The 57,671-nt window shown below is 59.8% G+C and carries 48 protein-coding genes (2 of these 48 cut by a window edge); 20 read left to right on the top strand and 28 right to left on the bottom strand.

Translation table 11 applies throughout. The annotated features are described in order from the left end of the window. The 3 genes from IM739_RS00765 to IM739_RS00755 all read left to right on the top strand — a co-directional run. A protein-coding gene (locus IM739_RS00765; RefSeq protein ID WP_237369388.1) for a type IV toxin-antitoxin system AbiEi family antitoxin domain-containing protein crosses the window boundary here: on the top strand, positions 1-93 show its final stretch. The gene continues 762 nt to the left of window position 1, outside the view; the window shows 93 of its 855 coding nt (coding positions 763-855); its start codon lies beyond the left edge, outside the window; it ends in the stop codon at positions 91-93. Continuing rightward, positions 80-997 (top strand): nucleotidyl transferase AbiEii/AbiGii toxin family protein, encoded by a 918-nt coding sequence (locus tag IM739_RS00760; protein ID WP_237369387.1) that lies wholly within the window; start codon positions 80-82, stop codon positions 995-997. The genes IM739_RS00765 and IM739_RS00760 overlap by 14 nt, the downstream gene beginning before the upstream one ends. Before the next feature lie 304 nt (positions 998-1,301). Beyond that, positions 1,302-3,449, top strand: coding sequence for a DUF3363 domain-containing protein (locus IM739_RS00755; protein WP_237369386.1), 2,148 nt, complete (start codon positions 1,302-1,304; stop codon positions 3,447-3,449). A 25-nt stretch (positions 3,450-3,474) separates the two neighbouring features. Here IM739_RS00755 and IM739_RS00750 read toward each other — a convergent pair whose 3' ends face one another. Next, a complete protein-coding gene (locus IM739_RS00750) occupies positions 3,475-3,699 on the bottom strand; it encodes a helix-turn-helix transcriptional regulator (RefSeq protein WP_237370928.1) in 225 nt (74 codons plus the stop codon). A 139-nt stretch (positions 3,700-3,838) separates the two neighbouring features. On the opposite strand from IM739_RS00750, the gene IM739_RS00745 reads away from it, so the two are divergent. The 8 genes from IM739_RS00745 (at position 3,839) to IM739_RS00705 (ending at position 14,543) form a co-directional block, all read left to right on the top strand. Next, complete coding sequence (locus tag IM739_RS00745) at positions 3,839-4,489, top strand: hypothetical protein (RefSeq protein WP_237369385.1); 651 nt, start codon at positions 3,839-3,841, stop codon at positions 4,487-4,489. A gap of 133 nt (positions 4,490-4,622) precedes the next feature. Beyond that, positions 4,623-5,675 carry a hypothetical protein gene (locus IM739_RS00740; RefSeq protein WP_237369384.1) on the top strand — a complete coding sequence of 351 codons (1,053 nt, stop codon included), beginning with the start codon at positions 4,623-4,625 and terminating at the stop codon, positions 5,673-5,675. 416 nt (positions 5,676-6,091) lie between these two features. Next, a complete protein-coding gene (locus IM739_RS00735) occupies positions 6,092-7,006 on the top strand; it encodes a hypothetical protein (protein ID WP_237369383.1) in 915 nt (304 codons plus the stop codon). Between the two features lie 742 nt (positions 7,007-7,748). Then, complete coding sequence (locus IM739_RS00725; protein ID WP_237369382.1) at positions 7,749-8,696, top strand: HamA C-terminal domain-containing protein; 948 nt, start codon at positions 7,749-7,751, stop codon at positions 8,694-8,696. Continuing rightward, positions 8,689-11,292, top strand: a complete 2,604-nt coding sequence (locus tag IM739_RS00720; protein ID WP_237369381.1) for a DEAD/DEAH box helicase — start codon at positions 8,689-8,691, stop codon at positions 11,290-11,292. Before IM739_RS00725 ends, IM739_RS00720 begins: the two co-directional genes overlap by 8 nt. A 3-nt stretch (positions 11,293-11,295) precedes the next feature. Then, the gene (locus tag IM739_RS00715) at positions 11,296-12,033 is read left to right on the top strand and encodes a DCL family protein (RefSeq protein ID WP_237369380.1); all 738 of its coding nucleotides are present in this window, start codon (positions 11,296-11,298) and stop codon (positions 12,031-12,033) included. A 243-nt stretch (positions 12,034-12,276) separates the two neighbouring features. Further along, positions 12,277-12,513 carry a hypothetical protein gene (locus tag IM739_RS00710; RefSeq protein ID WP_237369379.1) on the top strand — a complete coding sequence of 79 codons (237 nt, stop codon included), beginning with the start codon at positions 12,277-12,279 and terminating at the stop codon, positions 12,511-12,513. A 314-nt stretch (positions 12,514-12,827) separates the two neighbouring features. Further along, on the top strand, positions 12,828-14,543 hold the full coding sequence (locus IM739_RS00705) for a recombinase family protein (RefSeq protein WP_237369378.1): 1,716 nt from the start codon (positions 12,828-12,830) through the stop codon (positions 14,541-14,543). 70 nt (positions 14,544-14,613) lie between these two features. Here the strand turns inward: IM739_RS00705 and IM739_RS00700 are convergent, their stop codons facing one another. The 7 genes from IM739_RS00700 to IM739_RS00670 all read right to left on the bottom strand — a co-directional run bounded on the left by IM739_RS00700 (position 14,614) and on the right by IM739_RS00670 (position 22,536). Next, positions 14,614-16,329, bottom strand: coding sequence for an ABC transporter ATP-binding protein (locus IM739_RS00700; protein ID WP_442981076.1), 1,716 nt, complete (start codon positions 16,327-16,329; stop codon positions 14,614-14,616). Then, on the bottom strand, positions 16,326-17,270 hold the full coding sequence (locus tag IM739_RS00695) for an acetamidase/formamidase family protein (RefSeq protein ID WP_237369376.1): 945 nt from the start codon (positions 17,268-17,270) through the stop codon (positions 16,326-16,328). The genes IM739_RS00700 and IM739_RS00695 overlap by 4 nt, the downstream gene beginning before the upstream one ends. Positions 17,271-17,416: 146 nt before the next feature. Then, the gene (locus IM739_RS00690; RefSeq protein ID WP_237369375.1) at positions 17,417-19,024 is read right to left on the bottom strand and encodes an ABC transporter substrate-binding protein; all 1,608 of its coding nucleotides are present in this window, start codon (positions 19,022-19,024) and stop codon (positions 17,417-17,419) included. Between the two features lie 26 nt (positions 19,025-19,050). Beyond that, positions 19,051-19,971 carry an ABC transporter permease gene (locus IM739_RS00685; protein WP_237369374.1) on the bottom strand — a complete coding sequence of 307 codons (921 nt, stop codon included), beginning with the start codon at positions 19,969-19,971 and terminating at the stop codon, positions 19,051-19,053. Then, positions 19,971-20,819, bottom strand: coding sequence for an ABC transporter permease (locus IM739_RS00680; RefSeq protein ID WP_237369373.1), 849 nt, complete (start codon positions 20,817-20,819; stop codon positions 19,971-19,973). The genes IM739_RS00685 and IM739_RS00680 overlap by 1 nt, the downstream gene beginning before the upstream one ends. Next, the gene (locus IM739_RS00675; protein ID WP_336886411.1) at positions 20,807-21,400 is read right to left on the bottom strand and encodes an ANTAR domain-containing response regulator; all 594 of its coding nucleotides are present in this window, start codon (positions 21,398-21,400) and stop codon (positions 20,807-20,809) included. Before IM739_RS00675 ends, IM739_RS00680 begins: the two co-directional genes overlap by 13 nt. Continuing rightward, positions 21,400-22,536 (bottom strand): transporter substrate-binding protein, encoded by a 1,137-nt coding sequence (locus IM739_RS00670; protein ID WP_237369371.1) that lies wholly within the window; start codon positions 22,534-22,536, stop codon positions 21,400-21,402. The genes IM739_RS00675 and IM739_RS00670 overlap by 1 nt, the downstream gene beginning before the upstream one ends. Before the next feature lie 387 nt (positions 22,537-22,923). On the opposite strand from IM739_RS00670, the gene IM739_RS00665 reads away from it, so the two are divergent. Next, positions 22,924-23,220 carry a hypothetical protein gene (locus tag IM739_RS00665; RefSeq protein ID WP_237369370.1) on the top strand — a complete coding sequence of 99 codons (297 nt, stop codon included), beginning with the start codon at positions 22,924-22,926 and terminating at the stop codon, positions 23,218-23,220. Positions 23,221-23,252: 32 nt separating this feature from the next. Here IM739_RS00665 and gltS read toward each other — a convergent pair whose 3' ends face one another. The 3 genes from gltS to IM739_RS00650 form a co-directional block, all read right to left on the bottom strand. Then, entirely contained in the window at positions 23,253-24,458 is a 1,206-nt protein-coding gene (gene gltS / locus IM739_RS00660) for a sodium/glutamate symporter (protein WP_237369369.1), read from the bottom strand. A 117-nt stretch (positions 24,459-24,575) separates the two neighbouring features. Continuing rightward, positions 24,576-25,661, bottom strand: coding sequence for a helix-turn-helix domain-containing protein (locus tag IM739_RS00655; RefSeq protein ID WP_237369368.1), 1,086 nt, complete (start codon positions 25,659-25,661; stop codon positions 24,576-24,578). 280 nt (positions 25,662-25,941) lie between these two features. Continuing rightward, positions 25,942-26,439, bottom strand: a complete 498-nt coding sequence (locus tag IM739_RS00650) for a DUF1269 domain-containing protein (RefSeq protein ID WP_237369367.1) — start codon at positions 26,437-26,439, stop codon at positions 25,942-25,944. Between the two features lie 949 nt (positions 26,440-27,388). Here IM739_RS00650 and IM739_RS00645 point away from each other — a divergent pair. The 6 genes from IM739_RS00645 (at position 27,389) to IM739_RS00620 (ending at position 33,502) form a co-directional block, all read left to right on the top strand. Then, positions 27,389-28,108: an META domain-containing protein gene (locus tag IM739_RS00645; protein WP_237369366.1), complete on the top strand. Its 720-nt coding sequence runs from the start codon at positions 27,389-27,391 to the stop codon at positions 28,106-28,108. Positions 28,109-28,137: 29 nt separating this feature from the next. After that, positions 28,138-28,725, top strand: coding sequence for an HdeD family acid-resistance protein (locus tag IM739_RS00640; protein WP_237369365.1), 588 nt, complete (start codon positions 28,138-28,140; stop codon positions 28,723-28,725). 41 nt (positions 28,726-28,766) lie between these two features. Then, a complete protein-coding gene (locus IM739_RS00635; protein ID WP_237369364.1) occupies positions 28,767-30,446 on the top strand; it encodes an alpha/beta hydrolase in 1,680 nt (559 codons plus the stop codon). Positions 30,447-30,483: 37 nt separating this feature from the next. Beyond that, the gene (locus tag IM739_RS00630; RefSeq protein ID WP_442981075.1) at positions 30,484-31,548 is read left to right on the top strand and encodes a patatin-like phospholipase family protein; all 1,065 of its coding nucleotides are present in this window, start codon (positions 30,484-30,486) and stop codon (positions 31,546-31,548) included. Positions 31,549-31,677: 129 nt separating this feature from the next. Then, positions 31,678-32,784, top strand: a complete 1,107-nt coding sequence (locus IM739_RS00625; RefSeq protein ID WP_237369363.1) for an AI-2E family transporter — start codon at positions 31,678-31,680, stop codon at positions 32,782-32,784. A gap of 25 nt (positions 32,785-32,809) precedes the next feature. Continuing rightward, positions 32,810-33,502 carry an esterase/lipase family protein gene (locus IM739_RS00620; RefSeq protein WP_237369362.1) on the top strand — a complete coding sequence of 231 codons (693 nt, stop codon included), beginning with the start codon at positions 32,810-32,812 and terminating at the stop codon, positions 33,500-33,502. Here the strand turns inward: IM739_RS00620 and IM739_RS00615 are convergent. From IM739_RS00615 to IM739_RS00575, 9 genes are all read right to left on the bottom strand, one after another. Then, entirely contained in the window at positions 33,492-33,959 is a 468-nt protein-coding gene (locus IM739_RS00615) for a cyclic nucleotide-binding domain-containing protein (RefSeq protein WP_237370926.1), read from the bottom strand. The two genes, IM739_RS00620 and IM739_RS00615, sit on opposite strands and share 11 nt — an antisense overlap. 36 nt (positions 33,960-33,995) lie before the next feature. After that, complete coding sequence (locus tag IM739_RS00610; protein ID WP_237369361.1) at positions 33,996-36,710, bottom strand: ABC transporter transmembrane domain-containing protein; 2,715 nt, start codon at positions 36,708-36,710, stop codon at positions 33,996-33,998. Between the two features lie 185 nt (positions 36,711-36,895). Beyond that, on the bottom strand, positions 36,896-38,242 hold the full coding sequence (locus tag IM739_RS00605; RefSeq protein WP_237369360.1) for an adenylate/guanylate cyclase domain-containing protein: 1,347 nt from the start codon (positions 38,240-38,242) through the stop codon (positions 36,896-36,898). 30 nt (positions 38,243-38,272) lie between these two features. Continuing rightward, positions 38,273-39,481 carry a DUF3095 domain-containing protein gene (locus IM739_RS00600; protein WP_237369359.1) on the bottom strand — a complete coding sequence of 403 codons (1,209 nt, stop codon included), beginning with the start codon at positions 39,479-39,481 and terminating at the stop codon, positions 38,273-38,275. 63 nt (positions 39,482-39,544) lie between these two features. After that, complete coding sequence (locus IM739_RS00595; protein ID WP_237369358.1) at positions 39,545-41,227, bottom strand: adenylate/guanylate cyclase domain-containing protein; 1,683 nt, start codon at positions 41,225-41,227, stop codon at positions 39,545-39,547. A 179-nt stretch (positions 41,228-41,406) separates the two neighbouring features. After that, positions 41,407-42,237 carry an MBL fold metallo-hydrolase gene (locus IM739_RS00590; protein WP_237369357.1) on the bottom strand — a complete coding sequence of 277 codons (831 nt, stop codon included), beginning with the start codon at positions 42,235-42,237 and terminating at the stop codon, positions 41,407-41,409. A 202-nt stretch (positions 42,238-42,439) separates the two neighbouring features. Further along, on the bottom strand, positions 42,440-44,200 hold the full coding sequence (locus tag IM739_RS00585; RefSeq protein WP_237369356.1) for a metallophosphoesterase family protein: 1,761 nt from the start codon (positions 44,198-44,200) through the stop codon (positions 42,440-42,442). A gap of 6 nt (positions 44,201-44,206) precedes the next feature. Continuing rightward, positions 44,207-44,692, bottom strand: coding sequence for a class I SAM-dependent methyltransferase (locus tag IM739_RS00580; protein WP_237369355.1), 486 nt, complete (start codon positions 44,690-44,692; stop codon positions 44,207-44,209). Positions 44,693-44,727: 35 nt separating this feature from the next. Further along, positions 44,728-44,913, bottom strand: a complete 186-nt coding sequence (locus IM739_RS00575; RefSeq protein ID WP_237371124.1) for a hypothetical protein — start codon at positions 44,911-44,913, stop codon at positions 44,728-44,730. A 179-nt stretch (positions 44,914-45,092) separates the two neighbouring features. Here IM739_RS00575 and IM739_RS00570 point away from each other — a divergent pair, with 179 nt between their 5' ends. Both IM739_RS00570 and IM739_RS00565 read left to right on the top strand, forming a co-directional pair. Next, on the top strand, positions 45,093-46,190 hold the full coding sequence (locus IM739_RS00570; protein WP_237369354.1) for a glycosyltransferase family 4 protein: 1,098 nt from the start codon (positions 45,093-45,095) through the stop codon (positions 46,188-46,190). Then, positions 46,187-46,930 carry a polysaccharide deacetylase family protein gene (locus IM739_RS00565; RefSeq protein WP_237369353.1) on the top strand — a complete coding sequence of 248 codons (744 nt, stop codon included), beginning with the start codon at positions 46,187-46,189 and terminating at the stop codon, positions 46,928-46,930. Before IM739_RS00570 ends, IM739_RS00565 begins: the two co-directional genes overlap by 4 nt. Before the next feature lie 37 nt (positions 46,931-46,967). Here IM739_RS00565 and IM739_RS00560 read toward each other — a convergent pair whose 3' ends face one another. From IM739_RS00560 to IM739_RS00525, 8 genes are all read right to left on the bottom strand, one after another. After that, positions 46,968-47,387, bottom strand: a complete 420-nt coding sequence (locus IM739_RS00560) for a cyclic nucleotide-binding domain-containing protein (protein WP_237369352.1) — start codon at positions 47,385-47,387, stop codon at positions 46,968-46,970. 48 nt (positions 47,388-47,435) lie between these two features. After that, the gene (locus IM739_RS00555) at positions 47,436-50,150 is read right to left on the bottom strand and encodes an ABC transporter transmembrane domain-containing protein (RefSeq protein ID WP_237369351.1); all 2,715 of its coding nucleotides are present in this window, start codon (positions 50,148-50,150) and stop codon (positions 47,436-47,438) included. Between the two features lie 64 nt (positions 50,151-50,214). After that, entirely contained in the window at positions 50,215-51,393 is a 1,179-nt protein-coding gene (locus tag IM739_RS00550) for a glycosyltransferase family protein (RefSeq protein ID WP_442981111.1), read from the bottom strand. Beyond that, the gene (locus IM739_RS00545; RefSeq protein WP_237369349.1) at positions 51,390-52,640 is read right to left on the bottom strand and encodes a glycosyltransferase family 4 protein; all 1,251 of its coding nucleotides are present in this window, start codon (positions 52,638-52,640) and stop codon (positions 51,390-51,392) included. The genes IM739_RS00550 and IM739_RS00545 overlap by 4 nt, the downstream gene beginning before the upstream one ends. 2 nt (positions 52,641-52,642) lie before the next feature. Beyond that, positions 52,643-53,854, bottom strand: a complete 1,212-nt coding sequence (locus IM739_RS00540; RefSeq protein ID WP_237369348.1) for a glycosyltransferase family protein — start codon at positions 53,852-53,854, stop codon at positions 52,643-52,645. A gap of 71 nt (positions 53,855-53,925) precedes the next feature. Continuing rightward, positions 53,926-55,101 (bottom strand): ABC transporter permease, encoded by a 1,176-nt coding sequence (locus tag IM739_RS00535; RefSeq protein WP_237369347.1) that lies wholly within the window; start codon positions 55,099-55,101, stop codon positions 53,926-53,928. Beyond that, positions 55,098-56,096, bottom strand: a complete 999-nt coding sequence (locus tag IM739_RS00530) for an ABC transporter permease (protein ID WP_237369346.1) — start codon at positions 56,094-56,096, stop codon at positions 55,098-55,100. Before IM739_RS00530 ends, IM739_RS00535 begins: the two co-directional genes overlap by 4 nt. A gap of 2 nt (positions 56,097-56,098) precedes the next feature. Continuing rightward, positions 56,099-57,671, bottom strand: partial view of an ABC transporter substrate-binding protein gene (locus IM739_RS00525; RefSeq protein WP_237369345.1) — the 3' portion only. 329 nt of this gene lie beyond the right edge of the window; only the last 1,573 of its 1,902 coding nucleotides appear in the window; its start codon lies off the right edge, out of view — the gene reads right to left on this strand; its stop codon occupies positions 56,099-56,101.

The raw sequence follows: 57,671 nt of genomic DNA, 5'->3' as shown, positions 1-57,671 counted from the left end.
CTGGGCAAGGGCAAACGCATGCTTGTCCCCGGAGGCAGGCTCGATCCGGTCTATCTGATCACCGTGCCGGAGGACCTTGATGCCGTTTCGTGACCAGTACCAGGCCCAGGTTCGGCTGCTTATGCGGCTTCTTCCCATCGTGGCGCGCGAAGCCTGTTTTGCGCTCAAGGGCGGAACGGCAATCAACCTCTTTGTGCGCGACCTGCCGCGCCTCTCGGTCGATATCGATCTGATGTATCTGCCGGTGCATGACAGGCCGGAAGCATTGGCCGGGATCGATGCGGCCATGAAGCGCATCAAGGCCGCAGCTCTGGCGGAGCTGCCCGGCGCGCGCGTCACCGAAAGCATTCACGATGGTGCAATCCTGCGCCTTCTCGTGATTGCGGACGGGACGCAGGTGAAGATCGAAGTCTCTCCCGTATTGCGCGGTGTGGTCCATGAGCCATCCACGATTTCCGTCACCGAAGCGGTCGAAGAGGCGTTCGGCTTTGCGGAAACCAGCGTGGTTTCCTTCGAAGACCTGTTTGCCGGCAAGCTGGTGGCCGCGCTGGACCGGCAGCATCCGCGCGACCTTTTCGATGTGCAAGGTCTGCTTGCCCATGAAGGGCTGAGCGATGACCTGCGCGAAGTGTTCATCGTCTATCTGCTCAGTCACAACCGCCCCATGGGTGAAGTGCTGTCGGGCCGCGTCAAAGACCTCGCAAACGAATACAGCAATGGCTTTGAAGGCATGACCGAAGCCACTGTCGCAATCGATGAATTGGTCAAAACCCAGCATGAAATGATCGAGGCGTTGATCGGCGCAATGCCGGATCACCACCGGGAATTTCTGATCGGCTTCGAGCGCGGGGAACCGGACTGGTCCCTGCTGAAGATTGGCCACGTGGCAGCGCTTCCCGCCATCCGTTGGCGGCAGCGCAATCTCGACAAACTCCAGCCGGATCAACGTTCAGCCCTGGTCGAATTGCTGCGAACTTCCCTTGGACGGCGCGCATAGAAACTCCCGCTCCCTCGGATTTGAACTCGGGGAAGCAGGGATATTGGGAGCGTCAACTGGGTAGGGGAAGGACTGCAAGATAAAGCGAACCGGGGTTCGCCCGAGCTGCGCTCGTAAGTGGTTGTCTGCACATTGTTTTCCAGCCGGAAAACGGGAGAGCATCGCAATCCGCGATGTGAGATGAATTTTAGATTCGACTGATTTTCTCTGTAATCCTTGAGGATAGAGGCCACCTGCCGCGAGGTGCGCTACGCCGATCTACGCGGGTTCAAGTCTTTATACGCCCGCCTGCGATGACGGCCATTTGCTGCTTGCAAGGCCGGAAATGGGGGTCGAACCTGCCGCTATGGAAGATCGTGACGACAACAGTTTCCGCATCAGGCCGGGCCGACCGAAGAGCCGGGGCGGTCGTGCCAGTCTGCACTCAAAACCGTTCATCACCCAGGTCAAGATTGCCGTGCGCAAGGCCGGCGGAAACCCGAGCCGGATCGGCGGGCCGTCGGGCAAGGGGAGCGGGCGCTTTAATGCCCGTGGCCGTGGCGCGAAACTCTCAGCCTCGTTTCCGAAAGACAGTGGAGGATGGACGCGCGACAGCAGCGGCACCCGGTTCCGCTCACGGCGTGTTGTGGTCAAGGCGCGGGTGGTCAAGCTTGCCTCGCAACGGGGACAATCACGTGGTTCCAAATTCCGGGCGGCGACGGCCAAGGCGGTCGATGCACATCTGCGCTATCTGGAACGCGATGGCGTGACGAAGGATGGCGAGAAGGGCAGGGTATATTCGGCGATCGAGGATGAGGCCGACGGCAAGGCATTCCTGGAGCGTGGACGCGATGATCGCCATCAGTTCCGATTCATCGTCGCGCCCGAAGATGCAGCCGACATGGCGGACATGCGATCGTTTACCCGTGATCTCATTAAGCAGATGGAAAGGGATCTGGATACCCGGCTGGATTGGATCGCTGTCGATCACCACAATACCGGTCATCCCCACACCCATGTCATTGTGCGGGGCGTGCTGGAGGATGGCCGCATCCTCAACATTGCCGGCGACTATATCGCCCATGGAGTTCGCCATCGGGCGCAGGACCTGGTGACGCTGGAACTGGGCCAGCAGAGCGAGTTGGAGGTCGCGGAGAAACTGCGCCATGAGGTCGGGGCCGAACGCCTGACCCGGCTCGACAGGATACTGATCGCGGAGAGCCAGGAACAGGGGATCATCGACCTTCGTCCCGATGCTTCCGACAGCTACACCGTCAGAGCTAACCGATCGCTCCTGATCGACCGGGCGAAGCGCCTGGAGCGGTATGGTTTGGCGGATGAGATCGACACCGGACGATGGACGATCCGCGACGATGCGGAACAGACGCTGCGTGCCCTTGGCGAGCGCGGCGATATCATCAAGACCATGCACCGGGCACTGGAGGATCACGGCCTTGCCGAAGAGCGTGGTGCCCGCGATTACGTCACTCACGGCAAAAGCATCAACGAGCCAATTGTCGGGCGGGTTCTGGCCAAGGGACTGGCAGGCGATGAGATGAGCGACCGGCTGCATCTGGTCATCGATGGTGTGGATGGACATACCCATTATGTCGAGACAGGAGATATCGGCCGGCTCGACGATCTCCAGCGTGGCCACATCGTGTCACTTGACCCGATCCCGCAAAAGGCCGAACCCAGGGCATCGGACATCAACATCCGTGATCTCGCCGCCACCAACGATGGCATTTACCGCCCGAGCGATCATCTGGAGCAGGGGAGGGCAAAGGTCGAAAAGATCGGTGGCGATCCCGATGCCTTCATCCGCTCGCATGTCCGTCGCCTTGAAGCACTGCGGCGTGCCGGTCATGTCGAGCGCATCGATGCCGATCACTGGAAGATCCCCAGTGATCTCCCCGAACGCGGCATGGCCTATGACGCTAGAGACAGGGCCAAGGATTTTACCGTCCGCACGCTGTCCACCCTTGACCTTAACAGACAGGTCGGCAGCGACGGCGCGACATGGCTCGACCGGGAACTTGCCTCACGCGACCGCATCCCGATCACGCAAGCGGGCTTTGGCCAAGAGGTCAGCGAGGCACTGGACCGCCGTCGCCAAAGCCTCGTTGATCAGGGGCAAGCCGTGCGTCTCGACAATGGCAGCATTCGCGCGCCCAAAGATCTGCTGGAGCGACTGGAGCGAACCGAGATCGACCGCGTTGGCCGGCAGATGGCGGCGGAGTGGGGGCTGTCCTACACACCGAGCCAGCGGGGGGAATATGTCAGTGGATCACTGAAGGGCGGCGTCAACCTCGCCAGCGGGCGTTTCGCGATGCTCGATGACGGCATCGGGTTCCAGCTTGTGCCATGGCAACCGGCGCTCGACCAGCGGATCGGCCAGCATATCAGTGGCGTGGTGAGAGGCGGTGGTGGGGTTGATTGGAGCTTTGCCAGGAAGCGAGGGCTGGGGTTGTGACGCGGATCGGCTACAAGATGGCCGCCTACTTAACCTTTTTTAGAAGAACGCCCACAGCCCCGCCTTCAGCATGAATGAGGGTTATGCCAGCCTGTTCGAACGCAGCGGTCATGCTGGCGAGATTGTTCGCAATGGGCATGTGCGCGCCACGTTCGAAATCAGCAATGGTTTGCCGCGAGACGTTCGCCGCCTCTGCAAGCGTCGTTTGACTCCACCCCAACATGGCTCGCGCGGCGCGGCACTGTTCCATCGTCAATACACTGCTAGCCAAGGCAAACTTTCTGATTGATGTCTATCATTTTGTATGTGATGCTTTGCTGTATGCGATCAGGCAGATGCTGTAACATCCACCTGATCTGACCATAGCCAAGTTGTAGGGAACTCGGATCATGGCTGATTCCGACAATAGCAGAACTTTGCCTGTCGTCACGCGACGCAAATTGCTTTCCACGTCGGCGGCGTGGCTGGCGGCACAGGTTGGGGATGTGGATGCGGAACTCTATTCCGCAGACGACCAGCCTGACGGTGGTGATCCAGCGTTGATGTTGTGGCAGGAGTGGTGGGCGGCCCATGAGCAGGTCGAGAGGTTCTGCCGGAAGCAGCAGCGGCTTGAAACTGCTCTAATCGCGGCGGTGGGATTTCCCCATGTTGACCTTGCCGTGCCCGATCAGGATTGCGTGGTTGCGGTCTTCACAATAGAGGAAATCGATCGCCTATTTGGCGATGCGCCGGAAAACGCCGAAGCAAAGATGCGAGCGAAGGCGGTTCTGGCGGAGCGGCAAGCGGCTTGGAACGAACTGGACGAGCAGTTTGGTTACAGTCGCGCCAAGCAGGCTGAAGAAGAAGCGTTTGCGATGCGCGATGGGAGATTGAAAGATCTGTTTTCTCAACCGGCTCGATCGGTTGCCGGTGTGGCTGCTAAGCTTCATGCGGTTCTTGCGATGGGAGAAGACAGTCCAGGCGATGAATTTCCATGGTCGCAAATTCGGGCTACAACGACGGACCTGATCCGTCTGGGCAGTAGACTTTCGGGTACTTGATTGGGCTCAGGCTTCCGGACATCCTGGAAACAACCGCTTTCCGACGTCGTTCCAGCCGTCGAGAAAGCATGTCGGTCAGCACCCGGTTGGTCGAGGACGGGTCGAACAGCGGGGACCAGTTCAAGGATGCCAAGTGCTCTATAAGTCATTGATTTCAATGTACGGATCGTCGCTCGCAGGCAAGTCAATGCCCCATGACGACATCGTCTGGCATCTTGTGCCGTCTGAGCAGCTTCGGCAGTTCCGCCAATACGCGCTAGATGCGTTGCAGCAAGCGAAGGTATACCTTCTTGACCATTTGGCTGCCGCTTATGCGGATACTCTTCATGATGCTTTAACTGAGGAGGCTGACGAGCCGAGCGTGCCGGCTCTAGCGATCCTCGGAGAGGTAACGCTTCCTTCTAAAATTGCCTGGGTAGAGTTCGATGATCGCGCCTTAGGTGACGCTCGATTTCAGCGTGCTTCGCCCAGGACGAGGTTCGATGACAAGCCATCAGGCTCGGGACTGCGCGGCTATCTGCTAGATGAGCGGACCGAGGGCTACCTGCGTGTCACGATGTTTCACAAGCGCGAGGGAAAAGCCGCTGTAGATCCAATATGCGTTCTACTCGTCAAGCGGACCGAGGCAGGGACACTGAACTATGAAGACATCGAAGTCGAACTTAGCCGCTCGATGGTTGAGTTTCACATGCGAAATGGTGACACACCAGAAGATATCCACCTCAGGCGCACTGTGCATGTGGTTGAAACGGGATCCGATCTTTTCATTCCTTTTGCTCTCTTCGCCATGCTCGTGTCACCGGATCTAGGAGGAATTATCCCCACAGTAGCCGAGACTTTCACCAGCAAGGACTGGAAGACCGCGCGCAAGTTTGGCAAGTCGTGGTTCCTTGGCGCCCAGAAGTCACACCTGACGATCCGGATTGGCCCGCAGGCCGCTGCGCACATGGCAGAAAGGGCCGCTCGCCTGGAGTTCCAGCGACAGGCGATAGAGGCGCGAAATGGACCAGTTCGTCATTGGGTTTCCGAGCATGAGCGGCACTATCGCAGTGGCAAAGTCGTTCTCGTCAAAGGGCACCACCGAGGTCATGAAGCGGCAAAAGAATTGCCGATTCGCGTAATGGGTCCGAGACTTGAGATGACCAGGTTCGAGCTTTCAGCCAAAGGGTCGCATAATGGTGACTGATGTGGGATATCTTGATGTTGTTCGTACATTTCAAAGTCGGTCGGGTGCCTTGCAGATGATCGGAGACACCTCAAGAAACATCATGGACCGCACTCTAAACTGGATAAGACTGGGTTAGGGTCAGAGGGCGTGTCTGCAAAGCGCCTTCATTCCGGGCGTTCAGGTCACCGTAGCCTCCTCTCAAAAGCGGCCAGTCCGCTGAACTGCAAAATGTGTGTGTTTCAGCGTGCCGGTTGAACCCGCCATTGGAGCCGAACCTTAACCCCGGATCGAACAGAAATGGCGCTGATCAAACAAAATGCTGGGAAATGCACGCCCGGTGTATCTTCGACGCCGAAAGGGGTTGAAAATTTGGAGCCTAATCACACAAGTCGTATTGTCCGCCATAATGTGTTTAGAAATTGGAGAGGAGTTTCATGCTTGGTTCGGATAAGGCCTTCGACGTCGAATACGCCTTGAGCATGTACGCAGAAGACTACGTCTATTTGCCAGCCGCCGGCATATATGACGACGAGGCGCTCGCGGGGCTGATGGACCAGATTCGGAAGTGCCACATCTACATGGTGGGTTTTTCACCGCGCGTGGATTTCGAAGGCGCAAGTCAGGATGGCCGGGAGCTGGTGTGTCACCTCAAAATGCTTGGTGACATTCACGATGTACACTTCCCCTTGCCCGAGGGCACCGATTTGCACAAGGAGCATGTGGACGGACAGGATTACTGGAGACTGGAGGATCAGGCGGGGAGGAGGTTTTTTCCAAGCGAAGACCAAATGCAGACCCGTCTTGCGTTGACCGGAAACGTCTACTTCGACATCCAGTATATCGGTCAGGCTTATGGAAAATCAGGCTCTAGGAACGCCCTCGACCGGCTGCGCAAGCATGAAACCGTTCAGAAAATCGCCTTGCAGGGGAGGCCGGAAGGTCATTCGTTACAAGTCGTCATGCTCAGGGTCGTTCCCGCCACAAGGATGCTGACCATGTTCAATCCCCGTGCGAAAGACATATCACAAGGGGACGATCGTATTAAACTGGGTCTCGACAAGCTGTTCAATACCGATGAAGCGGAAAGAACAACGCTGTACGAGGCCTCGCTCATCCGCCATTTTGAGCCACGGTATAACAAGGAATTCAAAGACAGCTTTCCATCGACGAACCTGAAAGTGCTCCAGGATTGCTATGAGAAGGACTTATCGGCGGTGATTGCGGAAATCAGCTTCGACAACATGCCCTTCGTCTTCAAATCGGAGAAAATTCCCGCCCAGCGAAACGTGATGGCAATGCATAACTTGCATGCGGCCGAGGATCGCGCGGTGTTTTTTGGACTCAATTAGGACGGGCAGCTCGGCTCACAACAGCGCAATGTGAATGACGTGCTGCTGGTTTCCTGGGCAGCCGAGTTAAGTTGACGTCCGGATTGGACGTTGGTTTTATTCGGCGGAGGATTGGCTAGGCGCTTCGGGCCAGCTTGAGACCTTGTCCGGCTCACCTGAACGTCCGCATTCTCGATCTGGGCGCTGAAGTGGTCAGCCTGTTTTCGGCCGGGGATTTCTGTCGAACTATTAGACTGGGTTGCTGTGGTGTCGGCATCGTCCTCGTCTCCCCTTTCAAGAGCACAACGTCGGCTCGCGGTCGCGCGAATTCCGGTACGATCACACCGCCCCTCGCAGTGCGTCTGTCGCGTTCCGCCTTCGGGCCGCATTCTAGCACATACCGCACGTTTCTCGGATCGACCTCGAACGGCAGCAAAGGGGCCGACGGCGGTCTTGACTGAGCCTGGCTTTCGGCAGAATCCTTGCCGCCCACGCGGCATGCGGAAGTGGAAAGATTGGTTCCAAGTCACCATGGATGACCAGGCAGGCCTGCGCCACCTGAGAAAGGGCCGGCCTCTTCGGTGACCAATGGCTCGCTTCATTCGGCAAGAAAGAGGCCGCCAGATTGATGCTCGGCAGGATCTGCATCGCCGTAAAGGGATAGTGAGCACAAGAATAAGCGTGGTCTAAGACGCTCTCCATATTGCAACTCTAAAGTTTGATTCGCATTGTAATTGCAATTGATTCTCTAGGAACGCGGGGCATGGCGGAAATCACCGGCGCAGAGCTCGACGCAATCTTGTCAGGCGATCCGGACGAGTTAGGCGTGCATTTACATCTAGTCGAGCGCGACATCATGATCGATGGCCACAAGGTCACGGTGTATTGCCATTGTTTGACGACCGATGGAAACGGAAAGGTAAAAATGAAGCGGCTTGCGGAGTTTATGCGCCATGCCGCGGCTGACTACGCCATCCCACGGACGCGCATCGAAGAGGCGAGGGCACGGGATGCAAAGTTCCGATCCACATCGGCGGTCGCCGCGCTGCATGAAAAAGCAAGGGCCGTATTCACTGACCTGGCCAAGACTGGTGAGGGAGGCGAAATGCTCCTGTTCCTCTTGGCGGAGCGGTTTCTGCGCATTCCTCACGTTCTCTGCAAGATGGATCTCAAGACCGACAGCCGGATGCACTATCACGGCGCTGACGGCGTATATGCTTCGGTCTCCGACGACGGTAAGTTGAAGCTCTTCTGGGGTGAATCCAAAGTCTATAAGGATCCCACCAACGCGATCCGCGACTGCATCAGTTCGCTTGCCCCGTTTTTAATCGAGGAAGACCACCTTGGGTCATCGCGAGAGCGCGACTTGGTGCTTCTGAGTGATAAGGCAGACCTCGGCGATCCGGAATTGTCCTCAGCCTTTCGTCGCTTCTTTGACACGAGTTCACCACTATCGAACAGGGTCGAGTATTGTGGGGTAGCGCTGGTTGGCTTTGATGCGGACTTCTATCCTGGCGATGATGGCCAAGGCGTGCTCGAGGATATGGTGAAAGCGGCGAAGAAAGGCCTCGAAGGCTGGTCGACATCGGTTGGACGGAGGCTGACCGACGAAAAGCTTCAGCATTTCGATATTCATTTTCTCTGTCTGCCGCTTCCTTCGGTTGACAAGTTCAGAGAAGCGTTCCTTGAGGCTATGGGCGCTAATGTCTGAGACAGAACTCCAAGATTGGCTCTATGAGACATCGTTGCGCGGCGAGTTGCAGCACCTCGGCCTGGTTACCACTCTTCTGGAGCTCGACAATGTAGCTCAGGAACCCGCGCTGGCGGATGTCACGTTCGATTGGCAGCGTTTGCTGTTCGCCGCGAGCATCCTTGCCCGTTCGAAGAAACGCCTGCACCGCGAGGCAAGTCTGCGCATCGCCACCGGCGCGATGTTGCTACCGACATCAGACCCGGTCCGCGACGCGGCCGCGGTGCTTTTCGACAAGCTGTCGAACCACCGTTCGGTGGCTTTGGCCGAGCAGCGCGGACGGCTGAAACCGGACCTGGAAGCAAGGCTAGGCGTTGCGCTCCGGATCGAAGACCAACGCAAGCAGCTTGAAAGCTCCATCCTCTTGGAGGCGACAGGTGAGCGCTTGCCTGTCAACGAGTTTCAGCTTGAATTCTGGCGCGCGGCTGGTCAAGAGCGGGCTTGGCTGTCCGCCTCCGCACCCACTGCATCTGGTAAGACCTTCCTTGTTTTGAAGTGGCTTGTCGATTGTATAGCAACCGAGAAAATCCGGCGGGCGGTCTATCTCGCGCCGACGCGCGCCCTCGTCTCGGAAATCGAGTCGTCTCTGGCCGAGGTGGCCGCTCAGTCTGGGCTCGATATCGAGATCTCGTCACTGCCCTCGGCTCAGAAATATGCTGCCGCGGAGAAATCCGGCAAGCGATGTGTCTTCGTCTTCACGCAGGAGCGACTGCATCTTCTAGCCAACCTGTTGCACGAGCGTGTCGACATCGATCTCGTCGTCGTCGATGAGGCTCACAAGATCGGGGATCCACAACGCGGCGTCATTCTGCAAGACGCGATTGAGCGCCTGCTCCGATCAAGCCCGAACATGCGTGTGACTTTCGTAAGTCCGGCAACGCAGAACCCTGAGGTGTTGCTTGACGACGCGCCGGACAGTACGCCGACCATACCGATCGACAGCGATGTGGCGACCGTCTTGCAAAACATCGTTGTAGCTCACCAGGTCCCCGCCAAGCCGACGAAGTGGGCGCTGCAATTTCGGCACAATGAGGAATACCTGCCTCTCGGGACGCTGACGCTCGCAAGCAAGCCCGGCACGCTGGCTAAAAAGCTGGCGTTCATCGCAGCGGCAATTGGTGAGCGGGGCGGCACGCTTGTCTACGCAAACGGCGCGGCCGAGGCTGAGGATGTCGCTGACCTCATCAGCCAGTTGCTACCAAAAGCAGAGGAGGTCGACCAAGAGCTTGCCGACCTTGCAGATCTGGCGCGAAAGTGCGTGCACAAAAGCTACAGGTTGGCACCGTTGGTGGAAGCCGGCGTCGCCTTCCACTATGGAAACATGCCTTCTCTTATACGCTTGGAAGTTGAGCGTCTGTTCAAGATAGGAAAGCTCAAATTCCTCGTCTGCACGTCCACTCTCATCGAGGGCGTGAATCTTTCCTGCAGGACGATAGTGGTTCGCGGTCCGCGCAAGGGCAAGAAAACGCCCATGGAGCCGCAGGATTTCTGGAACCTTGCAGGCAGGGCCGGCAGATGGGGCGACGAATTCCAGGGCAACATCATTTGCATAGACGCTTCTGACGAAAAGGCGTGGCCCTCTGGCGTTCCACAACGGACCCGGTATCCGATCCGGCGCGAGACGGATACCGCTCTTTCGAAACTTGAAGAGCTTGCCGCGTACATAGAGCAGCGACCATCGGGGGTGGACATTGACCCCAGTCAGGTCCGTGCCTTCGAGCAGGTGAGCGCCTATCTGACGACCGCATATGTTCGCGATCGGTCGTTGACGGGGGCGCCGTGGGCCAAACGCCAGCCTACCGCCAATTTGCAACGTCTCGAACAAGCACTCGCGAAGGCAACTGTTGGTCTGGAGCTCGGGTCAGAAATTGGCGCTCGAAACCCAGGTGTAAGCCTGATCGGGTTGCAGAGTTTGCTGGCATTCTTTCGGGCTTACGCGGGCCCGCCTGAAGATCTGCTGCCCGCGCCATCGGAAAGCGATGACGCATACGATCGCTTCTCGGACATGATGGAAAGGATCAACGACCATGTCCTTACCGTCTTCCTGCCGAAAACACTGATTCCCCTGCATGCGCTGACTGTCTTGCAGTGGCTCAAAGGCTTCTCTTTGCCGACAATCATTCGCAAGCGGATCGAGTATCTTCAACGACGCGACGGTAAGGTCGACACAGCCGGCGTCATCAGAAGCACACTTGAGATGATTGAGGGCACAGCTCGATTCCTGGCCCCTCGATATTTTTCTGCCTATGTCGACGTGTTGAACCAGCACTTGAAGGCCATAGGCCGAGAAGACCTTATCGACACCGACCTCGATATTGGCGTTGCCCTGGAATTCGGGGTTAGTACCGTAACCCTGCGTTCCCTGATGGAGCTTGGAATGTCACGTATTGGGGCCGTGGCACTCTACGAGATTGTTGCTTTGGATGACCTTGATGAGGCTGCCTGCATTCAGTGGGTTGTTGAGCGCCGCGATCGGCTGGACGCAATTGGCTTGCCATCGATCGTCGTCCGCGAGGTCCGCGAAAAGATACTGACGAGGGCATTATTGGAGGAGTAGCAGATGGCAAAGCCGGTAGAGCTGTCGAATGGTCAGGTTTTTAAGACCAAAAAGGCTGCTGAACAGCATTTTAGAGATATGCTGGCGCGCTATCGCGACGGCGAACACATATCGGATTATCAGGACCACAGTGATCTCTCGGCGCTATTAGAGCGCTTCGATTTACTCGTTTCCGACGGCCCTTCAAAAATCGGCGCCGGTATGAAGCGGTTCGAGAGGCGGTTGAATAAGGGCGACGGCTGGTCTAGCCCAGGATTCTGGGTTGTTCGCGTAGACAATACACCGACGGACTTTAGTTACGTCCAAGCTGTCGCAGGCCGTCCCAAGAGTGACGCGGAGGAATTCTCGGTGGCTTGCCACAATGCAGTGTCACGTGACTTGCTTGGGATGAAGCAGAGGCAATTTGACCATTTCGCAGGCCCTGACGGTTTGATCGCGTGCGACATTACCGGAAACTTCGTCGCGTATTCCGAGGCACAACTCAGTCATGCTCATCCGCCTTTCGGGACCATCGTGAAGGAGTTTAGAAAGTCCAAAGGGTGGGAAGACAGCATTCCACCCGGCACGCTAACAGCTTCAGCCGATGCCCAGATATCCACCCACTTCGCCGATGATGCGCTTGCGCATGAGTTTCTGAACTTCCATCATGATCGGGCCGTTCTCAGGATCATTGCCAAGGATCGCCCACGGATCAGTATGTCTGCGGCCATCGCCGTGAACCGACCGCTTCGTTTCAGGTAAGCGAACGCCAGCTCTCCCAAATTTTCCATTTAAACCCGACAGTCCGCTTGCGGCCCCATATCGGGCATTCCAAACGCCGTTCGCAATGACATCTTGTACGCACAGCGGAGACGTAGCAGGCGAAGATTTTCGCGGTTCCTTCGACGTTTTACGACACCCTACGACACGCCGTGAATTCCCGCTTTTCCTGGTCCAATCTCTGGTTCTTACATGGTCTTTCCATCCGGGAAAGGCAGGTCGAACATGGACGGAGACGAGAAAGGGCAGGGGGCAGCAAACGACAACGCACGCCCCGCGAACGACGCGGGCGGCGGTGTCGAAGAACCGCGCCGCGCCACTGGTGAACACCTAGACCGGGTCGTCATCGACATTGCTCGCCTGATTGGACGACAGATGGCGAGGGCAGACCATGCAGAGCGAGTGGCGGCCAACGACAATAGCACCAGCGGTCAGGGTAGGGACGAACCCGAGGCGGAATAGTCTCGCTTCCACTGTCGATGCGCAGCCTGAAACGCCTTGCACCAGGGCGTCGCTTGCGCATACGATTCCGGTTGAGGCGAGACCCTCCTTTGCTAGTCTGCGGGGAGTGCGCCAGGTCGAAGCCACTCCCTCAAGGCCCGAGCCGCTTTGCGGTGGCGCGTGCCGCGCCAGCCTTGACCGAGCGTCTTCGACCCGGCGATTGGCCGCGAAGCAGGAAAGGCGGGGTGCGGGCGCTGAAGGCAGCACCCGCATCGTCCACCAGGGACCGCGCAGCCGCCCTATGCATGAAACCGATGCGAGAAGGAAACATGCCGATGACCCGTGTTGCCCTTTATGCCCGATACTCATCCGACAATCAGCGTGAAGCCTCGATTGCCGACCAGTTTCGCCTTTGCGATGAACATGCCAAGCGCGAAGGCTGGCAGGTGGCAGGCAGCTATCAGGATGCGGCGATCTCCGGTTCCAGCACCATCCTTCGCCATGGCATCCAGCAGGTGGTCAGAGACGCCCAGCGCGGCCTGTTCACGGTGGTCATTGCCGAGGCACTGGATCGCATCAGCCGCGATCAGGCCGATGTCGCCACACTCTACAAGCACCTGAAGTTTGCAGGCGTCACCATCGTCACCCTGGCCGAGGGAGAAATCTCCGAGCTGCATGTTGGCCTCAAGGGCACGATGAACGCGCTGTTCCTCAAAGACCTGGCGATGAAGACCCATCGCGGCTTGCGGGGCAGGGTGGAGAAGGGCAAGGCAGGTGGCGGGCTTTGCTATGGCTACCGTGTCCTGAAACAGTTCGACGGCAACGGCGAGCCGGTCCGGGGCGACCGTGAGATCATTGCCGAGGAAGCCGAGATCATCCGCCGCATCTTCCGTGAGTTCGCCGGCGGCAAAAGCCCCAAGGCGATTGCGACCGATCTGAACAGTGAAGGCATTCCCGGTCCGCTTGGACGCGCCTGGGGTGATACCAGCATTCGCGGTCATGTCTCGCGCGGCACCGGTATTCTCAACAACGAGCTTTATACCGGCGTTCTCGTCTGGAACCGCCAGCGGTTCATAAAGGACCCATCCACCGGCAAGCGCGTCTCTCGCCCCAATCCGGAGAGCCAATGGATCAGAACGGAAGTGCCACATCTGAGAATGATCGAGGACGATCTCTGGCAGGCAGTCCGAACCCGGCAGAAGCAGATCTCGGCAATCTTCGGGCCGAACCCGGCTAATACGCTCGAAGGGCGGATGAAGCGACTGCATCTGACAGTCAGGCCCGTTTCTCTGCTGACCGGCTTTCTCATCTGCGGATGCTGCGGCGGCAAGTTCGGCATCATCACGCCCGGCCGCTATGCCTGCCTCAACCATCACAGGCGCGGCACCTGCGACAACGGCCGGTCCATCACACGCGAGAAGATCGAGGCGCGGGTTCTGTCCGGCATCAAGGACAAGCTTGTATCCTCGCAAGCGGTGGCCGAGGCCGTGAAGGCCTATGCCGAGGAGATGAACCGGCTGAACCATGATCGGCGTGCGCAGGCGGCAATCGACCGGAAAAACCTCGCGAAGATCGAAAAGGCCATTGCCGGGATTATCTCCGCCATCGAGGACGGCATGTACCAGCCGTCGATGAAGGCGCGCATGGATGATCTTGAACGGCAGAAGGCTGAGATCACCGCCCGCCTGTCACAGGCCCCGGACGACATTCCCGACATTCATCCGAACATCGCCAACCTCTACCGGCTGCGGGTGGAACGCCTGACGGAAGCCCTAAACGATCCAGACGGAGGCCGGCAGGCGGCGGAAGCGCTGCGCTCATTGATCGGCGAGATCGTACTGACCCCCGGCACCAAGCGCGGCGAGGTTCATGCGGAGCTACGCGGCGAACTGTTTGGCATTCTCGGCCTTGCCAATGCAGAGGCTGGAGGGCCGCAGAACAGCCCTTTTATGCCATTCGTTGAAGCGAGCCCCCGCAACCAAAAATCAAACAAATCAATAACCGCCTCGGACCAACCGGGGCGGTTTTTGCGTTGTCCTGCCAGACGCTGAAATGTCATGCGCAAGCCCTGCAATCCTTTCCGCAAGGCCCGCGCCGCAGCCTTATCGAGCCACTTGCCACCTAGGCGCGCCGATAGTGCAGCGGGTCGGCCACCGGGACGGCTGACATCAGCAGGCGGGTGTATTCTTCACGAGGATCCTCGAAGATCTGCTGGCGCGTGCCCATTTCGATGATCTTTCCGGCCTTCATCACGGCAACGGCGTGCGACATCTTTTCGATCACCGCCATGTCATGCGAGATGAACAGGTAGGCAAGACCCATCTGTTCCTGCAGTTCCAGCATCAGGTCCAGCACCTTGGCGCGGACCGACACGTCCAGTGCGGCCACGCTTTCGTCGGCGACGATCAGCTTTGGTTCGAGGGTCAGCGCCCGGGCGATGCAGATACGCTGGCGCTGGCCGCCGGAAAACTCGTGCGGGTAACGGCTCGCGGCATCCGGCGTCAGGCCGACGCGCCTCAAAAGCATGGCAAGTCTGTCCGCGCGCTCGGATGCATTGCCGACCCGATGGATGACCAGGGGCTCGATGATGGCAGCGCCGACGCTCATGCGCGGATCCAGTGACGCGTAGGGATCCTGGAAGATCATCTGGGCCGAGCGGCGGACCGGGCGCATGGCGCGGGGGGACAGTTGCCGGATTTCGGTGCCGTCGATCTTTACGCTGCCGGCAAACGGGATCAGGTTGAGCACGGCCTTGCCGGTCGTCGACTTGCCCGAGCCGCTTTCGCCGACCAGTCCCAGCGTCTCGCCTGCCTTTATCGAAAAGGAGACCGTATCGACGCTTGGGGCGGCCGGCTTTGCGGTGCCGAACCAGCCGGTCTTTCCGGCATAGGTGACGCTGAGATCCCTGACGTCGAGTACGGTGGCCGAGAGGGACTTCGGCGCCAGTGTCTGTGCCAGCCCCGGTGACTGCGGCGATGGCTGGGACACACGCGGCGGCGCGCTCGTGCCGGCATGGGCGCCGAGCCTCGGCACGGCTGCAAGCAGCTGGCGCGTGTAGAGTTCCGCCGGCTTGCCGAAGATGTCGAGGACGCCGCCCTGTTCGACGATGCGTCCATGCTGCATGATCGCTACGCGGTCGGCCATTTCGGCGACCACGCCCATGTCATGGGTGATCATCAGGATCGAGGTGTTAAATTCGCGACGGAGTTCGCGCATCAGCGTCAGGATCTGCGCCTGGACGGTGACGTCGAGCGCGGTGGTCGGCTCGTCGGCGATCAGCACCTTGGGCCGGCAGGACAGCGCCATGGCGATCATCACGCGCTGCCGCATGCCACCCGACAATTCATGGGGATATTGCTTCATCCGCCCGGTGGCATTCGTGATCTGCACGGCATCGAGCATGGCGACAGCCGTTGCCTCGGCGCCGCTGCCCTGATCCGCCTGATGCTCGCGGATAGTCTCGACCAGCTGTTCGCCGATCGTCATGACCGGATTGAGCGAGGTCATGGGTTCCTGGAAGATCATCGCGATCTCGCCGCCGCGGATCCGGCGAAGGGCGCGATGGGAAATGCCGAGGATGCCGCGGCCTTCAAACTCGATTGCCCCGGACGCCACTTTCAGCGATGCTTTCGGCAGCAGTCCCATGATCGACAGGGATGTCACGGACTTTCCCGAACCGGATTCGCCGGCAAGGCACAGCGTCTCGCCGGGACCAAGGTCGAAGCTGACATGATCGAGAATACGCTTCAGGCCGTCCGGCGTGCGGGCGTCGACGGTCAGATCACGGACGGACAGGACCGGCACAGACTCAGGCATAGTCAGGATATGCTCGTTCACGCGAAGACGATCCGCGGGAAGTAGAAGGATACGACCCAATTCGGCATGTCGACGATCTCGCTGATCCTGAGATCGCCGCAGACGGAGCAGAGCATATAGGCATCGACCGGGTTCAGCCCGTGGTCGGAAGACAGCAGGTCGACCATGCGCATGACGGCTTCGCGCGCGCCGGTCATCAGGTCGGGACCGATACCGGTGGTGACTTCATAGCCGGCGCCATCGAGATGGCGGGTGACAGGTTCGGTGGTGGTGAAGCGTGGTGACTTGAGATTGACGCCTTTCACCAGATCGAGCGTCAGCTCGACATTCATCTGGCTTTCGATCGCCGTGCCGCAGACTTCGCCGTCTCCCTGGGCGGCATGGGTGTCGCCGACCGAGAAAAGGGCGCCTTCGACTTCGATGGGCAGGTAGAGGGTTACGCCGGCCGTCAGGTCACGGATGTCCATGTTGCCGCCAACGCGGCGGGGCGGGACGACCGAATGCAGGCCGGTTTCGGCGGGTACGACCCCGATCGTGCCGGTGAAGGGTTTCAACGGGACCCGACCGCCGGGGCCGAAGGCGGATGGCGCCATGCCCACCGTGTCATAGGACCAGACATGCAAGGCCGGGTCCTTGAACTGGTCGGCCAGCAGGCCGAAGCCTGGAATGTTAGCGGTCCAGCCATGGCCGGAGGGGTGAAACTTGCGGATGGTCACCTTGAGTGCGTCGCCAGGTTCTGCGCCCTCGACATAGACCGGGCCGGAGACCGGATTGATCCTGCCGAAGTCGAGATTGGCCAGGGTCTCGAGTGTCGCGTCGCGGCCGATCTGGCCGCCGGAGGAATCGAGGCACTCGAACAGTATGGTCTCGCCCGGCCTGGCCGAAAGCGCCGGAGGGAAATCCCTGTTCCAGCCGAAATTGTGCTGTGCGCGGTGGATGGTATGGGTGCAGGCGACGCACATGGGCGTTTTCCCTTCAGCAGTGTTCGGTTCGAAGTCGGTTCAGTGCCGGCCCCTGTCCGCGTGGCGCGAAAAAGGGCCGGATTGAAGAGCTTGGTCCAAGAGGCTTGGTGCAAGGCGCCCGGTGCAAGACGCCTGGTCTTTGCCTGTTACTTCACGAAGATCGCGTCATAGTTGATGACGCGGGTCGGATCGATGTAGATGTTGTCCGGGCCGCCCATGCGCACCGACTTGGCAACGACACGACGTTCGTTGATCACAGGCACCCAGGGCGCGTCGGCCATGATGTCGGTGAAAATCTTGCTCCAAGCTGCCTGGCGTTCCGCGACCTTGGCCGGATCCGACATGGAATCGGCCTCGACCGCGCGTTTGTCGAGCGCCTCGTTGCAGTACCAAGACCAGTTCCAGCCGCCCTGAACGGCACCGCCGCAACCGAGGATCGGGCCATAGAAGTTGGACGGATCCGGGAAGTCGGCAATCCACGCCATGCCGCCCGACCAGATCATCGGCGCCTCGCCTTCGGTGCCGCCGGCGGCAATCACGTTGCCCTGGGCAAGCGCGCGGACTTCCGCCTTGATGCCGACCGCGGCAAGATCCTGCTGGATCGCCTGGGCAATGCGCGGCTGCGGATCGGTATTGGTCGAGAAGAGCACGGTTTCGAATCCATCGGCATAACCGGCTTCGGCGAGCAATGCCTTGGCCTTGTCGACGTCATAGCCGTAGCCGGCAAAGGCCTTGTCATAACCCGGCATCAGCGGCGGAAGCGGCTGGTTGGCGGGCGTGGCGCGACCGTTCAGGATGCGGGTGATGCGCTCCTTGTTGATCGCCATGTTGACGGCCTGGCGGACTTTCACGTCGTCAAACGGCTTCACCTTGGTGTTGAGCGTGACATAGCCCGTATGCAGCTGCTCGCCATCGACGATCATCTGGGCGCCTTCCGGCGAGTTCTTGATCTCGAGGAACTTGGCCGGCGGGATGCCGTCGCCGGCGATATCGACTTCGCCCTTCTGCAGGCGCAGCAGCGCCACCAGCGGTTCCTGGCCGACTTCGACGGTGACGGAATCGATGTGTGGAACGCCCTTGATGAAATAGTCGGGATTGCGCTCGAAGCTGAGTTTCTGGCCAATCGTCCAGTCCTTCAGGATCAAGGTGCCGGAACCGACAGGCTTCTTGCCGAAATCACCGGCGGCGGCTTCGACGGCTTCCTTCGGCACAACGGAGGCGAAGTTGATCGCCAGCACATGCAGGAAGGTGGCATCCGGGCGCGACAGCTTGAAGATCACGGTGCCATCGTCCGGCGTCTCGATGCCTGAGAGGGTTTCGCTGGAACCGCCTGTCATGTCAGCAAAGCCATTGATGGCGCCGAAGAAGCCGGCGCCGGGGCCTTGCGTCTTTGGATTGATGGCGCGCTCGATCGAGTATTTTACGTCGGAGGCAACAACCTCGCGGCCGTTGGAGAACTTGACGCCCTTGCGCAGCTTGAATTCATAGGTCAGGCCGTCGGGCGAGACGGTGAAGCTTTCGGCCAGCGAGGGTACCAGATTGGCCGTGCCGGGTTCGTAGTCCATCAGCCGGGAGAAGAGGCTCTTGATCATCGACCAGTTGACCCAGTCATAACCGATCGCGGGATCGAGTGTGGTGATGTCGTCCTTGTAGGTGACGACGATATCGCCGCCACTGGTCTGGGCCTGTGCCGTAATCGGGAGGATGGCCAGCATGGCTGTTGTCGTCGATGCAAGTAACCAGCGTTTGAACATGTTTCTGTTCCCCTTTTTGTTGTGCTTCAGTGTGAACGAATGCGCGGGTCAATCATCGGCGCGATGATGTCCGCGACGAGATTGCCGATGATGATCGCGAGGGCGGAGGTCAGGGTGACACCCATGATGATCGGGATGTCGACCTGCTGAATTGCCTGCCAGGCGAGCTGGCCGATCCCGGGCCAGCCGTAGACGGCTTCCACCACCACGACGCCACCCATGAACTGGCCGATGTCGATGCCGATCATGGCGATGATCGGCAGGACGGCATTGGGAAGCGCGTGGCGCAGTACGATACGGCGGGCGGAAAGCCCCTTGGCACGGGCGGTGCGGATATAGTCCTGGTTGAGCACATCGATCATTGCCGAGCGTGCCATGCGGGCATACCAGCCGGCACCGAGTATGCCGAGCGTCATGGCGGGCAGCACTACATGGGCAAAGCTGCCATAGCCGCTCATCGGGAACCAGCCGAGCGTCGCGGCGAACAGATAGAGCAACAGCAAGGCGACGACGAATTGCGGGGCCGATACGCCGACAAAGGCCGAGGCCATCACCAGCCTGTCGGTCAAGCCGCCGCGATTGAGTGCGGCGGTTATTCCGAGTGTCAGGCCGATGGCCACTTCGACAAAAATCCCGGCTGCCATCAGCACGAGGGTCGCCGGCAGGCGCGCGATGATCAGGGTCACGACCTGCGTTTTCTGGGCATAGGAGCGGCCGAGATCCCCCTGCAGCAAACCGCCGAGATAGTGCAGGAACTGGGTCAGGAGCGGCTGGTCCAGTCCGAGCTCGTGCCGGATATTGGCGACCGTCTGGGCGGTTGCGCTGCGTCCGGCAATCATCCGGGCCGGATCTGCGGGCAAGGCATAGAGAAGCACGAAGGTGATCGCTGCGACACCGAGCAGGATCAGCGCCGATTGCAGGATCCGTCTTGTCAGGATGCCCAGCATCAGCCTCTCCCTCGTTGTGTCGGATCGAGGATGTCGCGCAGGGCGTCACCGACGAGGTTGAAGGCGAGGGCGGTCACAAGAATGAGGGCGCCTGGGAAGAAGACCAGCCAGGGGGCCGCCTGGAAATAGCTCTGGCTCTCGAAGATGATATTGCCCCAGGACGGTTGCGGCGGCTGGACGCCGACGCCGAGGAAGGAGAGCGTTGCCTCCAGGAGGACGGTCGTTGCAATGCCGAGCGTGCCCCAGACGATGGCTGTTGGAACCAGATGCGGGAGGATATGCCGAAACACGATGCGCCCGTCGCCGGCGCCCAGCGCGCGCTCCGCCATGATGAAGTCGCGCTCGACCAGGCCGCGGGTCTCGGTATAGACGATGCGCGCAACCTGGACCCAGTTGACCAGGGCGATCACCATGGCGACGATCCAAAGGCTGGGCTTGAGGATGGCGGCAAGCACGATGGCAAGCAACAGGGCCGGGAAGGCCATCATCAGGTCGGTGCAGCGCATCAGGAGCGTGCCTACCCAGCCGCGCATGTAGCCGGCGGTGATGCCGACGAAAAGGCCGATGGTGACCGCGACGCCGTTGGCGACGAGGCCGATGATAAGCGAGGTCCGCGCACCGTAGAGGAGGCGGGAGAAGAGATCACGGCCGAGGGTATCCGTGCCGAGCAGGAACTGCCCGCCGGGCGGCATTGGCGCGCCCTCGAGCGTCAGGCCATCGAACATCTGGTTGTCAGGGTCGAATGGTGCGATCAGCGGTGCGGCCAAGGCGAGGACCAGCACACCGAGAATGATGGCGATGCCGAACAGGGCGGAGGGTTGACGGGAAAGTTCCTTCAGCGCCCGCATTTGCCGACCTCGCGCAAGGGTTCCGAGCCGGCCAGGAAGAAGGCGGCGATCTGTTCAATCGGCAGGCGGCGGCGCATGGCGCAATCCCTGAGCACCGAGTAGGCGGCATCCTCGTCGATCTGCCGTTCGCTGGTCAGGCGGGCGATGGCGGCATAGACGACCGGGCGCAGCTTCAGGCGTTCCTCCAAGTGGGCGATCTGCCGTTCAGCGGACAGGCGTGCCTCGTGGATAGAGACGGCAAGGACCAAGGCTGGGTAGATCGCGGATGCGGTGACCGGCTTGGGGATGATCGCGCCCGCACCCTGGCGAATGGCCCAGGCGATCCGGCCCGGCGCTTCCGAGCCGAGCAGGGCGACGACCGGACGGGTCGGTGTGCCCGTGCCCCAGGGCAGGAGTTCGTCCCAGCCACGGTCGGCATCGACAAGGATGAGTTTCGGCATGGCGCTTTCGATGATCGGGCTCCACTGGCAATGGACCTCGATGCCAAGAAGGCTCAGCTGACGGCGCAACCGTTCCGTATTGCCATCCTCTTCGGTGAGGATCGTCGCTCGCCATTCGGTAAAATTCGGGGTCCGCGTGATCATGACACCACCCTCAGCTTTGGCTTGAGGGTCAGGGTTGCGCCGGTCAGATAGGGATCCGCAGGCAAGGCCGGGCGGGCCGCGATAACATCGAAACCGTCGTCAGGATTGATCTGGCCGAGCAGGAAGGGCAGTGCTGCATGATTGGTGTCGGGATCGATGCGCATCTCGCCGAACAATGTCGGCCAGCTTTTTGAGACAATCTTGTCGCGGACCTTTGCCGGTTCTTCCGATCCGGCCGCCTCGATCGCTGCGATACACAGGCTGACGGCGGTGTAGGCGCTGGCAAAGACGCTCGAGACCTTGCGCTCGCCTGGTCTCCAGGCCTGCAGCCTGGCCTTGAAGGCGAGGTTTTCGGCGGTATCGAGGCTGTCGAAATAGGATGCCGCGCACAACTGGCCTATGCCGGCGCCGTCATCGATGTCCGTCAGTTCGCATTCCTGCAGGTCGCAACTCGCGACCGGACAATTTTCGGGCAGGAAGGCCGGATCACGTTCACCGAGCTTTTTCATCGCGGCGAGGAACGCGTAGCTCGAGGGGCCGATCAGATTGTTGAGAACGAAGCTTGGGCGCTTTTCGGCGATGTCGGCGACGATGCGCTCTACGTCGGTTTCCTCCAGCGGAAGATAGCGCTCGCCAAGAACCGTGCCGCCGGCGTTGTTGATCAGTTCGCGGGCAAGCCTGTTCATCTCCCAGCCCCAGACATAGTTCGCACCGACCAGATAGGGGCGTGCGCCGTGTCGCGGAATCAGGTGTTCGAACAGCGGGATGAGATGCTGGTTCGGGCAGCCGCCGATATAGAGGACGTTTTCATTGGCCTCGAAGCCTTCATAAGGGCACATGTACCACAGGAGGCCATCGTGTTTTTCGACAAGGGGGATGACCTCCTTGCGCGCGGCGGACGTGATCGTGCCAACGATATGGCGGCAGCCTTCCTCGCGGATCAACCTGCGCGCGCCTTCGACATAGGCTGCGAGATCGGCATGCGGATCGAAGAAGGCCAGCTCGACCCTGGTACCGCCGGCGGCGCGATAGTCGTGATAGGCAAAATCGGCGCCATCGCGGGCATCGCGACCCATCGAGCCGTAGGGCCCGGTGGTCGAATAGAGGATGCCGATCTTCACGGTCTCTTGCATCAGAAATCCAAACACAAAAAATCCCACAACGCGGTTCCCGGAAACCGGGGCGTTGTGGGGCGCTGTTGCCCTGCGACGGACGAGGTCATTTGATCAGTTTGGCAAGATTTGCCCAGAACTTGAGCGTGATTAAAATACGGTCAAATGGTCTTTGTCAAGCGGGCCTGCTGTCGAGGCGGCGGATGTTTCGACGCAATCCAGGCGAGACGAAAACAGCTTGATTTCGTCGCATCGTGACGCATCGCGCTTTGGTGGATGGCTTCTGCTCGAGCGAACTGCCTGCCATCGTGCCAAGTGATATACCGAAGTGCATTTCAGCACTTGATCCACACGCATGGGCTCATATGATCATTATATTCCTAAATTTTGTTATTCTGGAGGATTGTTATGCGCCGCTTGCTTGGACTTTTTCTCTGCCTGATGCTTGTCTTTCCGGCGGCCACTCCGGTTGATGCGCGGGTCAATATCAATATCTCCATCGGCTCGAATGTCAGCAACGGGCGATCGATCACATGCCAGGAAGGGCGAAACCGTCTGCGTCATCACGGCTTTCGCGATATCCGCACGGTCGATTGCCGTGGCCGGTTCTTTGTCTACCGCGCCACGCGCGATGGCCGGCGCTTCGAGATTGCACTCAATCGGCACAATGGACGTGTTGTCGACATGCGCCGCACGGGACGCTAGCGTTCTTGCGCCGGCATCCGTGTGATCGACACCTACCGGAGCAGGAAGCCGATCACGGCAGCATTGGCGAGGTCGATGAAGAAAGCCGAGACCAGCGGCACGATGATGAAGGCCATTGGTGCGGCGCCATATGACTTGGTGATGGCCGCCATATTGGCGATGGCCGTCGGCGTGGCGCCGAGCGTGACCCCGCCAAATCCGGCCGAGATCACTGCCGCATCGTAGTTTCTGCCCATCGCCGGGAAGACGGCGAGGAGAATATAGACGACCGTTGCTGCGGTTTGCAGAAACAGGATGGCGATCAGGGCTATTCCAAGCCCACCCAGAGCCCACAGCTGCATGCTCATCAGCGACATGGCGAGGAAGACGCTGAGCGACAGATCCGAAATCAGCGACAGGGCGCGGGATCCCGACGGCCAAGGTAGGCGCGGGGCCGCCAGCGGCACCAGGTTTGTCATGACAATGGCGCATAGCAGGCACATGACGAATAGCGGCAGCTTGATGCCGATGTCATCGACCAGTTCATGCAGGGTATAACCAGCGAGAATGGCGAGGTTCATGACGAAGAGCGTCTGCAGGAGGCTGCGGTAGCTGACGTCATCGGCATGGCGCTCGCCTGCGTCCGCCGGCACGCCGACGGTCAACTCTTCCTTTTCCGGGCCCTTCAGGCTGTGCCGCTGAATAAGGTGATGCGCCAGCGGGCCGCCGATCAGGGACGCGATGACCAGACCCAGGGTGGCGCTGGCAATGCCGATCTCCAGTGCGTTGGTAACGCCGAACCGTTCCTGTACCAGCGGCGCCCATGCGATAGTGGTGCCATGGCCGCCGATCAGGGACGCCGAGCCGAGGAATATGGCGAGGCCGTCCGGAAGGCCGAACAGAGCCGCGCCCGCAAGGGCAATGCCGTTCTGGATCAGCAGGAATGTCAGCGTCAGGGCAAGCAGAATGAGGAGCGGCCGGCCGCCGCGTATCAGATCGGCAAACCGCGCATTGAGGCCGATGCCGGTGAAGAAATAGAGCAGCAACATGTCTCGAGCGGCAAGGTCGAAGATGATTTCGGTCGACATCATGCTGTACAGCGCAAGCGTGCACAACGCCGCCAGCAAGCCGCCGCTGACCGCTTCGGGAATATTGAAGTGACCGAGGACGGTGATCGACCGGTTCAGCATGCTGCCGATGAAAAACACCAGGATGGCAATCGTCACGGTCAAAAGGCCAGGCACTTGGATGGTGGTCACGGCGTGGATCTCCTGGACATCTTTCAAATGTTGCTTTCGGTCTGTCTCCCGACGCGGGCCGACAAGATCGGCTGGGCAAAGCAGGCTGGCACGCGAGCCGGAAACCGGGCCGGATGGCTAGAACTGGAGACGCCGCAGAATGAAGGGAAGCTTGTCAGATGGCGCGAGGTTTTCCAGGCTCTGCGTGTCCTGATAGCTCGTTTGAATGAAATGGTGTCTCGCATCGCTGGGCGTGTAGCTGAATTCGCGCTTGAAGGCCCGGCTGAAGTCTGCACCATCACTGAAGCCCAGTCGTTCGGCAATATCTTGGATGCGGCAGGGGTTCTGGGCATCGACCAGGCGCTTGTGCGCCTCGCACAACCGCTGCCGCTTGATGTAGCGATGAATGCCGCCCACCGGTTCGAAGAGATTGTAGAGCTTGGTGCGCGACATGGCCATTTCTCGCATGAGCAGATCGGGGCCAAGGGCGGAATTGTAGAGGTTCTGCTGGATGAACTTGCGTGCCCGCTCGATCAGCGTCGCTGCGAACTGATCCTTCGTGGCATTGATCCTGTCGGCCGACGGCGCGGCGCAGGCGATCACCATGTCTCGGGTCGCATGGGCAAGCGCGCTTGCCTCGGCGGTCGTCACGTATGGCATCTGCGCGACAAGGCAGGTGATATAGGATGACAGCATCTGGCCCATCGGGCCGCAGATCGACTGGAAGGCGACGCTGTCCAGGACATGCGCGCCATCTGCGCAGAAACTGCGAGGTATCCACAGCATGATGAAGTGGCAATCGGTCAGCGAACCGCTGAAGCGGCTGCCGAGGGGGTGAACCTGCAACAGCCTCGACGACGATAAATATTGTTCGTCACCGGCATCCGTGCGGCATGTTCCGTCGAGAAACAGGGTCAGGCACCAGTGATCAAGCCCGCTGTTCTTCATCTGCATGGGCCAACTGATGAAATCGAGGCCTTCGGTCCTGATTTCCGCCAGGGCGATATCGCCGAGATCCCAAAGCACCTGCTTGGCTGAAAAAGCGTTTCCGCTCGCGGAAGGCTTCTGCCTGAGGTCCACCATGGGTTGGTAGCTGTGGCGCCAGGCGCCGAAGCTGTCGGTCTTGTCGATGAGATCGGTGGAGAAGCAATGAGGCATCAGCAATGTCGCCGGGCCGCTTTTCTCGGCGGTAACCGGAGAAAACAACTGGGTTGCCTCAGACATGTTATGCCGCTCGAAAACTGTCATACAAATACCCAAGCGATCAAATGTATAGTTTCATTTACAACTTATGGGAAAGTTATACACCACTAAAAAATAATAGCTGCTTTTTCGCATTTTATAATATTTAAAGTACCGTGCATGCGATTTCATCCAATAAAAGTCAGCGCTTACATAGACGTTGATCGTGAGATCACCTTTGCCGCCGCCCCGTGCGGACAGGAGGGAAGATGCTCCATCACGTTGTGCTGGCGCTTTCCCTCCCCGTTTTCGACCTGCGCGATCAGGCCGTTTTTTCGGCGGCGGCCAGTGCGTCGCGAAGGACCTGTTCCTTGCTTTCGTCCAGCGACGACTTGAGCACGACGCCGCCAAAGGGCGCAATTTCCTTGAGTACCTTGTCTTCGGTCATCTCTTTGACCAGAACAAAAAGAGCGGCATGGCCCGGGGTGAGGTTGGCCGCGAGTTCCTTCATGAAGGGGTCATTGATCCCGACATCGGTCAACGCACCGCTGACAGCGCCGGATGCTGTGCCGACGGCAACGCCGAGCAGTGGGTTGAGGAAGATCACACCAATCAGCAGGCCCCAGAAACTGCCGGATGCGGCGCCGGCGGCGGTGGTGTTGATCAACTGGTTCAGTTTGATCTTGCCAGCCTCGGACTTCGTTGCAATCACGGCGTCTCCGAGGGTGATGATGTATTCCCGCTGCAAGCTGAGGAGCTTGGAACGGACGTCTTCGGCCTGTTTTTCGTTCGGATAAACGATCGCGATCAGTGTGGACATGCGAAACTCCTGTTGCTGGACGGGAAATGGATCGGTCGCCAAGGGCTTTGCGGACAATCGCATTGGTCATCCGGTGCCGCCGCTATCGGTCGGTCGAAAGACAGTGCCAGGGTGATGGCCCCCATTGGGACGGCGTGTGCGGCCAGACTTTCGGCCAGGGCAAACCTTCGCCTCTTTCGTGCCAACAGCACTGCCATCCAAGCCCCCTCTCGCGCAAAAACGCCGATCCCCAAAACAACCGCAGCGTGATTGTCCCCCTTGCAACTATAGGATTGTTTGAGAACGAAAGTGATCAGCCTGGAGTCCGGAGATTCTGCATCACGTCCCGAATCCGGGCTGTTCCGCCGTTTGGCTCTTGCCACTCGATATTTGTCAATTTTTCGGGAAAGGCCGTGATCTTTGCGGCCGGGGCATGTTCACCGGTTTGGGGCGACCCGGCTCAGAATCCAGCCTTTTTGCACTGCGTCCGTTTTTTCCAGAAAATCGATTTGATCCCGTATGGCTGGTTGTCTGATCCGATCTTTGCTGCTCTTAAATTGAGAGAGATCGCAATCGACCGGCCAGCATAAACAAGCGCTTGTGTTGGCTAATGGTTGTATTGACCCGACTTGCAGCGGGGACCCGGGTGCGGCGTCTTGGGCTTGATGACAGCCTTCCGCAATCGGTGTCTGCAGTCGGATCGCCTGTCGATGTTGCGACATTGTTGGTGCGTACGCAGGAGATAGCGATGCCTTACGCTTCAGACCGTTCGCCACGTTTTTGCCTTGCCCAATCGGAACTTGCCCAATCGGATCTGGACACTCTTCTTCCCGAGGCACAGGTCTTCGGGAAGCGCAGGCCTTGCCGCGCCGCCGGCGCGCAGGCGGCCCGGAAGCCCTCGGGTGTCAGCGTGTTCCCGCAAGCCTGCCGCTTCGTGCGCCGCCAATCTTGAAGTCGAGGAGGATCGATCATGCGACTGAACCCGAAAGCGACCATGCTGTGCATGGCATTCCTGCTTCCGGCGCCTACCCATCTTCTTGCAAACGACACGGATGCCAAGCCGGGCTTGCCCCTGACTGCGCGTGGCAATGAGCCGGGCTGGGTGCTGACGCTCGGTGGCGGGCGCGCGTCGTTCCGCACTGCGGATGGCGACATCGTAGCGGAGGGTGTCCTGCCTGAGCCGACCGACAAAGGCGGCAGCTGGCACTATGCGGCAGATGCCATCGACCTTGCGATCGATGTCACGCAGGTGGTCTGCCACGACACGATGACGGGAATGCCCAGTCCGCTGACGGTGGCGGTGACGACAGCTTCAAAGACATTCAACGGTTGCGGCGGCGAGCCGGTTTCCCTGCTGGCAGGCCCGCCGTGGCGTGTGACAAAGATCGGCGATGCTGCGGTGCCGGAGGATGTCTATGTCAGTCTCGAGTTCGATGCGACGAAGACCAGTGTCTTTGGCTCCTCGGGCTGCAACCGCTATTTCGGCGGCTTTACCCTGAATGGCGAAGGCTTTCGCTTCGAGCGCGGCATGGCCGGCTCGATGATGGCCTGCGAGGAGCATAAAAGCCGGATCGAAGCGTCCTTCCTGTCGACGATGGAAAAGATCGACCGGTTCGATATCGACGCGGGTGGCGGGCTTGTTCTGATCTCGTCCGACAGCCCGTCGATCATGGCAACCCGCTCGAACTAGCCGTTTCAAGAGATAGAAAGGTGATCGTCATGCCCATTGGTCTTGATGCCGCAGCCCAGGTTTATCGCGAAGCTGCACGGGATGCCGTGCGTCGGCATTCGGCGTTTCATCTGGTCGAAGCCGCGCTGCTGGTTGTGGCGGGCATTTTTGCCGTGCTGTTTCCGGTCGTTTCATCGGCTGCCGCGGTTTTTACCTTCGGCTGGCTCCTGATCGTCAGCGGGCTGATCCAAGCCATCGGCCTGATCAGCGCCCGTCATGCACCGAATTTCTGGCTGCAACTGGTGTCGGTTATTCTGGGCATCATGGTGGGCGTGCTGCTGCTGCGCAATATCGGCGAGGGGATCCTGCTGCTGTCGCTACTGCTGATCGTGTTCTTCATGATGGAGGGCATTTCCAAGATCGTCTTTGCCTTTACCATCCGACCGTTGCCGAACTGGATGTGGATCTTTGCCAGCGGGGTTCTGTCGGTCGCCCTGGCGCTTATGCTGTTTGCGGCCATGCCTGTTACCGGTTTCTGGCTGATTGGCGTGATGCTCGGTGCAAATCTGATCAGCATCGGGCTGTCGGTCGGGGTGATGGCTTGGAAGGTCGGCAAGATGTCTTCCGCGCCGGCCTGACGGGCGGCCAGGAAGTTTCGTTCAGGGGGAATACACGCTCGATGACTACAACGAACAGCTTATCCCGTTCTACAGGACGACCGGTCAGGGCATTTCTGCACGCGCTTTCGGGTGTCGGATTGATCATCGGCGCGCTGTTCTTTGCGGCCTCTCTCACGCCGAGCCTCGTGCCGCGTGCACCGCTTATCCAGGGAGCCCTGAGCGGCTTTTGCCTTGCCGCCGGCTATGGTCTGGGTGTACTTCTGCGCTGGCTCTGGCTTTCGCTACATCTGCCATCCGTGCAGGGGCGAACGCGGCAGCGAGGCCTTTTGCTGGCCGCGCTGATCAGCCTTGCAATCGTCGTCGCCATGCTGTGGTGGGCGGCCGGGTGGCAGAACCGGCTGCGGGCGCTGATGAACATGGAGCCGATCGACAGCGCCGGTCCTTGGACCATCGCGGCCGTGGCACTGGTGGTCTTTGCCGTCCTGGTCCTGGTTTTCCGGCTGTTCGGCATCATTGCCCAACGCCTGTCCAATCGTCTGGCACGCCATATTCCCGGACCGCCGGCCGCCGTTGTCGCCCTGGCGGTCACCGCGATGCTGTTCTGGACGATCGGCAACGGTGTGCTGGTCGGCGGCGCGATGCGTTTCCTGGACGGGATCTATAGCGAGCTCGACAGCCGCTTCGAGGACGACAGCGTGCAGCCCGTCGGTGCGTTGAAGACCGGCGGGCCGGACTCGCTGATTGACTGGGCAAGCCTTGGGCGGGCAGGGCGACGGCTGGTCGCGGCCGGCCCCGATCAGGCGATGATCGAACAGATGTCCGGTGCCGCGGCGCTGGAGCCGCTCAGGGTCTATGTCGGGCTCAATTCCGCCGCTACGCCCGAGGCCAGGGCCGAGCTTGCCTTGCAGGAATTGATCCGGATCAGGGCGTTCGAGCGGACCAACCTTGTCATCGTCACGCCGACGGGCACCGGCTGGGTTGATCCGGAAAGCCAGTCGGCACTGGAATATGTCCTGCATGGCGACGTTGCCAGCGTCTCGGTGCAATATTCCTATCTCGCCAGCTGGATCGCCCTCTTGGCCGACCCGAGTTATGGGGTCGAGACGTCGCGGGCCGTCTTTGCCACCATCTACGGCCATTGGCGAACCCTGCCACGCGACCAGCGGCCGAAACTGTACCTGCACGGCCTGAGCCTTGGCGCGTTGAACTCGGATCTTAGCCACGATCTGCACCAGGTCATTGGCGATCCCTATCAGGGAGCCCTGTGGGCTGGCCCGCCGTTCAATACCCGCACCTGGGTATCCGTCACTGCGGCGCGCAATCCCGGTACCCCAAGCTGGCTGCCGACCTTTCGCGACGGTTCCGTGATCCGCTTCACCTCGCAGCGCAACACGTTGCGGGAGGCGCCGGCACCCTGGGGGCCTTACCGGGTGATTTTCCTGCAATATGCCAGCGACGCCGTGACATTCTTCGATCCGCGAGCGCTGTGGCGTCGTCCGGAATGGATGAAAAAGCCGCTTGGCCCGGATGTCTCGCCGGACATGGTGTGGATCCCGGTGGTGACCTTCCTGCAGCTCGGCTTCGACATCATGCTTGCCGTCGCACCGCCGAAAGGTTTCGGTCACGTCTATGCGTTCGACCACTATGTCGATGCCTGGGCGTCGCTGACCGACCAGCCGGGCTGGACGGATGAGGGGCTGAGCCTGCTGAAGCAGAAGGTGGCTGCTTTGCAGCCTTGATCCGCAACAGGTCCGATGTGTGGACGGAATGCTAGAAATGGGATCCAACATGGCGAAAAAGGCGGAAACCACTGCTCGAAAGGCGCTAACGGCGCCTCTGCCGATTGATCTGGCTCTCCAGGGCGGAGGTTCGCATGGGGCCTTCACCTGGGGGGTGCTCGACCGCATTCTTGAAGAGGAAAACATCGAGATCGACGGGATATCCGGAACCTCGGCGGGCGCGATGAACGCCGCTGTCCTGGCGGCCGGCATGGCGGGAGGCGGGCGCCAGACCGCACGTGACATGCTGACCGCCTTCTGGCGCAAGACATCGGAAGCGGCCCGTTTCAGCCCGTTGAAGCGTGGGCCGCTGGAACGCATTACCGGTGACTGGAGCCTGGACAATTCGCCAGCCTTTCTTGCAATGGATATCATGGCGCGCATGGTCTCGCCGTATTCTCTCGGTGGGATCGCCGGAAATCCGCTGCGCGACCTGTTGGCCGAGATCATCCATTTTCCCGATCTCGCCGAGGGGCCGATCAAGCTCTTCATCACGGCGACCAATGTGCATACGGGGCAGGGGCGGGTGTTTCGCAAGCACGAGATCACCGTCGACGTGCTGCTAGCATCGGCCTGCCTGCCATCGATGTTCCAGGCCATCGAGATCGATGGCGTGCCCTATTGGGATGGCGGTTATGCCGGAAACCCGACGATGACGCCGCTGGTCCGCGAATGTGACAGCCACGATACGCTGATCGTCCAGATCAACCCCGTCGAGCGTCTGGAAACCCCGAAAACCGCGCGCGAAATAGCCAGCCGGCTGAACGAGATTTCCTTCAACGCGCAGCTACTGAAGGAGTTGCGGATGATGGCGTTGCTGCGCCGGGTCGTCGATCCCGGTCATGGGGAGGCGCGCCAGTGGAAGGAAATGCGGCTGCATCGGATCACATCCGACATCATGGTGACGCTTGGCCATTCCTCCAAGCTCAACGCAGAATGGGATTTTCTGCAGATGCTGTTCGAAGAGGGACGCCGTGCGGCCATCGCCTTCGGCCAAGCCCATCTCGATGATGTCGGGGTGCGCTCGACCTTCGACATAGACCAGTTGGTGGCGGATGTCTGACATGGCCGCCTTTGCCAATTGTTCGTTCCGCGGTGAACCGCCGATTGCGACCAACACGGTCATGTCCGGTTCCGCCGCCGCCTCGTTCACGACTAATCATCTTCATCGCCTCCAGGAAGGTTTGTCCGCATGACCGAACTTCGCCGATCCGATCCCGCAGGCCCGTCGATGTCATCCGTTTCGCTGGTCAATCTGGTCCTCGGAGTGGCTCTTGCGCTGATGGTCGGCTGGTTCCTGTATATCGGCGCCGAGGTACTTGTACCGATGGTGCTGGCACTGATGATCGCCTATGTGGTCTCGGCGATCGCAGGGCTCACCGGCGCAATCCCGATGATCGGCACACGCCTGCCGACGGGCCTGCGCTATACGCTTGCGGCACTGGTCATCGGCTACGGGCTGATCCAGCTGGTTACCCTTTTGGCCGCCAATCTGGTCGTCTTTGCCGCCAAGGCTCCGGAATATCAGGTGAAGTTCCTTGAGATGGCACAGGCGCTTGCCGGCTTTGTCGGTTTCCAGGGGGATGTTACCTGGGAAACCCTGCGCAACGACCTGTTCGGCCAGATCAATCTTCAGGCCACCTTGCGCAGCGGCGTGATATCATCGGCATCGCTCCTGGGCGGACTGGTCTTCGTCCTGCTCAATGTCGTCTTCATGCTCCTCGAACAGGGAAGTTTCGATGCCAAGCTCGGGCGACTTTCGTCCGACCCGGAGCGGATCGTCCGCCTGCGCGCAGTGATCAGCGACATCAACTACCGGGTCGGCCGCTATCTCGCGGTCAAGTCGCTGATCAATGTCGTCCTAGGCCTGATCAGCTATGCCGTCATGGTGTTTTTCGGGCTCGAATTTGCCGTCCTCTGGGCTATCATCATTGCGCTGGTCAACTACATTCCCTATCTGGGCTCGGCCATCGGCGTCTTCGTGCCGACGGTGATCGCGGTGGGCCAGTTCGGTCAACCGGACCAGGTGCTGCTGCTCGCCTTGTCGCTCAGCGTGGTGCAGTTTATGATCGGCAATGTTCTCGAACCGCAGATCATGGGCAATTCGCTCGATCTCAGCCCTTATGCCATCCTGATCAGCCTGACCGTGTGGACCAGCCTGTGGGGCATTGCCGGGGCCATTGTCTCGATCCCGATCACTGCCGTGCTGGTCATCGTGCTGTCCGAGTTCAGCGGCACCAGGCCGATCGCCATCCTGCTGTCGCGCAGCGGTGTCGTTGGCGAAAGCCGGCTTTCGTAACTGTGGCATTGTTATGGGAGGTCGAATGATGCGCAGATTTCTGCTGGCCATGCTCGGCCTTTGCGCCATCAGTTCATCCGCCATGGCTGAATGCGTTGTGCTGTTGCACGGGCTTGCCCGCACCGAACGTTCGATGCAGGGGCTTGAGGATGCGCTGGCGGAGCAGGGCTACCAAGTCGTCAACAACGGCTACCCATCGACACAGGCCTCGATCCAGGAACTGATGTCCCATGTCACCCTGTCGGTTGCCGATTGCTGGCCACAGCAGCGCGTGCATTTCGTCACCCATTCCATGGGGGGCATTCTGGTGCGAGCGTGGCTTGCCCGGCATCGTCCTGCACGGCTTGGCCGGGTGGTGATGCTGGCGCCGCCCAATCATGGTTCGGAGATCGTCGATGTCTTCGGCGACCTGCCGCCATTCCGGTGGATCAATGGTCCGGCGGGGATGGAACTTGGGACCGCACCCTCCTCCACGCCGAATGTCCTACCGCTGCCCGATTTCGAGCTTGGCATCATCGCCGGCACCGTCTCGTTCAATCCATTCTACAGCGCGCTCATCGATGGCCCGAATGACGGCAAGGTTTCCGTAGCCAGCACGAAGATCGAAGGCATGACCGATCACTTGGTCCTGCCGGTGAGCCATACATTCATGATGAGCGATGCCCGGGTCATCGACCAGGTCAGCTACTTTCTCAAGCACGGCAAATTCAGCCGCTGATGGCCGGCGTCTTCTGGGTCAGGGCGACGGTCAGTTCGGCGGTGGTGTGATTGAGGCGTTCGGCAAGGACACGCATGATCTCGATGGCAATTTCGGGGAAATCATGCACCAGACAGAGAAAATTGTCCTTGCTGATCTTGAGCACTTCAAGGCGGCTGGTGGCGCGGACGGTCGCGGTGCGTGAGACCTCGCACAGTATGGCGATCTCGCCGACAATGGCGTTATTCTCCACGTCCGCCAGCTTGAGTTCGCCGGTCGGCGTATCTACCACGACTTCGGCCGTTCCCGACAGGATGACATAGGCCGCATCGCCGGCATCGCCCTGATGAAACAGATTCTGTCCTTCACGGCAGCTGATGCGATCCGACGCAAAAGCCAGAAGTTTCAGCTTTGTCGGTGCGATGCGCGAGAATATCGGCACGCGCCGCAGCATTTCAACTTCGTCCTTCAACAGCATTGCCATAGCACTCCCCTAGCGCTCAAAGAGACGTTATTACGATAGCAGCTCTTTGAAAATACTATTTTTCTCGGAAAGTTCCGCGAAGTTTCCGCTGTCAAGGCTCGCCGCCCCCTCGAAGACCAGAACACGTTGGAAGAACTGGGCGGCATCGGGATTGGACAGAACCCATATGATCGAGGGGCTTGTTTCATCGTCCTGTGACATCTGCATGACATTGGTGATGATGCGGTCCTGGGCGCGCCGATCCAAAGCCGAAAGCGGCTTGTTGAAGATGAAATAGTCGGAGCGTTTCAACAGTACGCGCGCCATGTTGAGTTTCTGGCGTTGGACAACGGTCAGGCGACGGCCCTGGGATCCGACTTCGAAATCCAGGCCGATCGACAGAACATCATTCCTGAGGCCGAGATTGTCGAACAGCTCGTGGCTGATGGCCCGAATGCGCTTCGATGTATCATCCTGCTCGATTGCGATGCGGCCGAACAGGATATTGTCCATCAGGCTGGCGGAGGCGGTGAAGCTCTCGATATCGTAGCGTTCGACCACGCCTGCCAGATCCTTCGGGATATTGGCATGAAACGCCTCGCGGGCGCGGACAAGGAGCGCCATGCGCTCGTCTGTCAGAAGGCCGAAGCGATGGCGAGGCTCGATATAGGAGAAACTCATCTGGATGATGCTGCTTCGGTCGGCGGGTGACGTTTCCTCCAGGGTTTTTCCCTGCAGTTTTTGCACCAGGCTTTCATAGACCGGGATATCGGCTGCCGTCATGAAGGTGAGCTGCTGGAAAAACGGGTGGTCTTCCGGCAGGTCGCTGAACAGTTCGACCGCAGTCTCTGCGATCGATAAACCCATTTCGAACAGCAAGCCGGCAGCGCCGGTTTCGTTCATGACCTGGCGGAAATAGGGGTGGGCCGCAAGTTGTTCGGCAGACGTCATCGGCTGTTTCATGCTGCCGAAGAGCAGGTTTTCCACCACTGTCGCATGGCCATTGTAGGATTTCGGTTCAAAGGGCTCAACGACCGTATCCAGTTCCTCGTCCTGCAGACGGCGGCGCATTTCGCTGCGCAGTTCGACGATCCGATCGACGAGCGCCTTGTGCTTGACGATGTCGACCCGCGAACGCAGGGCAAGATCGAGAATGTCCCGGGTGATCGTCACGGTGTCGAGGACCGTGCCGATGACCTTGTAGAGATCTTCCGGACCGCTTGCCCCTGCCGACTGATAGTCAACCCAGTCGCTGTTGAGGTCGAGATATGGATTGCCGGCGAGCTGGGCTTCGGTGCGCTCCCACTGGTTTTTCCGCGCTGCCGCGTCGGTGTATTCGACGTCGCGCAGCGGGGCGTGTTTTAGCCCGTAAAGCAGATTGTCGCGCAGCGTGCCCTGGAAGAAATGCGTGTCGGACGAGGCATAGGAGAGCTGGCGGCCGGTCACGGCTTCGGGCATTTCGTGCAATTCCTGGCCCGCAATCGTGATGCGACCGGAATCGGGAAGGATGATCCGGCCAATGGCTTCCGCCAGGGCCTCTCCGGCATTGCCGTTGTGATCTATGATCGCGACCGTCTCGTTGGGTTGAATCTCCAGCGAGATGCGATCAAGCCGGCGTGCGCCGCTGTCGTCGCAAAGGACAAGGTTGCTGACGACCAGAGCGTCCGAGAGCCGTGGCGAGCGGGTCTTGACGAGGGCCTGCACGGTAGGGCTGACCAGCGGCTCGATGTCGAATTGCTCGACGACCTGCTGATACTTGATCTGGACGTCCTGGCGCGCCTGATCCCAGTCGATCAGTTCCTTGATCGGTCCGGGGAGATCCTTGTAGGCGGCAATGACGGCCACCAGCTGGCCGATATCCAGGGTACCTTGAAGGGCAAGCGTTCCGCCCACGACATAGAACAGGAAGGGAGTCAGCTGGGCGAGGATGTTATTGATGAACTTGACCAGGAACTTCCACTGGTAGAGGTCGTAGCGGATCGAGAAGATCCGCGCCAGCCGGGCGGTTATGTCGGCGCGTTCGAGGTTCGAGGTGTCATTGGCACGGATCGTGAAAATTCCGTCTATGACTTCAGCAACACGGCCGGAAAGTTCGCGTGCGGTCAGTTGCCGTTCGCGCCCCAGTTCCAGCAGGCGTTTGCGCATCCGCGGGATGATGGCAGCCTGGACGCCGACCATCGCGGTTGCAATCAGGCCGAGCCAGATGTTCTGGACCAGAATGAAGATCAGTGCGGTTATGGCCTGCCCGCCGAGCAGTGCCGGCTGGACAAAGGCGTCTCCGATAAAGCCGCCGAGCGGTTCGACTTCGTCCTTGATCATGGTGGCAATTTCGGGAGACTTCACCCGCTTGAAATGCAGCGGCGGAAACCGCAGGGCCCGATCGAAAAGCTCGAAGCGAATGCGGCGGAGCATGCGCTCGCCAAGCCGGCCCTTGTAGGTATTGATGTAGAATTTGAACAGGCCGTTCAGCACGACAAGACTGAGGAAGACAAGGCTGAGCCCCATCAGGGTCTGGAAACGGTCCAGGTTGAAACCGTCAAACAGATCGACATGCCCGATGAGCGGTATGTCGAAGGACAAGTCCATAAACGGTTGAGTGGCGGTGGGATGTTCAAATCCCTCTCCCTGAATGGGACCGTTCACGATCTGCTTGGGCAGGTCGAAGGCGAGGAAATAGGGGATCATGGACAAGAACACGACCAGCAGAATCCACAGCTGCTGGACGTAGGTGTTGGCCCAAATATAACGCGTCAGGCTTTTTTCCATTTTCCACCGCGCAATGAATCGGAGGTTGGTACGGGCCCCACCGCTGGCCGCGATGCAGTTCGACAATGAACGTATCTGCAAAACGGGGCACGACAAGCGTTATCGACGCCGCGTCCCCGCACAATTCATCAAATGCTTGATCTGTCGCCGATGCCACGAGCGCCGGCGACAGATCAGACCGTCAGCTACTGGATCCACCTGTCCAGGAAGTTGTGTTTCTTCTCGGCCGTCTTGCTGGCATCCCGGTGAAGCAGGATGACCCGTTCGGCCTCCGAAAGCGCGGGTCTGGACAGATCGCGCGCCAGGGCATCGACCAGCAATGGCTCCTGCTGCAATTCCGGACGCTTGAGTGTCACCTTGTGGCCGACGCCGCGCAATTCCTCGTCGCCGAGTATCGTCCAATCGCCGCCGCAATAGGAGGCGAAGGCATCACTGGCAACGACCTGTGAATTGTATTTCTTGGTAAAGGCCTGCAAACGCTCGACTTCATTGACGGACGATCCGAAGGCGGAGAAGGTCAACCGGTCACGAAGGCCGACATTGCCGAACATGACATTGCCGATATGCATGCCGAGGCCGTAGCCGATCGCTTTCTGATTGTTGTCGCGTCTCTGGCGATTCAGTTCGTTCATGCGGGCCTGTGCCTGCCGGACGGCTTCAAAAGCGAGCCGGCAGGCGACTTCCGACGTATCCTTGTGTCGTCCGCAGGGGTAGACCGCGAGGAAGCCATCGCCGACGAAGCTGACGATTTCGCCGCCATTGCGGTTGAAAGGCTGGGCGGCGGCATCGAAGAATTCGTTCAGTGTATCGATATAGGCCTGGCGGCCTTCGGTATCGGCGATCTGGGTGGATTGGCGTATGTCGCCCATGACCAGGGCCGCGCGAACCGTTTCCCCGTCACCGCGGCGGATCTGGCCGTTGAGCACGCGCTTGCCGGCGCCTTCGCCGAGATAGGTCGTCAGCAGGTTGTTGGCCAGCTTATCGAGGACAGCGACCTTGGCGGCAACAGCCAGATGATCCTGGATGCGCATCAATGCAGCGATGACATCCTCGCTGAAGCCCTGTTCGCTTGCCGTGGACCAGGAGCCGATCATGCCTTGGGACGACTGGTTGCCGAGCGGTTGGACGAAGGCGATATAGTCGTTGATTTTCTCCTTGCGCAGATCCTCGAATACCGGAAATTCCACCGGACCTTCGGCTGGAATGCGGCGGCGCATGAATTCGAGATTGCTGGTCAGCAGCTTGTAATAGGGGCTGCGCAGAAAGACCTCGGGTTTTTCGATGTCGTGGATGTAACGCTCGACAATCAGGCCCGTCGACGGCCGCCAGGTGAAACCCAGGGCATCGTAAAGCGGATGGAGCATGGCGAAGGAGAGGTGAATGCGGTGAATGGGAATGCCGGTTGCGGCGATGCGATCGCAGAAGCCGCTGATGATCTCCTCGAGATTGTTGCCGGCGAGCGCCGACTTGGTCAGCCAGTCGGCGACCTTGTCCATGAAGATATTGGAGACAAGTTGGGGATTGTGGCTCATGTGGTGCCCTGTTTTACGGCATGTGCTTGATCAAATATTCTGCTCAGTCGGCTGTGCCAGGACCTGTGCCTCCGCTTCTCTGGCCTGTGCCCGTTTTTCAGACAACTGACTGGCCGCGAGCGCATATCCGCCACTGGCGCCATCGATAAAGTGCATATGGTCTCGCGACAGGGCAGTTGCAACAAAACAGGTAAGAAGCGCCTTGTCCTGGCGATGCAGGCCGAATTCGCAGACTCCATCGCGTTCCGCAGCCTCCAGCCGCTGCACGAGACGGTCCCTGTGGCCGGCATCGACATCCACGGTCATCATCAGTCCGTCGTCGAATTTGCGGAAATCCGAGTTGGCGGCAACATCGGCCTTGTAGCGGCGTGCGTCGAACTTTCCCAAGGGCAGGTTCAGCTTGTGCAGGACAACCGTCAAGATGATCTGCACCGTGATGGACAGCCGCTGACGGAGGCGTTTCGACGCTGGCGCCGTGGCGCGTGCCTCGTTTCGGATGCCTTCCGCCGAAAAGGCAAGGTCTGGGCCTGCGGCCGGTATCGGATGGGCCTCGCGGTTCTGTTCTGCAGTTACGGCAATGATGTCGCCGACCAGTTTGCGGAAGGCGTCCATCGTTTCAGCCGACCGCGGCTTTGCTATGATCGAGACGATTTCGCCATTGTGCGCCTGGATCGGGTCCCAGCGGCAGGACAGGCCGGTCAGGTCAGGCCTGGGTTCGGCATCGAGGACGTCGACCCTGTATCTTCCGGCCTTCATCTCCTGCTCTGCCCAAGTCGCGCCGCCGCCGGTGAACATCGCGTAGGCGATGTGGGTGCTTGCCGCGAAACGAGCGACGCGTACATCGAGACCCCTGGCCCGGATATCGGAGACGGGGACCAGAGCGACGCGCATATCCAGATGCAGGTCGGAGGCAACCCAGTTGCGAAGACTTGCGAGAGCCCGGGCGGCCGTCTGCACGCCACCGGCTGGAATGGCGACCATGGCACCGTCGCCACCGAAGATGAACGGGAGTTCGTGTTCGCCAAGCGCGTTCAGCACTGCGGAGATGACGCTGGCGCCGGCCATGTTGACCGCCTTGTAGCGTCCTTCGAGGATCGCGTTTGTCGATCCGACGATGTCGGCGATTGCAAGACACCAATCGTCCGGCAGCGGCTTGTAGTTCTGCCGGTCCACCACGCCTTCAAAGCGGGCAAACAGCGGGACGGATTGGTAAAACCTGTCGTCTGGACCTACGTTCATTGCAGGATCCTAGCATATCGCCAGCCGTGCCGCATTACCGGTTTTTGCAGATGGATGTGCGGCTTAAGCAGAAGCCGCATTGGCCTGGGAGACTGGAATGAACACGTTCAAGGACAATTCACGACCGCGCAACGACACCTCGTGCGTTTCCATGCCGGTCAGGTCTGCGCCGGAAAGCCGCGCCACGGGCTCCGAAATGACCAGCGGCACGTTGAACTGCTTTGCAACCGATTCAAGGCGGCTCGCGACATTCACGGTGTCGCCGATGGCGGTCATGTTCTTTGTCCTGCCGTAGCCAAGGGTTCCGACGACCGCATGGCCGGTGTGGATGCCGATGGCTATCTGCAGCTGGGTGGAAAAGTCCTTCGCCAGCTCGATATTCAGTTCCTCGATGCCGGCGATGATCAGGTGGGCGGCTTCCAGCGCCTGGCGGCAGCCTTCCTCCGGTGTCGTATTGATGCCGAACAAGGCCATGGCCCCGTCACCGATGAACTTGTCCAGCTGCCCGCCCGTTTCTTCCACCGCATGGCCGACCACGGCGAAATAGCGATTGAGGAGGAAGACGATATCGAACGGAAGGCGGCTTTCGGTCAGGGTGGTGAAGTTTCGCAGATCGCAGAAGAGGACGGCGATATCGCGCTCCCTGCCGGGGCTGATCTCCTGGCTGTTTGCCGGGACCATCGTATCCGGCATGGCCACGAGGAGCGGGGCGACCGTGAGATTGCCAGTCGGGCGCAACTGACAGGCAAGGCGTACGCCGGGCTCAGGCTTGATGCGGATAAGGGTTCTCTGCTCCAGCGTGCCGATGGCGGGCAGATTGCCTTCGGCGCTGACGACCTGGACGCGGCAGGTCGAGCACTGGCCTTTGCCGCCACAGGCCGCGTAGTGCGGCACGCCGCCCAGCCTGCTGGCTTCGAGAACCGAAAAGCCGCGAGGCACATGAACGACCTGCCCGTCGGGATAACGCACGGCGATACGGTGGGCGCGCTCGCGCAGCTTCCGGTACAGACGAAACAGCAGGAGCGTCGCCAGCGAAAAGGCGAAGGTGCCATAAGCCCACATCCTGACGGTTGCCAGCTGTACCATGGCCGAGGCCGAGGGGGCTGTCGGGTCGTAGTAGCCGCCAGGATAGCCCCGCACTATGCCCAAGGGCGATTGAATAGTGCGGCCCATTTCGGAAAAGCCGAGCAGCGCCAGGACCGGAAGCATGATCGCGAAAACCAGAAGCCAGGGGGATGCCCAGCTATACCATGTGCGATACCGCAGCCAGAAATGCAGGCCGATGCAGCCATGCAGCCAGGCGATGACCAGCACTGCCGATTGTTGAACGCCGTTGACCGGCGAACTGATCCAGAGCTGGGTGACGACGGCGGCATAGGTGTCGCGGTAACCGAACAGTTCGTTGGCAACCCGAGTTCCGACGATATGCGGGATCAGCATGAGCGGGATCATCAGGCCGAGCAGGATCTGCGCCGCTTCGGACTTCGGCATGACGAAATTGCGTCGGATATAGATCGCCCGCAAAACCAGCAGGAAATGGATCAGCAATGAACCGTAGAGAAGCACGGTGGCAATCGGATTGCGCCACAGGGTGAGGAACGGTCGGCGGAAGTGATCGGCCGTATCAACCGAGATCAGGCCAACCGCATGGTTGAGCATATGCATTGCGATGAAAATGAAGATCACCAGGCCGGATGCCAGCCGCGCATCGCGAAGCGTCCGTTCGGAGACTATGACTTTTTTCACGCTGCCGCCTTGGGTTTCTGTTGCCGTGAGCCTTTTGACCGAAGGCGCCATGATGATGAATAAGCCGGTACTCGTCGATCCATATTCAGGCTTACGGCAGATGCCCCTGCAAACCTGGGTCGCCGTTGTTCCGGTGGCGTGAATCAACCCGTCAGGTCAAAGCACCGGAACGTGGCAATTCAGAGTTCAAGCACCATTCCGTCCCGCGCGGCGATGGTTTCGGCAAAGCGCTGCTGTGCCAGCTGCTCCAGCCTGTCCAATTCATCGTCGGTGCGCGAAGGGGCATGATGGAACAGCACCAGCTTGCGGGTGGATGCCTGTAAGGCGAGCTTTACGCCCTGTTCCCAGGTCGAATGCCCAAAACCCTTGTATTTCAGCATTTCGTCTTCGGTGTAGGCGGCGTCATAGACCGCGATATCGGCATCCTGCATCAACTCCAGTGCCGTCGGATCAAGGATGCCGGTCTGATGCTCGATATCGAACACGAGCGCCAGAGACTTGCCCTGCCACGCGATCCTGTATCCGATCGCGCCACCCGGATGATCGAGCAGGAATGTGCGGATCTCGACCCCAGGGATCGGGGTCAGCAGATCACCGGCGCGAAAATCGTGAAAGATCAGGTTTGCCTTGCAGATATTCGTGTCGATCGGTGTCCATGGCGGGCTGATGAAGCGACTGACCATCTCGCGCGTGGACATCTGGCCGGCGAGATGCCCTGACCAGATGTTGACGGTCGCTACGGGATTATAGATCGGCTTGAAGAAGGGCAGGCCGATTATATGGTCATAGTGGCAGTGACTGAAGAACAGATGGGATTGTTGCAGGCCCTGTTCCAGCATTTCCATCCCGACTTCGCGGATGCCGGAACCGGCATCGAACAACAGGCGATGTTCTCCGCACCGGACCTCGATGCAGGGCGTGTTGCCACCGTAGCGCTGGAATTGGGGTCCGGATACGGGAATACTGCCCCTCGTGCCCCAGAATTTGATCGAAAACACGTTCTCTTTCATTCAATTAGACAATTGTGCCGCAGTTCACGCAGCGGATGTCACAATACCATGGGTTATAGCCAAACGCCTTTTTCGCGCGAATGCAAGTGGCCATTCATCTGTGGGTTCAAAACTGCAAGTGCGGGCTGGCTTAGAAGCGGGCTTTGCCTCTGGCATTTTGCGCTCCTCTGCCGGTTCGACCCTGGAACGGATTCAGCGCTTGTCAGCTTGGATCCACAGGCAGCGACACTGGGGCTCCACGTGTCGCGCGCTCTATCGACCGACCGAGTACGCCGAGGAAAATGGCGAGGAAATCCCGCGGGCTCTTGTGTTCGGTCAGGCTGGTGTCGCCGAATTCGGTCGCCAGAATGCGGTAGATCCGCAACTTCGTGGCCGGGACCCAGGCCAGTGCCTGGGTACTGCCCTGGCGAAGGCGATACCAGTCCACGACAAGGTCCAGGAGAGGCGATGTGTTCAGGTTGGCTCGGTCGAGGTCGTGCGCATTTGCCCAATCGTCCAGGATCGCGGACATGCTCCCGTTGCCAGTCATCGCATTCAGGGCCTCGCGCGTCGCCGTTGTTTCCAGAGATTTTCCAAGCAGCAGGCGGCAGAGGTCGGCGAGCGAACCATGAAGGGCAAACTCGCGGAGTTCCAGGGGCCAGTCGTTGGGCAGATAGCGGCTGACGACCAGCGCGTGAATGTGCCAGTTGAGAAACTCTCCGTAGTTCGATGCTTGCAGTGCAGGTTCCGGTGCCTCGCCGGGTTTGCTGGTCTCTGCCAGATAGAGTTCGAGCAGGTCGCCATCAAGCGGCATCTTGGCCAGGGACACGGTCTCTGTTTCAGGCGTATCTCCGTTAGCGCGGACTATCGTATAGCCGGCTGGAAATGCGACAAGCGAAGGGACGGCTATGTTCGTCAACCCTTGCGAGCCACTTGTCCAATCGGAGCGGGCCGCGACGTGGAGATGGCCGCTGAAATGCAGCCTGAGCCCGGCCCGGACAAGCGTTTCGCCAACAGCCTGAACCGGCGTTCGCCTGGCAATGTCGGTCCTGCCGAACAACACGTCCTCGCTGCCGGACACATCTTCAAACGGATCAAGCACCGGATAGTGGGAGAAGGCCATCAGGCGCTTGCCAAGCCTGTCGGCACGCGCACATACATCGGCAATCCAGTCGATCAGGTATGGCTTGACGCGCAGCAGCGCATTCCAGCCGGCGTTGGAACTGTCGAGGAAGGCTTTCTTGCGGGCGATGTCACGACTGCCGTTGCGCGGCTCGAAGACATTGGCGTCGAGCATCAGCAGCCACAGGCCGTCGGCCGGCTCGACCAGATAGGACGCATCGACAAGCCGGTGCGTGGTCAAGCCATCGGCGGAATGGAGGTCATGCCGTCGCATTGCAAAGTCATCCGAAGCGCCGAACGGTGTCTCCCAGTGCCGATAGGCGGCGTTTCGGGTCAGGCCGAATTCGGCCATCGGCAGCAAGCCGGCCGGCATGCCGTCGCAATACATCTTGGGTGTGACCGTCGGCTGACCGGGGTCCAGCGCCGCGATTTCGGCATCACTGGTGACGAGAGTGGTGGTGCCGGATGCATTGAGAAAACGCGTGCTCTGATGCTTGCCGAGGGGGCCGAAGACATCGTGGTTTCCAGGGATCGCGTAGAAGGACATATTGTGCCGGTCGCGCCAGTGGCGCAGCAGGCGAGCGACGCTATCGGTGGTCGCGCGTTGTCCGTCATCGGTATAGTCGCCCAGAAGCACGACGTGGCGAATGCCTCTGGAGCAAACGTCCTCCAGTGCAGCCGGAAGGGCGACGAAGCTTTCATTGAAGACCCGGGTCGAACGGGCCGTGTCTGCCCAGCTGCGCAGCGTCAGTCGCCTGCTGCCGACGTCGACGCCAGCAACGTTGTAGTCACCCTCGATATCGTGAAAGTGGGCATCGGCAATGACCGCGACTGCCGGTATCTCAGGACCGAGCCTTGGCACGACCGTTCAGGCCTTCCGGCGATAGAGGAAGTAGCGATCGGGATCGACGGTGGATGGAATTGGCAAGGGCGTCAGGGACGGATGCTCCAGCGGCAGTCCGCTGATCGCCACGCCATCCGGTGCCAGTGCGGCGCTGACGATATCGGGCAGCCAGGTCAGGGTGACGGCATCCTTGTCGGGATAGCCGGTGCCGATGTCGGCATGAACGAGGGCGGCACCCTGTCCGGCATAGGCCTTTGCCGTTTCCCCGATTTCCCCGATGACCAGGTTTTCGGGTTCAGGCGTGGAGGATGAATGGGCACCGAGAGCGCGATCGAACGCGATAATGCGCCGTCCGGGAAACCGGTCGCGCAGATGATCGAACGTGCGGCCATTGCCCAGGCCAATCTCAAGAATGGCACCCGACGGCGCGATCGGCACGTGGTCGCGGACGTGATCGATAATATCGCGCTGTGCCGACATACGGCGAATGAAACTGTCCAAACGGCTCATGAAACTGGCCCATCATTGTCGGTGCCGCCGGCACCTTATGCCTTGACGATATTGTCGCCGCTGATCTTCAACCGCGAAAACACGTTTCGTGTGTCGACGATCAGGGCCTTCACGGTCGCGAGCGGGAGGCCGACATAGCCCAGTCCGATGATGCCCACCCGCGCGCTGCGCGACTGGATGTGCTGCAGCAGCATCTCGTAGGAATGCAAAGGTGTTGGCATCGGTACTCCGTGCACTTATACAAGATCGGCACGTCCAGATGGGAGAGTTTAGCCTGCATGTCAAGTCTGGTTGAGGTGCGCGCACGCAACGCAAACTTGCTGTGTCACCAGCTGTTTTTAGCGTTCCGTCAATGCGGTTATACCGCCGCTGGAGCCCCTCTGCTGGTCGGTCTGCCGTTATGAAGATTGCCTTCTATTCTCCACTGAAATCGCCGGATCACCCCGTTCCTTCGGGTGATCGTCTGATGGCTCGCCAGTTGATCCGCTGCCTGACGCTATGCGGTCACAGCGTGGAGGTCGTTTCGCAATTGCGGGCCTTCATCCGCGACCATGACGATCGTGACGGGCGCGACGCGCTGCTCAGCTATGGCGAAGCGGAGGTCGCACGTCTTCGTGAGCAGTGGCATCGACAGGGCGCGCCGGATCTGTGGTTCTGCTACCATCCCTACTACAAGTCGCCGGATCTTCTCGGACCTGCACTGTGTGCTTCCTTCGCGCTTCCTTATGTGACCGTCGAGGCATCCTATTCCCATCGCCGGAATATCGGTGTGTGGAGCGATCTGCAGGACCGTGTGCTCGACACCGTTCGCCGTGCCGCGGTGAACATCTGCCTGACAGGGCGCGATCGCGCCGGGCTGAAGGCTGCCGCGCCAGAGGCGTCGGTTGCCAGCCTCAAGCCTTTCCTTGATGCCGACGCATTTTTCGAGACGGTGCCCCGGCCTGATCCACGTCGACTGGTGACCGTGGCGATGATGCGCTCCGGCGACAAGCTGGCCAGCTATCAGGTCCTTGCCCAGGCACTTGGCCGGATCCGCCATCTGCCATGGATGCTGTCGATCGTTGGGGACGGTCCGATGCGCGACGATGTCCGGGCTTTGTTTTCCGACCTGCCGGAAGGCCGCATTGAATGGCTTGGCCAAAAAGAACCTTCCGAGGTTGCCGAAATTCTTGCGGGCAGCGCGTTGTATGTCTGGCCGGGATGCGGCGAAGCCTATGGGCTTGCCTATCTGGAAGCGCAGGCGGCCGGGGTGCCGGTGATCGCATGGGCGACGGCGGGCGTGCCGGAAGTCGTTGAAAACGGTACGACGGGCATCCTGACGGCACCGGGCGATGTCGATGCATATGCCGCAGCCATTGCAACTCTGTTGGGCAATGACGACGAAAGACGCCGAATGGCAGGGAATGCACGTGTCCGCGTTGTGCGTGATCACTCGCTTAAAGCCGCGAGCAGGGCGCTCGATGCCATTCTTCATCAGCATTTGGGAGACCAGCCATGACCGGGCGCACTGAACTCAAGCCGTTGTTCGAAGAGCTTGATCGTCGTGCCGATCTGGGCGACCCTTTGCAGCTGTGGCTTCGCGACGACGATGCGGTCGCGCCAAGCGAGCCACTCGATCGCCTGCTTCAGCTGACGAACCATCACGGTGTACCGACGTTGCTCGCGGTCATCCCCGCTTTTACTGGTGTGGAATTGCAGCAGCGTCTGGCGCTGGAGAAGGGTGTCGAGGTGGCGGTGCATGGCTGGGCTCATGCCAATCATGCGGGTGCGGGTGAGAAAAGCCGGGAGCTGGGGTTGCATCGCTCGCTTGCAACCGTGCTTGCCGAACTCGCTCGGGGGCGTGAACGCCTTGCCTCTCTGTACGCCGCTCGGTTCGTATCCATGCTTGTGCCGCCCTGGAACCGGATCGACGGCGAGATCATCGACAACCTCGAGGGACTTGGTTTCGAGGCACTGTCCGTCTTCGGGCCTGAAAAGCCGGCTCCGCTGACGATGTTGAATACCCATGTTGATATCATGGACTGGCGTGGCACGCGTGGTGGCCGCCCAGTTGGTGCGGTCGTCGCAGATCTGGTGGCGATGTCGCAAAGCCACAAGGGGCCTGTCGGGTTGCTGACCCATCATCTGGTGCACGATGTCGCGGCCTGGGATCTGCTCGGCCAGCTTTTTGCAGTCACTGGAGAGCACGCGGGCTGCAGATGGCGATCAGCAGGGTATCTTCTGGCCGACAAGGGCTAGCGTTTTATCAGGGCCGGATTATCCGGCCCATGGCAGGTCAGTGCGTGGTCGCCATGCGTTCGCCCAGGATGCGCATGGTCTCGGCCATCGTGCGCGGGCAACTGGCCAGAATCTTCAGGAAGTAGTCCTTGCTGATCCGAAGGGCCTCGACGGGGGTGGCGGCCTTGACCGTCGAGTTGCGCGGACGGTCGCACAGGATCGCGATTTCGCCGACCACGGAACGACAGCCGACTTCGGCAATCTTGGTTTCGCCGGCCGGGCTTTCCATGATGATGTCCACAGCGCCCGACAGGATGACATAGGCCGCATCGCCGGCATCGCCCTGGTGAAACAATTCCTGGCCGGTTCCGTAGATGACCCGGTCAGAAGCGAACGCAAGCAGCTTCAGTTTTCCAGCATCCATGCCGGAAAAAAGAGGTACACCGCGTAACATCTGCACTTCGTCATTCAGGATCATCACATTCACCTGCCTCGAAAAATTGCGTTCCGACTGTCCTACTACCAACTATGCTATCAATTGCTTATAGACAGAACCGTTTTCGACAATTGTCTCGTAAGACCCATCTTCCGCCACAGTTCTATCGTTAAAAGCAATAACCCTCTCAAAGTGCTTTGCAAGGGGCGTGTTCGAAAGTACCCAGACCACTGCAGGAGTATCACCATCCTTTGCCAGAAAGGCAAGGGATGCATCGACGATGCGTTCCTGAAGATGGTGATCGAGCCCTGAAAGCGGCCGATTGAAGATGTAGTAGTCCGACTTGCGGATCAGAGCCCGGGCAAAACTGAGTTTGAGGCGCTGGGAATGGGAAAGCCGCCGTCCCGCAGCTCCGATATTGTATTCCAGCCCAAGCGCCAGCAGGGCCTGATAGAGGCCGGGTTGAGCGCGCATGAGCGAGGAGCCGATTTCGCGGAGCTGCTTGGCAGCATCGCTGAAGCGATGATTGATCTTGCCGAAGATGATGTTCTCGATCAGATTCCCGGACGAAAGATAGGCATTGGGATCGTAGCGCTCGATATACCCGCGCAGCGCGTTCGGCAGGTTGTCATGGAATTGATGCCGAACCTCGATGATCTTGTTCATCAATGCTTCGTCGAGCAGGCCGAAACGGTGCCGGGGTTCGACGTAGAAGAAGCTCAAGCGAATAAGCGCGATCCGGTCTTCTTCGCCGACCGTGCGCATCGAGTGGCCGGTCAGCCTTTGCAGACGCTGCTGGTAGGCCGGAATTTCCTCCGGTGTCATATAGGTCAGGCGCTCGAAGAACGGGTGATCCAGCGGCAGGTCCTTAAACAGCTCGACCGTGTTTTCGGCAATCGCCATGCCCATCCGGAACAGCGCTTCACCGAGGCCGCTTTCGTCCATCATGTTGCGGAAATAGGCGGTCTTGGCGATTGCCTGGATGGCCGAATCTGAACTCATCATGCCGAAGAACAGGTTTTCACCGACCATGGCCTCGGTATTGTACCGGTCCTCCTCGAAGGGAATGACAAGGCTGTTGAGGTTGCGGCGATCCAGTTCCTCGCGCAGCCGGCGGCGAAGCTGGACGATATGGGCAGCGAGTGTCGGGTCGCTATTGACGTCGATGGTCGAATGGAGGGCAAGCTGGAGGACGTCTTCGGAGAGGTCGACAACCTCCAGTACTTCCCGCATGGCTTCGAAAAGCCCGTCCATGTTCTGTGCACGGGTGGCTGAAATGTCGATCCAGTTGCTGTTTAAGTCGAAATCGGCATTGCCGGATCTTTTCGCTTCCAGAATGTCCCATCTGCGCTTGTCGGCCGCCGCGCCCTTGTACGAGACCGTGGCGGTCGGGGCATGCTTGAGCCCATAGAGAAGGTTGTCCTTCAGCGAGCCGAAGAACAGGTAAGCGTCGGGCGCCGCATACGAGATCCTGCGGCCGGTGATGGCTTCCGGCAACATGAAGATATCGTCCTCGCCGGCGCTGACCTTGCCGCCGGTCGGCCGCGTGATGCGGCCGAGAGCCTCGGCCAGGGCATCGGCACCGCTTGCTGCCGTGCCGATGATTGCGACCGTTTCGCCGGGCGATATCTTGACCGATACATGCTCCAGAATTCGTGCGCCGTTGTCGTCTTCGACCATCAGATTGTTGGTGCTGAGCGGATGGTTCATCGCGCCGGCGCTCGACGGTTCGAGAGCCTGGATTTCGGCACTCAACAACTGGTCGGCCTCGAACTGTTCAACGACCTGTTCGTATTTGACCTGCACGTCCTGGCGGGCGAGGTCCCAGTCAATCAGTTCCTTCAGCGGGCCCGGCAATTCCTTGTAGGCATTGATGACCGCGACCAGCTGGCCGACATCGAGCTTGCCGACGATCGTCAGATAACCGCCGATGACGTAGAACAGGAAGGGCGTTACCTGGGCAAGGAAGTTGTTCAGGAATTTCACCATGAACTTCCACTGATAGATATCGTAGCGGATGCGGAAGATATAACCGAGCCTGGACGCGATGTCGGCACGCTCGAAGTTGGATGTATCGAAGGCGTGAACCGTGCCGATGCCATCGACGATTTCGGTCACGCGGCCCGCCAGCTGTCTTGCACTGATCTGCCGTTCGCGGCCAAGCTCGATCAGCCGGCGGCGCATGCGGGGAATGATGCCGACCTGCACGATGGCCATGGCGAAGGCGACAAAGCCGAGCCAGAAGTGCTGCATGAAGATGAAGATCAGCGCGGTCAGCGCCTGGCCGCCAAGAAGTGCCGGCTGGACAAAGGCATCCGCGGTGAAGCCGCCGAGCGGTTCGACCTCATCCTTCACCATGCTGGCGATTTCGCCGGCCTTGATACGCTTGAAATAGTTGGGCGGAAACCGGAGAATCCGATCGATCAGCTCAAAGCGGATACGCCGAAGCAGCCGTTCGCCGAGCCTGCCCTTGTAGGTATTGATGTAGAACTTGAACAAGCCGTTGATGATGACGAGCATCAGGAACGTCAGGCTCAATGCCATTAGCGAAGGAAGGCGTTCCAGCGGCAGGCCGGGAAAAAGCTCAACGTTGCCCCAGAACGGGATGTTCAGGGTAAGGTGCATGAACAGTTGCGTGTCGCCAGCCTTGGTAAACCCATCACCCTGTATCGGCCCGTTGACGATCTGTTTCGGCAGATCGAAGGCGAGATAGTAGGGGATCATCGACAGGGCAACGATCACCAGGATCCAGAGCTGCTGCCGGCTGGTGTGGTTCCAGATATATCTGGCGAGGTTTGGTTCCATGGAAGACTTCTATGCGTGTTTTTAGGCTGCAGCTATCCAGGGACAGGCTGCAGCGTCTTTAGCATCATAGCTGGGAAGTCGGTCGCTTATTTAGAAGGTCTCTCAGTAACTCGGCTGTCCGATTTGCCCCGTCCAGTTGCAAAACAGGCACATCCGGCAGATCGACCTGCCCAAGTGCCCTCTCTATCGCGGAAACCATCGTGTCGCCGCAGAGCATGTTTTCCGGCAAGACGACCGCGAGGCCCATGCGGTCCAGTCTCTCGGCGCGCGCGGTTTGTTCGGTTTCTCCGCCGGATGCGAACGGAACCAGCACCGATCTGCATCCCGCCTGCTGAATGTCGCAGACCGTGTTATAGCCGGCCTGGGAGATTGACAGTCTCGCCGTGGTCAGCAGGCTGCGGAAATCGGTGCGGAAACGCGCCAGCTGCACATGGCCAGGCGCTTTGGCGGAAAACCGGTCGAAATCCGACTGCGGCAGATTCGGGCCGGTGATGATGCACCAGCGTCCAAGGTCGGTCAGTTCTATCGATGCATCCAGCGCCGCCTCGATCACGCCGGCGCCGACTGCGCCTCCACCAGCCGATACGACGATGTCGAACCGTTCATGCGGCGGGGCGGGCGGACGTCCGGTGACCAGCCCGGTATAGGCGACCCGGTCCGCAATGGAGCGAGCCAGCGGGAATGTATCCTGCAGCCTGACGAAGTCCGGATCACCATGCACCAGGACATGGTCGAAGTGGCGGCGGACCAGGTCAACGGTTTCCTCGTCACGGCCCGGTTTCGCACGTTCCTGGAGGATATCACGCAGCGATGTCAGCAAAAGCGGACGCGGCTGTGTCGCCTCGATGGCGTCGATCAACGGCAGAAGTTCAAAACGCACCTGCCGACGGCCGAAGGGAAAGGCTTCGAGGATGACGATGTCTGGCCGTTTGTCACGATAGGTTGCGAGCAATAGCTCGCGCCGTTGCGCCTTGAAGGTATCATCGACCGGATTTCCATCGGCATCGACCAGTTGCGAAAATCCGCCGTCGCCGACAGCAATCGGCGGCAGGGTGACGTGGTCCATGCCGCCTGCCGGAAATCCCGCAACAGACATTCCGCCGGTCACCAGGGTCACCTCGAAGTCGTTCTCGGCAAGCGCCTGGACGATGTGACTTGCTCTTGCAAGGTGACCGATGCCCAGCAAGTGCTGAACGTAGTAGAGGACGCGGGGCCGAGATCCTATCGCTGCAGCGTCCGTCATTTCGACGTCTGCCATTCGCTTTCGAACAGCGCCTTCAACTGTCCGACGCTGGAATGATAGTCGAAACTGCCGCGTACCTTTGTTTCGGCGGCCTTGCCAAGGCGGTTGCGAAGCTCGGGATCGCGGATCGCCCGTTCCAGTGCTGCGGCGAGAGCCTGCGGATCTTCCGATCGAACCAGCAGGCCGTTTTCATCGTCCTTGAACAATTCGGGAATGCCGGAAATGTCAGTGGCGATGCAGGTCAGCCGCTGGCTCGCCGCCTCGACCAGAACATTGGGAAGACCGTCACGGTCGCCATCGCTGGTGATCCTGCAGGCCAGCGCGAAGATATCGGCTGTGCGGTAGGCCTGTAGGACATCCTTCTGATCGACGGCGCCCAGCCAAGTGATCTTGTCCTCGATGCCCAGTTCATGGGCCAGCTTCTTCAACTTGGGACGCTCGCCACCGTCGCCGGCATGAACGAAACGCCAGTGCAGGTCCGGTGGCAGGAGGGCAAATGCCTTCAGCAGGACATCATAGCCCTTTTTCTCGACCGCGCGGCCGACACTGATGATCGTAACGGGATCTTCGCTGCTTGTGCCATCGCGTGGCGGGCGAAGCCCGTCGAAATGCGGAAAACGGTTCAGGTCAAGCCCGTGATAACTCAGATGGATGTGGCTGACGTCTTCGGGGCCGAGCTGCTGCAGATGCTCGTAGCCGGTTCTTGTGCAGGTCACGGCCCATCGCGCACTTGCGAGCTTATCGGAGAGTTCCCAGTCCTTCGAAGTCCAGATATCCTTGGCATGGGCGGACACGGTCCAGGGAATGCCGGTGATCTGGCTGGCATACGCGGCGACCGATGCCGGCGTGTGGATGAAGTGGGCGTGCAGCCAGCCGGCGTCCTTCGGCCATTCGTTCACCAGCACTGCCGCCTGTCCGAAGCGGCGGAAGCGATTGCGGGTGTAGTCACGAGCCAGATCCGAACGGAACTGCGCAAATGCCTTGCGGAAACCCGGCAGCTTGCGGATTGCAAACAAGGCACGCAGCACCCGGATCGGCTCCTGATGCAAATATTCCGGTAGGTAGTGGACCGGTGCCCGGATTTCATCGTGAACGGCGTGTCGCTTCTTGTCGGTGGGGTGGCGCAACGCGACGAGGACCAGTTCAAGACCGGCCTTTTCAAGACCCAGCAATTCCTGGGCGATGAAGGTTTCCGACAGCCGCGGATATCCCTTCAGCAGCACGACGATTTTACGGGAATGCGGCAAACCTAGTGGGCCTCTTCTGCGATGGCTGGAATCAGTTCGCGCTGGGCCAGTTCACTGCCGACCATGCGGGCGATATTGCTCAGGCCTTCAAGACGCAGGCCTGCGCTGTTGCTTGACGGTGGCAAGCGATTTGGAAGTGCCTTCAACGCGGCCGCCAAGCGCTTCGGATCGCGGGATTCCTCCGGCCTGAGCATGTCGATCAGGCCGAGTTCGGCGGCGCGTGTGGCGCGGATCAACTGCTCCTCGCGCGGCATCACGCGCGGGATGATCAACGCCGGCTTGTCGAAGGAGAGAATTTCGCAATAGGTGTTGTAGCCGCCCATCGCCACGACTGCCTTGGAACTGGCGATCAGCTCTTCCATCCTGGTGTCGAATTCGATCACCTCGATATACGGAATGGCTGCCCCTTTCTTCGCAAACATGGTGCGTTGTTCGGCCGGCATATAGGGACCCAGCACGATCAAGGCCTTGTGGGTCAGCGTCGGGTCCTGCTGATAGGCCTGGATCACGTCTTCGACCAGATCGGCGCCATCGCCACCGCCACCGGTGGTGACAAGGATATAGTCGCCGTCCGGCTGATGCAGCGAGCGATCCTGATGGGGCGCGCTCCTCTGCAGGAAGCCGACGAAATTCATCTTGGCACGGACGGGTGCCGGGACATCGAGGCCAATCAGGGGATCGTAAAAGTCCGGCGGGCCATAGACCCAGATGTCGTCATAGAAGCGTTCGATCTTCTGCATGACATCCTTGCGCTTCCACTCCGCCTCCAGCAGATGCGGCGCATCCATCACTTCGCGCAGGCCCAGGATCAGCTTGGTTCCACGTCCCTTGAGATAGGCCAGGGTTTCCTCGACCTCACCGCCGAGGCCCATGGGCTCCTTGTCGATGATGAAGATGTCGGGTTTGAATGTTTCCGCGGTATGGCGAATGATCGACCGCCGCATGTTGAGCGTGTCTTCCAGATCGATATGGCGCTCAAGCGATGTGTATTCGCCATTGCGCAGCTTGATGACGCTTGGAATCTTGACGAAATCGACACGTGCCCGGTAGTCGAACGCACCGGCAATCGTTGCACCCGATATGATCAGCACGTTGAGGCCGCGGTATTCCTCCACCAGCGCATGGGCAATGGTCCGGCACCTGCGAAGGTGCCCGAGACCAAAGGTGTCGTGGCTGTACATGAGGATGCGGCCTTGCTCAAAACTGCGCGTCATGAGCGAAGTCCCTCGGCTCCACTGGAAGCCGCAAGAGTGCTGGGAGGATTCCTGCGCATCGAAATTCCGTTTCACTTATAGGGATCGGCCGCATCGCGTAGACCGTCACCAAGAAAATTGAAAGCCAAAATAACCAGGATGACAGGCACCACAGGGAACAATAGCCAGGGATAAAGTGCAATAATGTTGACGCTGCGCGCCTCGGTCAGGAGGATGCCCCAGCTGGTGATAGGCGGACGCAGGCCGATGCCGAGGAAGCTCAGTGCGGTCTCGCCAAGGATCATGCCGGGAATGGTCAGGGTGGCGCTGGCGATCAGGTGCGACATGAAGCCGGGCACGAGATGGCGGCGGATGATACGGGCACTGCCCGCACCCATCACCTGAGCAGCCAGCACATAGTCTTCCTCGCGAAGCGCGAGCAGTTTCGAGCGGACCGCGCGTGCAAGTCCGGTCCAGTCCAGCATGCCGAGAATGACGGTGATGCCGATATAGACGAGGATCGGGCTCCAGGTCACCGGGATGATCGCCGCCAGCGCCATCCATAGCGGGATGCTCGGGATCGACTGCAGGACCTCGATGACGCGCTGGACCAGAAGGTCGAAGATGCCGCCGTGATAGCCGGCAAGCCCGCCGATGACGATGCCGAGGACAAAGCTCATCATGACGCCCAAAATGCCGATCGTCAGCGATATGCGCGCGCCATAGATGATACGCGACAGCATGTCGTGGCCCAGACGGTCGGTGCCAAGCAGGAAGAGCTGGCCGCCTTCGGCCGGGCAGACCAGATGCAGGTTGGCGTCCACCAGGTTCCAGAACCGATAGCCATCGCCGCGGCAGAAGAAGCGCAGCCTCTGAATATCGTCGGTATTATCGGTATACACCCTCTTCAGCGTGTCCATGTCCAGCGTCATGCGCTGGCCATAGACGAAGGGTCCGACAAAGTTGCCCTGGTGCATGAAGCGCACGGTCTGCGGCGGTGTGTGGATGAAGTCGATATTCTTGGTATGCAGGTTGTAAGGCGCCAGGAATTCGCTGAACAGAATACTGACATAGACCAGGACGAGAAAGATCCCGGAATACAGCGCCATCTTGTGGCGGCGGAACTGCCACCACATCAGCTGGAACTGTGATGCCTTGGCGATGTGCTTGAGTTCCTCGACCTTGCGCTCTGCGGCATAGGGATCGAAGGCGGCGCTCGAGACGTAGTGTCCCATCGGTGCGCCGGGTTCGGGAAGCGGTGTGTTCATTTCTGGCTCCCTCCGCCCAGACGAATGCGCGGATCGAGTATCGCAAGCGCGATGTCAGACACCAGCACGCCGACAACGGTCAGAAAGGCAAGGAACATCAGGAACGAACCGGCGAGATACATGTCCTGGCTTTGCAAGGCCTTGATCAGCATCGGACCCGTCGTTTCAAGCGACAGGACGATTGCGGTGACTTCTGCGCCGGAAATGATCGCCGGAAGGATCGAGCCGATATCGGATATGAAGAAATTGAGCGCCATGCGCAGGGGATATTTGAGGAGGACCCGCAACGGGTGCAGGCCCTTCGCCCTTGCCGTCACGACATATTGCTTGTGCAGTTCATCAAGAAGATTGGCGCGGAGGCGGCGGACCATGCCGGCCGTGCCGGCCGTGCCGATGATGATCACCGGGATCCAGATATGCGACAGGATCGAGCGGAACTTTTCCCAGCTCATCGCCGCATTGAGAAACTCGCGGTCCATCAGATGGCCGATCGAAACGCCGAACCAGATATTGGCGAAATACATCATCACCAGGGCGAGCATGAAGTTCGGCACCGCAATGCCGATCAGGCCCAGGAAGGTCAGGCCATAGTCGCCCCAGCTATACTGGTGAGTGGCCGAATAGATGCCGATCGGGAAGGCCAGCAGCCAGGTGAAGATGATCGTCACGAACGATACCAGCACGGTGAGCCACAATCGATCGCCGACGACATCCGAGACGGGCAGGCGATATTCGAAGGAATAGCCGAAGTCACCGACCAGCATCCCGCCTATCCAGTGGACATAGCGCAGAACAGGCGGTTGGTCGAAGCCGTAGCGGGCGCGCAATTCCTCGATCTCTGCCATGTCCGCCGCCTCGCCCATGGCGCGCAACTCGGAAACATAGCTCTCGAAATAGTCGCCGGGCGGCAGTTCGATGATCGTGAAAACCAGCATGGAAATCAGGACCAGTGTCGGTACCATCACGGCGATGCGCCATAGGATATATCGCAGCATGATCACACGTCTCTATCGTACCAAAAGGTGTCCGGCATATAGACACCGAGATAACTGGTCGGATCGAAGCCGAACAGCGCCTTGTCGGGAAGGTTGCGCAGCCGCCTCGACCTTGCAATCGGCTGCAGGCCACCATTGACGGTGCCGATACTGAAAACCTGTTGCGTATAGTGGGACAGCATCTCACCCCAGATTTTCGTCCGCGCCTCGGCCGTCGTCGTCTGGCGCCAGGCCCTGAGCCTGTCGACCATATACTGGACTTCGGGCATGTCGGGAGCCTTGCCCTTTGTCTCGGCTGAAGCAAAGTACATGCCCCAGAGCGGCCATTGCAACTGGTCGTCTGAGCTCGGTGCCAGGCCGCTGGGTGACATTTCCGAGGTTGGCACACCGTTGTCGAGGCCTTGCCAGACCGACATCATGATCTGACCGCCAATCGCGCGGCTGCGGAAGATGTCGCGTTGCGACGTGCGAATGAAAAGCGAGAGCCCGACCGTGTGGAAATGGTCGGTAATGAGTTCCAGCACATCGGTTTCCAGCGTGCTTTCGCCTGCGCTTTCAATGATGATATGCGCGGGTCGTCCGTCTGGCAGGATCCGGTTTCCAGCACCGTCGCGGCGATCGAGCCCGGCTTCGTCGAGCAGCCTGTTGGCCTGTTCGGGGTCGTGCGACGACCATGCCGCTGCGTATTCAGGCTTGAAAAGCGGGCTTTCCGGCAAGATCGTATCGGCGCTGGGCTGCGCCAATCCATAGAAAATCGCTTTGTTGATCTCGTTGCGGTCAATCGCCAGCGACATTGCCCGGCGTACGCGCACGTCGCGAAACACCTGCCTCCAGCCATCGTCGACGCAGTTCAGGTTCGGCAGCAGCGAGACCATCGACCCCTGCGTTCGCTTCCACAGGGACACCTTCAGCGGATAGATCTTTTCCGCTTCCTTCAGAAGCGTGTAGTCGGAAAAATCGAGGCCGACGAATTGCAGTTCACTTTCGCCGGTCGCTGTCTTTGCCGCGATGATATCCGGCGAGCTGACATTCAGGATGAGCCGGTCGAGATAGGGCAATTGGCGGCCATCTTCGTCGACCCGATGGAAATAGGGATTGCGCTCGAAAATGAACTGCTCGGCCGGCGGCGCAATCGTTGGATGCCACGGCTCCAGGGTCGGCAGATCCGGATTTTCCGGGCGTTGCTGGCGCGACATCTTGATGTGCAGGAGCCGCCAGTCATCGACGCGGTGGCGTCGGACCAGTTCGTCCAGGGCCTTGGGGTCCTGGTATGTGGCGTGGAACTGCCGGAGATACGCGGAGGGAAGCGCCAGCGCGACCGGAATCGGGGACGCCAGTTTCGGCAGGAAGTCCGGGATCGGACTTTCCCATGTGTAGCGGATGGTCAGAGGATCGATGACCTCGAAACGTGGTGGCTTACCATCGACCAGCAGATCAACCGGTGGGCCGCCCTTGTGGATTTCCCGGTTGAGAATGACATCTTCCCAGCAATAGCGGAAATCTTCGGCAGTAAACGGATCACCGTTCGACCACTTGTGCCCTTCGCGCAAGCGGAATTCGAAGATGCGCTCTTCT

This window comes from Rhizobium sp. SL42 (genome assembly GCF_021729845.1).
In the GTDB taxonomy this organism is placed as follows: Bacteria; Pseudomonadota; Alphaproteobacteria; order Rhizobiales; family Rhizobiaceae; genus Allorhizobium.
Note: the sequence above shows the minus strand (reverse complement) of the source record. Positions and strands in the feature narration are given on the sequence as shown.

Bases quoted from the DNA above. Each gene is read 5' to 3' on its own strand.
- IM739_RS00555 (WP_237369351.1), bottom strand. From the start codon at position 50,150: ATGGAACCAAACCTCGCCAGATATATCTGGAACCACACCAGCCGGCAG.
- IM739_RS00640 (WP_237369365.1), top strand. From the start codon at position 28,138: ATGCCCATTGGTCTTGATGCCGCAGCCCAGGTTTATCGCGAAGCTGCA.
- IM739_RS00605 (WP_237369360.1), bottom strand. From the start codon at position 38,242: ATGAGCCACAATCCCCAACTTGTCTCCAATATCTTCATGGACAAGGTC.
- IM739_RS00560 (WP_237369352.1), bottom strand. From the start codon at position 47,387: ATGATCCTGAATGACGAAGTGCAGATGTTACGCGGTGTACCTCTTTTT.
- IM739_RS00735 (WP_237369383.1), top strand. From the start codon at position 6,092: ATGCTTGGTTCGGATAAGGCCTTCGACGTCGAATACGCCTTGAGCATG.
- IM739_RS00680 (WP_237369373.1), bottom strand. From the start codon at position 20,819: ATGCGGGCGCTGAAGGAACTTTCCCGTCAACCCTCCGCCCTGTTCGGC.
- IM739_RS00530 (WP_237369346.1), bottom strand. From the start codon at position 56,096: ATGCTGCGATATATCCTATGGCGCATCGCCGTGATGGTACCGACACTG.
- IM739_RS00690 (WP_237369375.1), bottom strand. From the start codon at position 19,024: ATGTTCAAACGCTGGTTACTTGCATCGACGACAACAGCCATGCTGGCC.
- IM739_RS00725 (WP_237369382.1), top strand. From the start codon at position 7,749: ATGGCGGAAATCACCGGCGCAGAGCTCGACGCAATCTTGTCAGGCGAT.
- IM739_RS00750 (WP_237370928.1), bottom strand. From the start codon at position 3,699: ATGGAACAGTGCCGCGCCGCGCGAGCCATGTTGGGGTGGAGTCAAACG.
- IM739_RS00630 (WP_442981075.1), top strand. From the start codon at position 30,484: ATGGGATCCAACATGGCGAAAAAGGCGGAAACCACTGCTCGAAAGGCG.
- IM739_RS00645 (WP_237369366.1), top strand. From the start codon at position 27,389: ATGCGACTGAACCCGAAAGCGACCATGCTGTGCATGGCATTCCTGCTT.
- IM739_RS00670 (WP_237369371.1), bottom strand. From the start codon at position 22,536: ATGCAAGAGACCGTGAAGATCGGCATCCTCTATTCGACCACCGGGCCC.
- IM739_RS00590 (WP_237369357.1), bottom strand. From the start codon at position 42,237: ATGAAAGAGAACGTGTTTTCGATCAAATTCTGGGGCACGAGGGGCAGT.
- IM739_RS00625 (WP_237369363.1), top strand. From the start codon at position 31,678: ATGACCGAACTTCGCCGATCCGATCCCGCAGGCCCGTCGATGTCATCC.
- IM739_RS00710 (WP_237369379.1), top strand. From the start codon at position 12,277: ATGGACGGAGACGAGAAAGGGCAGGGGGCAGCAAACGACAACGCACGC.
- IM739_RS00760 (WP_237369387.1), top strand. From the start codon at position 80: ATGCCGTTTCGTGACCAGTACCAGGCCCAGGTTCGGCTGCTTATGCGG.
- IM739_RS00655 (WP_237369368.1), bottom strand. From the start codon at position 25,661: ATGTCTGAGGCAACCCAGTTGTTTTCTCCGGTTACCGCCGAGAAAAGC.
- IM739_RS00565 (WP_237369353.1), top strand. From the start codon at position 46,187: ATGACCGGGCGCACTGAACTCAAGCCGTTGTTCGAAGAGCTTGATCGT.
- IM739_RS00580 (WP_237369355.1), bottom strand. From the start codon at position 44,692: ATGAGCCGTTTGGACAGTTTCATTCGCCGTATGTCGGCACAGCGCGAT.
- IM739_RS00745 (WP_237369385.1), top strand. From the start codon at position 3,839: ATGGCTGATTCCGACAATAGCAGAACTTTGCCTGTCGTCACGCGACGC.
- IM739_RS00650 (WP_237369367.1), bottom strand. From the start codon at position 26,439: ATGTCCACACTGATCGCGATCGTTTATCCGAACGAAAAACAGGCCGAA.
- IM739_RS00705 (WP_237369378.1), top strand. From the start codon at position 12,828: ATGACCCGTGTTGCCCTTTATGCCCGATACTCATCCGACAATCAGCGT.
- IM739_RS00610 (WP_237369361.1), bottom strand. From the start codon at position 36,710: ATGGAAAAAAGCCTGACGCGTTATATTTGGGCCAACACCTACGTCCAG.
- IM739_RS00615 (WP_237370926.1), bottom strand. From the start codon at position 33,959: ATGCTGTTGAAGGACGAAGTTGAAATGCTGCGGCGCGTGCCGATATTC.
- IM739_RS00685 (WP_237369374.1), bottom strand. From the start codon at position 19,971: ATGCTGGGCATCCTGACAAGACGGATCCTGCAATCGGCGCTGATCCTG.
- IM739_RS00575 (WP_237371124.1), bottom strand. From the start codon at position 44,913: ATGCCAACACCTTTGCATTCCTACGAGATGCTGCTGCAGCACATCCAG.
- IM739_RS00665 (WP_237369370.1), top strand. From the start codon at position 22,924: ATGCGCCGCTTGCTTGGACTTTTTCTCTGCCTGATGCTTGTCTTTCCG.
- IM739_RS00695 (WP_237369376.1), bottom strand. From the start codon at position 17,270: ATGTGCGTCGCCTGCACCCATACCATCCACCGCGCACAGCACAATTTC.
- IM739_RS00540 (WP_237369348.1), bottom strand. From the start codon at position 53,854: ATGACGCGCAGTTTTGAGCAAGGCCGCATCCTCATGTACAGCCACGAC.
- IM739_RS00620 (WP_237369362.1), top strand. From the start codon at position 32,810: ATGATGCGCAGATTTCTGCTGGCCATGCTCGGCCTTTGCGCCATCAGT.
- IM739_RS00635 (WP_237369364.1), top strand. From the start codon at position 28,767: ATGACTACAACGAACAGCTTATCCCGTTCTACAGGACGACCGGTCAGG.
- IM739_RS00535 (WP_237369347.1), bottom strand. From the start codon at position 55,101: ATGAACACACCGCTTCCCGAACCCGGCGCACCGATGGGACACTACGTC.
- IM739_RS00600 (WP_237369359.1), bottom strand. From the start codon at position 39,481: ATGAACGTAGGTCCAGACGACAGGTTTTACCAATCCGTCCCGCTGTTT.
- IM739_RS00720 (WP_237369381.1), top strand. From the start codon at position 8,689: ATGTCTGAGACAGAACTCCAAGATTGGCTCTATGAGACATCGTTGCGC.
- IM739_RS00550 (WP_442981111.1), bottom strand. From the start codon at position 51,393: ATGACGGACGCTGCAGCGATAGGATCTCGGCCCCGCGTCCTCTACTAC.
- IM739_RS00715 (WP_237369380.1), top strand. From the start codon at position 11,296: ATGGCAAAGCCGGTAGAGCTGTCGAATGGTCAGGTTTTTAAGACCAAA.
- IM739_RS00570 (WP_237369354.1), top strand. From the start codon at position 45,093: ATGAAGATTGCCTTCTATTCTCCACTGAAATCGCCGGATCACCCCGTT.